Genomic DNA, 56,665 nt, shown 5'->3' on the forward strand with positions numbered 1-56,665 from the left:
TTGCAGAAAATAAAAGAGTCTGTATGGGAATTTTCCCACGCAGGCTCTTTTTGTATACAGAAAAACGCCTTGTGTTACAAGCAGCTTACAAATTTCTTACGAATTTCTTAAAATCCTGTCCATTCTCTTGAGGAAACAAATTCCTTCTGCTAGAGTGAAAGCAGAAGCAAAAGCACAGTTGTATTTTCGGGGAGGGACAAAACATGAAAAAACTCGTTTGTATGGCACTCAGCGCAGCACTTCTGGCAGGGAGCGTGCCTGCCTACGCGGCAGATTATATCACAAAGGTGCCGCATACCTTTACGGCAAAGGTCGGCACAACGGAATTTACAAAGGATGGCGAAGCACAGCCCTTGGATGTGCCGATTTATATTAAGGATGGCTATACCATGCTGCCCCTGCGCACCTTTATGAAGGCGGCGTTGGGCGAGAAAAGCCAAATGGTTTGGAATAATGAAGACAAGGCGGCGACAGTAGTATGGGGAGGAAATCTCATCCGTTTTTCGATAAAAGAGAATACCATCGCACAAAACGGGAAGGACTTACCCGTCTGGGGCAAAATGGAAGTGAAGGATGGGCGCGTTTTCGTTCCTCTGCGGAACTGGTCGGGTATTTTGCAGTCCATCGGCTATCTCATGGAGGAGGGCGATATTACATGGGACAGCACCACAAGGTTGGCAACCATCCGCGCTGTGGAACAGAAGCTTGACCCCTCCAATGGTCTGGAAAAACCCACACTGAGCGGCAAGGGCGCGCAGGCATCCTATACCATGGCACTCACCACGCAGTATGATGAAATCGAGCCCCTTGGGGACGGCTATTTCCTTGCACAGAAATATACGGGAGAAACGAATGTCGGCTTGGGTGTCAGCATAGGCAGACGCGAAAATGTACGGTATCTTCTGGATAGTAAGGGAAAGGTGTTGCAGACCTATGACACCGGAACGGATAACTATATGGAGGACGGCGGTGAGCGAACCTTCTTAGTTGGCAGAAATACGGAAAACGGCTTTGGCAATGGTGCCATTGATTGGGAAGGCAAAACCGTTATCCCCTTCATTTATAACAGAGTAGAGCCTTTTTCCGAAGGCTTGGCGGCAGTTTCGGATAAAAACGGCACAGGCTTTGTGAATCGAAACGGCGAGGTTGTGATTCCTTTGCAGTTTGAGGAGGCAAAACCCTTCTCCGATGGTCTGGCAGTTGTGAAGAAAAAAGACGGCACCTATGCTTATATTGATAAAACAGGCAAAATCGTCATTGATGCCGCGAACTACAGGCATGTGGAGTCCTTCTCGGAAGGTCTGGCAATGGTACGAAGCAGTGATGCGCGTCGGGCAGGCTTTATTGATCAAACAGGCAAGGAGGTTATCCCCTGTCAGTATCGTTGGGCAGGCTATTTCCGAAACGGTGCAACCTATGCGTCAGATGCGGAAGGAAAAAACTGGCTGATTGATCAAACAGGCAAAAGGCTGAAACGGATTGCGGATGCAGAATATCTGGTATACGCAGATGATGATAGGACAAAACCAAATCAGCAGAAGAACGGCATGGCAATGACGGAGGAGATTGTGAATCTGCCTGATGGCGACCATGAGCATGTAAGACGCTATTTTGATGAAACAGACGAAATTTCCTATGAAACCTATCTCCTGAAAAAGGGACTTTCCGAGGGACTTGCACCGTATTGGGATGCGACGGCAAAGAAATACGGCTATGTAAACGAAAGCGGCACTTGGGTGATTGCGCCTGCATTTGATGCGGCGGAGAGATTCCAAGACGGCTATGCGGTGGTTGCCAATAAAATCAAATTGGCAGACGGTACAAAGGATGTCGAATGGGGCATTATCAGAAATCCGAACAGATAAAAAAAGGGGAAAAGGCGTATGAAAAAAATATTCTGTATGGCACTCAGCGCGGCACTTCTGGCAGGGAGCGTGCCTGCCTACGCGGCGGAGGAATCACTGTTCACGAAAACACCGCATACCTTTACGGCAAAGGTCGGCACAACGGAATTTACCAAGGACGGCGCAGCACAGCCCTTGGATGTAGCGATTTATACCAAAAACGGCTATACCATGCTCCCCCTGCGTACCTTCATGCAGGCGTTGGATGCAGATGCTACGCTTGCGTGGTCAAACGGAACGAAGCTTGCCGAGGTCACTCTGCATGATTTTACGCTGACCTTTGATATAAACGGCAATCGTATCTGGGCAAAGAGCAGTCAGCTGCCTGTGTTCGGGCAGATGGAAGTCAAGGACGGCAGAGTTTTTGTCCCCCTGCGCGATTGGGAGGGCGTGCTGAAATGCTTTAACCGCTATATCGTCGATGCAGATGCTCTCAGCTGGGATGCAGAAACAAAAACCGCAGCCGTACAGCTGACAGAGCTGACCGCGGCAACGGCAAACGATACCTCCTCCGTCAAGGGAACGGGCGAAGCGGCAGTGTTCGGCATTCCCCTGACAGAACGCTATGATGATATCAAATCTATCGGCGGCGATTATTTCATCGCGAAAAAATACGTCAATACCGCGGGGGATATTCTGGGTGGGCCGCAGGAATATGAAAATCAGCAGGCAGATTGGTTTCTTCTGAATCAGCAGGGTAAGGTACTGCTCCAATATAGCAATAAGGATGTTCTCAGACTGCGCGGCTTTGGCGATGGCTTCCTGCGTCTGGATAGACGGTACAGAACAGATATGATTCTCGATATGGAAGGCAATACGCAGTTTACATACGGTTATGATGATTATCATGATGTAGGCAGCTTTTCGGAGGGTCTGGCAAGGGCAATGAATTATGAGGAAGGAAAGTGCGGCTATGTCAACACAAAGGGCGAGGAAGTCATTCCGTTCTCCTTTTACAGTGCCGATGCCTTCTCTGAGGGCTTGGCGGCAGTAGGCGTAGATCTTCCGAAGGAAGAAGGAAGGCAGAGCGCAGAAACCCGTTATGGCTATATTGATAAAAAAGGAGGCTGGGTCATCGAGCCGAAATACAGGAGGGCATTTGCGTTCCAGGATGGTCTCGCAAAGGTAGAGGATACGGACAGAAATATCGGCTATATCGATAAAACCGGCAAAGAGGTAATTCCCCTGCGCTATACCAAAATAACAAATTTTTGGAACGGCAAAGCCTTTGCACAGGAAAAAAGCGGCGAGGTTTTCCTGATTGACAGGACAGGCAAAAAGCTGAAATCCATCATAACCGGAGAATATATAAGTGAATGTGGCAACGGCATTATTTTCATAGAGGCCAAGGAGCAGGTTGCACCCGGCAGGGGGGAATATGTGAGGCTGTATTTCGATGAAAACGGGCGTGTTTCCGAGAAGGATGCAGAATGGAGAATGCGGCTTTCCGAAGGGCTTGCCCCCTATCAGGATGAAAAAACAGGCAAATATGGCTATGTCGGTGAGGATGGCACATGGGTCATTGCCCCTACCTTCGACTTCGCAAGAGATTTCAAGGACGGCTATGCCGTTGTTTCCAAAAAAGTAACGCTTGCAAATGGCAAAGCGGATGTGCAATGGGGCACTGTCTGCCACCCCATCTAAAAATGGCATAAGAAAACCCCTTCGTACCTTTGGTACGAAGGGGCAATTTTATTTGTCCAAAAATATAGATTGCAACAGCCGCCTGCCGCAGTCCGTTTTCGCCACGTTTTCCAGAAAATGCGTCGCGGCTTCTTTTCCCAAGCCCTTTTCCGCCGCATTCACCAGAAAATCCGCCTCAATCAGAATCTGATAATCCATCCCGTCAATTCCTGTCACCGTGTGGTGGTGTGCAATCAGATAGGAAATGCGGTCAATCAGCGCTGCGTCAAATCCGCTGTCCGCAAGGAAGCCTTGCACCAGCCGAGGGCTTTCCGCCTCTTGATGCTTGCCGTCCGTATTGCCGTATTTTTCCCGACAAAGCGGACAGGAAATATCGTGAAGGATTGCTGTCGCCTCCAGCAGAAACTGCGTCTTTTCGTCTAAGCCCTCTGCCTCGCCAATCGTTTTCGCATACGCCCAGACGCAGAGAAAATGGTGGATATCCGCCGTATTCCCTTCGGAAAAGGCAATCATTTTTTCTGTTAATTGCGGTATCGTAAGCATCTTTGTTCCTTCCTTCTCTTTTGTAAAAATTGTTGAAACCTGCTTATTTGCTGAACATGGAGATATACCCCATCACGAATACAAACAGAATAATCAGCGGCAGGATATACTTCACATACAGCCGAATCCCGTTCGGGAATTTCAGCCCTTCGCCGGCGTTGGCCTCGTCCATGAAATTCTCCCAGCCCCAGCCGTTTTTGCATGCACAGAACAGCACATAAACGATACTGCCCAGCGGCAGAATATTATTGGAAACCAGGAAATCCTCCAGATCCAGAATCGCAGTGCCCTCGCCCAAGGGCTGTAAGCCGCTCAGCACGTTGTAGCCCAGCGCGCAGGGCAGGCAAAGCACAATCAGTGCCACAATATGATACGCAACAATTTTCTTGCGCGGCGCATCCGTCATATCTGTCCAGAAGGTAATCAGGTTCTGGAATACACCGATGACCGTAGAGAATGCCGCAAAGCACATGAACAGGAAGAACAGCGTCCCCCAGAGCCGACCGCCCGGCATTGCATTGAATACGTTGGGGAGCGTCACGAAAATCAGTCCGGGGCCCTGACCGGGGTCAACCCCATAAGCAAAGCACGCAGGGAAGATAATCAGACCTGCCATCAGCGCAACCGCCGTATCCAGAATCGTAATGCAGATTGCCTCGCCCATCAGGGAGCGGCTGCGGTCGATAAAGCTGCCGAAAATCGCAATCGCGCCCATGCCGATGCTCAGCGTGAAGAAAGCCTGACTCATCGCGGCAAAAAGCACCTCCGTAATGCCGTATTCCATCAGCTTGGAAAAATCGGGATAGAGATAGAACCGTAGTCCTTCCTCGCCCCCTGCCAGAAAGAAGGAGCGCACCGCAAGAACAATCATCAGAACCAGAAGCGCAATCATCATCACCTTCGTGATTTTTTCCACGCCGTTTTGCAGCCCCTTGCCCACAATCAGCATACAGCTGATAACAACGGCAATCATAAACGCAACATTCAGCGTCGGGTTGGCAAGGGTGCTGTTGAAGGTTGCGCCGATTTCATCCGCGTTCATCCCTACAAAGCCGCCTGCCGCCATCTTGAAGAAATAATAAACCATCCAACCGGCAACCGTGGTGTAAAACATCATCAGGATGTAGTTACCTGCCATTGCAGGAAATTTGAACCAATGCCACTTCGTTCCCTTCGGCTCCAGCACATCCATGGAAAGGGCAACACTGCGCTGACTGGCGCGCCCAACGGCAAGCTCCAGTGTCAGAATGGGAATGCCCAGAATGAGCAGAAATACGAAATAAATCAGCACAAAGGCAGCACCGCCGTATTTCCCTGTGATGTAAGGGAATTTCCACACATTCCCCAGACCGATGGCACAGCCTGCGGAAATGAGCAGGAAGCCCAGACGGGAGCTGAATTTCTCTCTGTTTTCCATAAAAACCTCCTATAAATCCTCTGTTTTTTTGCATGCTGTTCGCGCTGTGCGAAAGAGCATGTATTTTTTCTCATACGTTGTCAGAGAAGCTGATTTTATTATAGAAAAATTTCCATGAAAACACAACAGAAAATCGAAAAATTCGATGGAATGTATCGGAAGAATTGTTTTCTCGATAGTAAGAGCATTTCAGGTAGCTTTTTTTCATTGGAACAGGTATACTGAAAGAAGAAATTGTAGGACAAATGAGAGGGAGAGGGTATAAAAATGAAATTCGATTTTACCGGTCTGTTAAAAAATGAAATGAAGCCTGCCTTAGGCGTAACAGAGGTCGGCGCGATTGCCCTTGCGGCGGCGAGAGCCTATGCGGCTGTGGGCGGTAAGCTGCAAGAGATTCGCATGGTGATGAATGGCGGCATGTATAAAAACGCCTTTTCCTGCGCCATTCCCGGCACGCAGGAGCTTGGCTGCAATATGGCGGCGGCATTGGGTGCCTTGGGCGGCGATTGGACGCTTGGTCTGGAGGTGCTGAAAAATATTACAGCCGCACATGTTGCCGAGGCAAAGACATTGCAGATTCCCATGGATATCAAAGCCGATGAAACAAAGGAGGGCATTTATATCCTTGCGGAAATCCGGACAAGCGAAGGGGTCGGCGTTTGCCGCATTGAGGACTTCCATGCGAATATCGTTTTTGTTGCAAAAAATGATACCGTTCTCTTTCAGGCGGAGCAGACAAAGGCGGCAGAACAGCAGCATGCCTTTGATTTTGAAGCAGTTACCGTTGCGGATATGGTGGATTATGCAAAAACCGTTCCCATCGCAGAATTGTCCTGCGTGAAAGAAATGATTGCCATGAACTGTGCGCTTTCCGCCGAGGGCGAGAAGGGCGTAGGTCTGCAAATCTGGAAAACTCTGGCAGCCTTCCGTAATAGAGGTGCTGTCGGTGACGATATGATTTACGCCGCACAGAGGCTGACCTGCTCCGCCATGGATGCGCGTCTGGCAGGTCTGCCCTTTCCTGCCATGAGCATTGTCGGCAGTGGCTCCCATGGGATTCTCTGCTCCATGCCCGTTGTTTCCTATGGCAGATTTGCAGGCAAAACAGAGGAAGAAATCATCCGCGGCGTGGCACTCAGCTGCTTAATCACCATTTTCAGCAAACATTATACCGGCAGACTTTCTGCCCTCTGCGGCTGTGTTCTGGGCGGTGGCAGCGGTGCGGCGGCAGGTATTGTGCTGCTCATGGGCGGCAGCGCGAAGGAGGCCTCCGCGGCAATGGATCACATGGCGGCAAATCTTACCGGCATGATCTGCGATGGCGGCAGTATCGGCTGTGCGCTCAAGGCATCCGCAGGGGTCTATGCGGCATATCTTTCCGCGATGCTCGCCATGGAAGGAATTGCCATTCCGCATAATTTCGGCGTAATCGGTTCCTCCGCAGAGCAGACGGAAAAGAATCTGGGACGTATCTCCGATGAGGGGATGGCTCCCATGGACAGTACGATTATTGATGTCATGCAGAAGGGAAAATAAAATAAACCCCCATCGGTGAACCGATGGGGGTTGTTTCTGTCCAAAATCTGTTTTCAGCTTAAATTAAAGCAGATTTTTTCTCTGTTCTTCCGCAGACAGGGGAGAAAGATAGGTGGGTGCAACATCAAATACAGTCTTTGCCCCTGTGATGCCCTCCTGTGCCATCTTGTAAGCCGCTCTTGCATAAGCAACAATTACGCTGGAAGTAAATTCGGGGTTGGAGCCCAGCTTCAGAGAATATTCAATCATCTGCTTGGTATCTGCGCCGGTTGTGCCTGTGCGGATAACAAAGCCGCCGTGAGGGATACCGCTGTGGTCGCGATCCAGCTCCTCCTGAGAAATGAAGTGAACCGTTGTGTCATAATCAGCGAAGTAGTTGGGCATGGTCTTGATTTCGTTTTCAATGCGTGCCAGATCTGCGCCTTCCTCAGCCACAACATAGCATTCTCTTGTGTGTTTTTCTCTTGTGGTCAGCTCAGGGTTTTCGCCTGCTCTTACCTTTTCCAGTGCCGCAGGAACGGGAACGGTATACTGCTTGCCGTCCTTTACGCCCTTAATGCGTCTGATGGCATCGGAATGTCCCTGACTTACGCCTCTGCCCCAGAAGGTGTAATCCTTGCCGTTGGGCAGAATGCAGTTGCCGATCAGTCTCTGCAGGCTGAACATACCGGGATCCCAGCCAACGGAAATGAAAGCAACATGACCGCCTTCCTTTGCGGAAGCGTCTACATTTGCGAAATGCTCAGGAATTTTTGCGTGGGTATCAAAGCTGTCCACGATGTTGAAATATTTTGCATATTCAGGGCTCTGTACAGGCAGATCTGTCGCACTGCCGCCACAGAGAATCATAACATCAATGTCGTCTTTTTTGCTGATTGCGTCCTTTACGTTATATACAGGTACATCGGGGCTCTGTGTTTTCAGTGCTTCGGGGGCTCTTCTGGTGAAGAAAGCCGCAAGCTCCATGTCGGGGTTCTGTCTGATTGCCAGCTCCACGCCCTTCCCTAAGTTGCCATAGCCCAAAATACCAATTCTGATTTTTTCTGCCATTTTCATCATCCCTTTTCTTTAGAATAAAAATTTTAAAAACAAAAAAACTTTTTTAAATATTTTTTTGAGTATAGCACAAGAATCCGCAGAAGAAAATATTTTCCCAGTAAAAAAATAGAAAATCCATTTTTTCTTGATGGAAGGGGTATCACAAAAACTTATTGCTTACTGCTTTGTGATAGCATATTTTCAATAAACCGATGCTTATTTCCCTCTCACCACGCGGAACAGCTGAATCAGCTGGGTCGGCAGGAAGGCAAACCCGGCGATTTTCAGGATATCATTCCCGGTCAGTGCATTGCTGATGTCAAATAACCCATGCAGGGCAGGGATACAAAGCACTGCAAACAGCAGCAATGCGCCGATTGCAAATGCTCCGAAGCAGAAGGGGTTCATCGGCAGGCGGAAAACGGAGCGTGTGCCGCGGCAGTTAAAGCCGTGGAACAGTCGTGCAAGGCAAAGCGTTGCAAACGCCATCGTACAAGCCATTGCGCCGCTGACTGCCAGACCGTTGTAAAACGCAAGCATGGTTACAATCGCAATCAGAACGCCCTGTAAGGAAAGCCGCTTCAGAAAAGCGCCTGTCAAAATCCCTTCGTTTGCTTTTCTGGGTGCCTGATTGAGCAGGTCGCCCGTCGGCTGCTCCATGTTGACCGCAAGTGCAGGCAGGCTGTCCGTCAGCAGGTTGATGAATAAAAGCTGTACTGCCGTGAAGGGCAGTGGCAGCCCCATCAAAGAGGTAAACATGACAACCAGAATCCCTGCCAGATTGCCGCTCAACAAAAAGCCGATGGAATTTTTGATATTTGTATATACATTTCTGCCGTTGGCAACGGCTTTGACAATGGTCGCAAAATTATCATCCGTCAGAATCATTGCCGCAGCATCCTTGGAAACCTCCGTCCCCGTAATGCCCATGGCAATGCCGATATCTGCCTGCTTGAGGGCAGGGGCATCGTTCACGCCATCCCCTGTCATCGCAGTGATGCAGCCGTTTTCCTGCCATGCGCGCACAATGCGAATTTTATGCTCAGGAGAAACGCGCGCGTAAACCGAAATCTGCCGTACCTTTTCCTTCAGCTCCTCGTCCGTCATGCGCTCCAGCTCTGCCCCTTCAACGGCAAGGTCGCCCTCCTGCAAAATCCCGATTTTTTTCGCAATCGCAGAAGCCGTTACCTTATGGTCACCCGTAATCATCACAGGGCGGATACCTGCGCGGCGGCAGTCGGCAACCGCTGCGGCGGATTCCTCACGAGGAGGGTCCATCATGGCAATCAGACCCACAAAGGTAAGGTCATTTTCATCCTCTAATGTCAACGGACGGTTTTCGGGCAGTGTCTTTTCCGCAAAGGCAAGCACACGAAGCCCCTCCGCAGAAAAAGCCGCAATCTGTGCATGGATTTCTTTGGCAATCGCATCCTCCATGGGAACAACGCCCGTTTCTGCCTTCGCAGAGGAACACCGTCCCAGAAGCACATCCGGCGCACCCTTGGTCAGAAGCGTGGTTTTTCCGGCAATTTCGTGCAGGGTGGACATCAGCTTTCTGTCAGAATCAAAGGGCAGCTCCTGCAAACGGGGGAAACCCTGCCGAATTTCGTTTTCATCTCCGCCTGCCTTGCGGCAAAATGCCAGAAGGGCGGTTTCGGTCGGGTCACCGATTTGTGCATCCTCGTGGATGGCCCCGTCATTGCAAAGCACACTCTCCCCGATAAGCTCCTTTAAAGGGGATTGCGGCTGTTCTTCCGCATCCCAAACCCTGCCGAGTGTAAATGCCTTCTGTACGGTCATTTTATTCTGTGTCAGTGTCCCTGTCTTATCGGAACAGATAACGGAAACAGAGCCAAGTGCCTCCACCGCACGCAGCTTTTTGATGATGGCATTCTGTTTTGCCATCTTCTGTGTCCCGATTGCAAGTCCGATTGTCACGATAGAGCTTAATGCTTCGGGAATCGCCGCAACTGCCAGTGCAACTGCGAACATCAATGCCTGCCCAAGCCCCATCTGCCGCCATACGCCAAGCGCAAACACAATCGCACAGATAATCAGAATCAGAATCGAAAGCTTTTTGGAAAAATCGTCCAGACTTTTCTGCAAAGGCGTTTCCTTCTCCTGCGCGGATGCCATCAGATGCGCGATTTTCCCCATTTCCGTATCCATGCCTGTCGCCGTCACAAGCACCACCGCACGCCCGTAGGCAACAGGCGAACCGCTGTAGACCATATTCAGGCGGTCGCCCAGGGGCAGTTCTTCTGCATCAAGCGGTCGGTCGGTTTTGTTGATGTTTTCCGATTCACCCGTCAAAGCGGATTCGTTTACCTGCAAAGAATAATTCTCCAAAATGCGACCATCGGCGGCGGCAATATCCCCTGCCTCCAGCAGCAGGATATCCCCCGGCACGAGGGAAAGCGCGGAAATTTCAAGCTTTTCTCCGTCACGCAGCACGCGCGCATGGGGTGCGGACATCGCTTTCAGGCTTTCCAGAGATTTCTGTGCCTTAAAATGCTGCACCGTTCCAAGAATCGCATTCAGAATCAGCACCGTAATAATAACAATCGTGCCTTCCCAGCCGCCCGTCAGCGCGGAAATGATTGCCGCAATCAGCAGAATTACCACCAGTAAATCCGCAAACTGCTCCGCAAATACGCGCAGCACGCTTTTCTGCTTGCCCTCAATCAGCTTGTTCTCGCCGTACTGCGCAAGTCGCTTCTGCGCCTCTCCGCCGCTCAGGCCGTGCGCATCTGTCTGATACGAGGTAAATAGAGCTTCCTTTGTTTCTGTCCAAGGCTGTTTCATATCCATTCTCCTTTCTGTTTTCCGGTGCAGGCGGCTTTTTTCAGGAAAATAAAAAAGACCCCTATTGCACCAATCAAAAAAAGTGCAATAAAAGTCTTGCTTCTCAGATGACAAAATCACTCTGTCGGACGACACCCGGGATTTCATTTTTGAAATGACCGTGATGACGAGTGTCGGCAACGGTTTCCCGTAAGCTACTCCCCTTTATTTGAAAAGATTTTAGCATATCCATTCCGGAAAAGCAAGTAAAGATTTCTTTATACCGCATATTTTTTTTATTCGGGCGCACCTTTATTTTCTCCGCTTTTTCTGGTATGATAAAGCTGACTTTGGAATTTCATTTCCGAAAAGGAGGAAAAAATATGCGGCACGATAAATATAGATATAATAATACGGAAGAGGTTGTGTATTATTTAAAGAAATACCAGCGTGTGAAGGAGGAGTGGCAGGCAGATTTCTATGATGCCTACGGCAGACACATGCTGACCTTTGAAAGCAGTGATGAGGAAACCATGGATGCCCTGAATGATGAGGATAAATTATATTCCCTCGTTGCGGAATGGTTGGATTTCGCCCTCATGATTAGCCCTGAAGACTAAAAGCGCTTCGCTTAAGTCGAAATCAGGAGCATATAAAAAAGCCCTATGCGAAAGCATAGGGCTTTTTGTAATTTCGACTTAACGCTCTGCGTTATATAAAGGCTGAATCTCATTACGGTATACCTTCCGCCAGAACAGAAGGGTAACACAGAGGGAAACACATTCTGCCAGAGGGAAGGCAATCCACACAGCACCCAAGCCCCAGATTTTAGAAAAGAGGAAGGCGGCAGGCAGCAGCACCACAAGCTGACGCATCATGGAGATAATCAAGCTGATCACGCCATGCCCCAAGGCCTGCATAACAGAGATAATGATAATATCAAAGCCTGCCAGAAGGAAGGAAAGGCTGATGATACGCAGGGCGGGAATGCCGATGGCAAGCATCTGCTCGGATGCGTTGAAGATGCCCAGAAGCTGCTTTGTGAAGGCCCAGAAAAGAATCATGCCGATAATCATAATGGAAACGGCATAGGTCACCGCAAGGCGCATGGTTTTCATCAGGCGATCGGGCTTTCTTGCGCCGTAGTTGAAGCCGATGATCGGCACCATGCCGTTATTCAGACCGAATACAGGCATGAAGATGAAGCTTTGCAGCTTGAAGTATACGCCGAATACGGCTGCTGCGGTTGAGGTAAAGCCAATCAAAATTTTATTCATGCCGAAGGTCATAATAGAGCCGATGGATGCCATGCAGATGGAAGGAATCCCGATGGCATAAATGCTCTTGACTGCGTGTGCCTGCAAATGATATTTCTTTGGATTGATGACAATATCATCGTTTTTCTTTTTATTGAAAAAGCACGCCAGAGATGCCGCACAAATCTGCCCGAACACAGTTGCGATAGCCGCACCACGCACCCCAAGCTTTGGTGCGCCGAACAGGCCGAAAATCAAAATGGGGTCCATAATGATATTCACAATGGCACCCAAGCCCTGTGTCAGCATGGTATAGAAGGTTCTGCCGGTTGCCTGCAGGATACGCTCAAAGCCAAACTGCAAAAAGATTGCTGTGGAAAGCAGACAGCAGATACGCAAATATTCCGTACCCAGACGCACAATTTCGGGATCATCTGTTTGCGCACGGAAGAAAAGATTGCTGCCCAGCAGACCGAAAATCGCAAAGAGAATCCCGCTGATGACATATAACGCCAAGCCGTTGTTGGCAATCAAATTGGCACGCTCCTGGTTTCTTTCCCCTAAGGAGCGGGAAACCAGTGCATTGATACCGACACCGGTGCCTGTGCCAATGGCAATCATCAGGTTTTGCGCAGGAAATGCAAGAGAAACCGCTGTTAAGGCATTTTCGCTGATTTGTGCAACAAACATACTGTCAACGATGTTATATAACGCCTGCACCAGCATAGAAATCATCATGGGCAATGCCATGGAAATCAATAGCTTATTGACGGGCATAACGCCCATTTTGTTTTCTTCCATTTTCCGAATTCCTCCTTTGTTTCGCTTTCAAACTGCTTTTTCATCAAAAAAAGAGTTTGCTGAATAAAAATTTATTCGCAAACTAACTATTTCTATTGTATGAAAAAGTGCAGGCACTGTCAAGCCAATTCGCCAAACTTTCGCAAGATATAGCAAAATAGAAAAAATAAGCCCCGAATTCGTCTGAATTCGGGGCAATATATGCAATGCTTCTGCCTGTTTTCTTATTTAATCTGTGCGCTGTCCTTCAGAAGAACGTCATGCGCGCCGCCTTCCACCAGAGAGGTTGTGGAAATAACGGTAATTTTCGCTTTTTCCTGCAATTCGGGAATGGAAAGCACACCACAGTTGCACATCGTGGATTTTACCTTTTTCAGGGAAAGCCCTACGTTGTCATGCAGGCTGCCGGCATAGGGAACATAGGAGTCAACGCCTTCCTCAAAGGAAAGCTTTGCATCGCCGCCCATGTCGTATCTCTGCCAGTTTCTTGCTCTTGCGGAGCCCTCGCCCCAGTATTCCTTCATGTAGGAGCCGTTGATGTTCACCTTGTTTGTAGGGGATTCATCGAAGCGTGCGAAGTATCTGCCCAGCATGATGAAGTCTGCGCCCATTGCCAGTGCCAGTGTCATGTGGTAATCATAAACGATACCGCCGTCGGAACAGATGGGAATATAAATACCGGTTTCCTTGTAGTAATCATCTCTTGCCTTTGCAACCTCGATGACAGCAGAGGCCTGTCCACGGCCGATACCCTTCTGCTCACGGGTAATGCAGATAGAACCGCCGCCGATACCGATTTTTACAAAGTCTGCGCCGCAGTCTGCCAGGAAACGGAAGCCCTCTGCATCCACTACGTTGCCTGCGCCAACCTTTACGGTGTCGCCGTAGGTTTCACGAATCCATTCCAGTGTATCCTTCTGCCATTCGCTGTAGCCCTCGGAGGAGTCGATGCACAGGATGTCTACGCCTGCCTCTACCAGAGCGGGTACTCTTTCCTTAAAGTCTCTTGTGTTGATGCCTGCGCCGACAACATAACGCTTGCTGGAATCCAGAAGCTCGTCCTTGTTTACCTTGTGGCTGTCATAGTCCTTACGGAATACCATGTATTCCAGTCTGCCTTCCGCATCTACGATGGGCAGCTGGTTGATTTTGTTGTCCCAGATGATGTTGTTTGCTTCCTTCAGTGTTGTGCCGGAGGGTGCCCAGATGAGCTGATCCATGGGTGTCATGAAATCCTTTACCTGCTCTGTGCCTTCCATGCGGCTCACGCGGTAGTCTCTGCTGGTTACCAGACCAACCAGCTTGCCCTGCGCTGTGCCGTCTGTGGTAACTGCAACGGTGGAGTGACCGGTTCTTGCCTTCAGCGCAAGAATATCGTTCAGTGTGCTTTCGGGGCTGATGTTGGAATCACTGATTACAAAGCCTGCCTTATAGGATTTTGCTCTTGCCACCATAGCCGCCTGACTTGCGATGGGCTGAGAGCCGAAGATGAAGGAAATGCCGCCTTCTTTCGCCAGAGCCACTGCCATCTTGTCATCGGATACTGCCTGCATCACTGCAGATACCAGAGGGATGTTCATTGTGAGCGCAGGTTCTTCCCCTTTTTTGAATTTAACAACGGGTGTTTTCAGGCTTACGTTATCCACCATGCACTGCTTGGAAGAATAGCCGGGTACCAGCAGAAATTCGCTGAAGGTTCTGGATGGTTCTGTGAAATAAATTGCCATTTTTCTTTCTCCTCCTGTGATTCTTTTCCGATTTTGATATAGAATACGCCATTCTGATTGTATTTAATATGTTGAAAATGATTTTAACACTAAAAAGCCGCTCATTCAAGGGGACTTTCGGGATTTTTGACTTTTTGTGGATTTCGTCGGTTTTTTCGGACAATTTCCGGCATTTTCGCACGTTTGTATACAGAGTACCCGAACGCCTTCTTTCGGGATATTCTGTTGACAAACTGCTTTCCTTGGAATAGTCTAATGAATGGACACAAAAACAAAAGAAAAAAGAGAAAGAGGGGGAAAGTTTTATGGAGAATACAAAGGGAAGCCGCCTTTTTGTGCGGATTCCGGCTTATGTCATCGGGCTTTTGATTATGACGCTTGGTGTGGCGATTTCGGTTAAGTCAAATCTGGGAGTTTCGCCCGTCAGCTCTATCCCCTATACCATCACCTGCGTGGTGGGCTTGGAAATGGGGAAAGCCACAATTCTGTTTCATGCTGTTCTGGTTCTGCTCCAGATTCTGCTACTGCGCAGAGCCTTTCAGGCAAAAAATTTATTGCAGATTTTTGCAGGGATTCTGTTCGGATATTTCACGACCTTCTGCAATTCGCTGATGGTGTTTTTCCCCGACCCGACAAATCTCATCGTGCGCCTTGCCATGATGCTGTTCAGTACGGGGCTGATTGCCTTCGGGCTGTTCTGGTATGTCCCTGCGGATATCATTCCGCTGGCAGGGGAGGGAGCAATGCTTGCCATCTCCAAGACCATTAAGAAGCCCTTCCCGACGGTTAAGATTGCCTTTGATGTGACCATGGTAGTCATTTCTCTTGTGACCTGTCTTATCTGCTTACATTCTCTCGGCAGTGTCGGCATCGGTACGATTGCCGCCGCCATTCTGGTCGGTATGGAGCTGCGCTGGATTACAAAAAAATGCGGCGCACAAAGAGACGCGATTCTCGGTGTTACGAAAAAAGAAACAGCGCAGTCGCCGTTGCTTGCCATCATGAAGCAGGAGGTTTATACCGTTTCCGAAGAAACCTCTATCCGCGATGCTCTGCACCTCATCACAGAAAAGAAAATCAGCGGCGTGCCTGTCACAGATGGCAGCCAGAACCTGATCGGCTTCCTTTCCGATGGGGATATCCTGCGCTTCCTTGCGGATGTGGAGCCGCTGTTTATCAATGCCTCCGCCTTGCAGGAGCTGCCGAATTTCGAGGAACGCACAAAGGAGCTCATGGCAATGCAGGTAAGGGATATCGCGAAAAAACAGGTCATTTCCGTCGGCGCGGAAATGGAATTGGGCGAGGTCTGCCAGATTCTCACCGAAAACCATATCAAGAAAGCCCCCGTTCTGGAAAATGGCAAAATGATTGGCATTATCAATATGAGCAACATCACAAAATATGTCCTTCGGAAAATGATGTAAACAAAAAACGGGTGCTTCTTTTGAAGCATCCGTTTTTATTTTGAAAGGGTTCGGGAAATGTCCCGTCTGTTTATTCCTCTGTCTAACCAAGTCAAAAACGTGGTTTCTGACTTAAATGCTTTAACGCCGTCTGTGCCACAATCCCAATCAGCACCCCCGTTACCACGCCCGAAACGAGCAGGAAGGGCAAATAATATGCCATCCGCACATTCTGCACCACAAGCGACGCAACCACAATCTGACCGACATTATGAAAAATACCGCCTGCAACGGAAACGCCGATCATGCTGAATTTCCCCGTTTTCTGCAAAAGCACCATCACCGCAAAGCTGCATAATGCCCCTGCCAAGCTGTAGAGCATGCCGGCAAAGCCTGCAAACAGCAGTCCCGAAAGCAGCACACGAATCAGCGAAACAAAAAATGCGCTTTTCGCATCCATAAAATAAAGCATGATAATCACAATCACGTTTGCCAGCCCCAGCTTCACTCCGGGAATCGGCACAGGCACGGGAATCATGAACTCCACATAGCCCATCAGTATCGCCAGTGCGGCAAACAGCCCGTAATAAGGAATTTTTCTGTAGTTCATGTTTTTACATCACCACCGCATCAAAATCACCGGGTTTGTCCCCCGTAACGGTTACAACAAGCTTATGAGGCAGGCAGACGATGGTTTCGCCTGTTTTCCTGATTTTTTTATGCTCCACGCAAATCTGGTCGCGGCAGTCCGCCTCACTTACGGTCACTTCCCCATCCTTCACGGTAATCACGTTGTAGCCGTCATCCGTATCAATGCGAATGCTGTCATCTTCGCCCAGAGGGAGAAATGCCTTGCTTTCTCCGCCCACGGTAATTTCCACGCCCTTGCCTTTTTCCGCCCCTGCGGAATAGAAAAACCAGATGCCGCCGGCGATGATAAGTGCCCCTGCAACCAGAAGAAGGTCTGTTTTTTTCATTTTCCTGCCGCCTTTCTGCGTCGGTCTCAAAAAAATATCGAAAAGCTCCTGAAAAACTCTGCATATAAGAAAAAGGAAGCGAATTGCTTCCTTTTTCGAGTAGTAGGATTTTCATGAATATTGCAAAAATGCCCAGAACCGGAATCGAACCAGTGACACGTGGATTTTCAGTCCACTGCTCTACCAACTGAGCTATCTGGGCATAAAAGTGCATCTGTCTGACGCGAGATTTATCATATCATACAAAGCAGGGCTTGTCAACCACTTTTTTTACAGCTTTTCCTGCTTTTCTGCTAAAAAAAGGGCGAAGCCTGCGCTTCGCCCGAAACAGTATCGAATTAGTCCTGTGTATAGGGCATCAGGGATACGTGTCTTGCTCTCTTGATTGCTGTTGTCAGCGCTCTCTGGTGCTTTGCACAGTTGCCTGTGATTCTTCTGGGAAGAATTTTGCCTCTTTCGGAAACATATCTTCTCAGCTTGCTGATATCCTTGTAATCAACTGTTGTTACTTTATCTGCACAGCACTGGCAAACGCGTTTTTTTCTGCGACCACGTTTTCTAATCATGATTCTAAGTCCTCCTTTTTCAAATTTTTAGAAGGGGAGATCATCATCTTCGATGCTTTCATCAATGGGATAGAAGCCATCGGAAGGGGCAGTCTGCTTGGGCGCGGGTGCGGTTGCAGCCGGTGCTGCATCTTTGTGGTTTTCAAAGGAAGCCTTGCTTTCCGCAAAGTATTGTTCCTCAACCACAACATCCGTACTCCAGCGTTTTTTGCCCTCGTTATCATCCCAGCTGCGCACCTGCAGCCGACCGATAATGCTGACCATCTGACCTTTTTTGAAGTATTTTTCCGCAAACTCACCGGCTTTGCCGAATGCAACGCATCCGATGAAGTCGGCATCCTGCTCGCCTTGACGTTTGAAACGGCGGTTGACCGCCAAAGTGTATCTGGCAACGGCTAAGGGCTCGGCTCCTTGGGAATATCTCACCTCAGGATCTCTTACCAGTCGTCCCATCAAAATCACTTTGTTCATAATCTTACCTCCTTCAATCCGCTTGATTAAGCGTCCTTACGGATGATCAGGTAACGCAGAACGTTTTCCATAATACGCATACGAGCTTCGATTTCTGCGGGTGCAGCAGCGGGTGCTTCGAATGTTGTGAAGCTGTAGAAACCTTCGTTTACCTTTGCGATTTCGTAAGCGAGCTTTCTTTTGCCCCAGTCATCAACCTTTTCGATTTTTGCACCGAATCTTTCCAGTGTAGCCTGTACCTTTGCTACCTCTGCTGCTCTGCCTTCTTCGTCCAGTGCGGGACTTAAAACCAGCGCCAATTCGTATTTGTTCATGTGGGTTACACCTCCTTTTGGACTAATGGCCCTTCTTCCTTGAGAAGAGCAAGGATTATTCATATCTGTCGGCAAACTGACCGACACTAAAACAGATTACCATAGAGAGCGGGAAAACGCAAGGATTTTTTTCGTTTTTTCCCGATTTTATTTGGTTTCGTCCTCCGCGTCATAGCGTTTTTCCAGGTTTTCCGCCCGTTTTTTCTCCGCATGGGAAAAAAGATACTGTATCGCAAGGAACAGAAGCACAAAGACCACAGGAGGCAGCAGTGCGGAAAAATCCCCGTTTGTCCATTCGCTTTTCCGCAGGAAAAAAGGAATTAGAAGGAGCAGCAGCAGGGTATCCAGAATGGTGCGCTTGCGGCTGTCCTGCCCTGTCCCCAGAACCACCTCCGTCTGGCGGATGCGCACCGCCTGATACACAGGCGCAAGAATCATAAGGATATATTCTGTCATGCACTGCGTAAGTCCCATGTGGAAATACAATGTCTTTATGCAGAAGGAGAGAACGACCACACACAGCATAATCCGCATCAGTTCGGCATAAATGCGGTTTCTGACCTGCAAGGTTCTCTCGTCTTGGTATTGTTTCATAAAAAAGCCTCCGTTTCGTTTTTATTCCTCCCAGAATAACTCATCCAGCGTTCTGTCCAATGCTTTGCAGATGGCAATGCAGAGATTGAGCGTCGGGTTGTAGTTCCCTGCTTCAATCATGCCGATGGTCTGGCGCGTTACGCCGACCAACTGAGCAAGCTGTTCCTGAGAGAGGTCCTTCGCGGCTCTTGCCGCCTTTAATTTCAGATTTTTCAAAGCATCACTCCTAAATGGTGTTTTTCGGATATCCTTGGGAGTGCTTTCCGGAGAGCACTCCTTATGCTTCAGTTATACAGTATATCCTTCTTAATGTCAAATATATATTGCATTTAATATAAAATAATTTGCAGAAAAAACGAAACAGAGGTATTTTTTATACAGAAAAACGGCTTATTTTTTTCGCTCCATGGCATAATTGTTCCAATGGGAATCTGCTTCCTCGAAATATTCTGTTACCAGAAAGCCGAGACGCTCATAGCAGCGGATGGCAGGCAGATTGAAGCAGTATACACGCAGGGAGAGCCGCTCCAGCTCCGTTTTGGCAAATACCTTTTCGCAAAGGGCGGAAAGCGCTCTGTGTGCAAGCCCCTTTCCTCTCGCCTCCTCTGCGAACAGTACGCGGCAGATGCGCCCCGTTTTTTGGACAGGGTCGATATCGCAAAGCTCCATCGTACCGATGGGAACTTCGTTTTCGTATGCCATGAAAACCGTAACGCCGTCCTTGGCAGACTGACGCATGAGCTGCTCCTTCGTCAAGGGATAGCGGTAGGCAGTTGTGCCTGCCCATTGGAACAGAAAAGCCTCGTCCTTGCCTGCGTTCCAGCGCAGAATGGCATCATAATCGGGGGTGGGTTTTATAGTCAGCATGGAAATCCTCCTTTGGGTTGATTTGCGTTGGGTTGGTTCGTGTTGCGGTGCGCCTTCTGTTGTGGCGTGGTGTGCCTTTTTATGTTACAATCAGTATATCACGAAAGAAAAAAGGAGAAAACAAAATGCTGACAAAAGTTTATAACGAACCCCGTATTTTTCAGATAGATGTCCCTCTGCCTGATAACCCTCTGCGGAATCTCAACTGCTATGTGGTGCAGGATGGCGGCGAAACCCTTATTATTGATACAGGCTTTAACCGCCCCGAATGTCGGGAAGCGCTTCTGGAAGGGCTTGCAGAGCTGGATGCGAATTGGGAGAAAACGAACCTTTTCCTTACCCATCTGCACTCTGACCATACAGGTCTGGCCCCTACCCTGATGGAGGATAAGCCGGGCAAAATCTATATCAGTGCAACCGATCATCGGATTCTGTGGGAGCACATGAAGGGCGCACGTTGGCAGGAAACGGATGCACTTTTTCATCGGGAGGGCTTCACGAGAGAGCAGCTTGCAGAGCTGCGGCTTTCAAACCCTGCGCGTGGTCTGGAGCCAACCCGTTATTTTGAAGCGGAGCATGTTGCGGATGGGGATGAAATCACTGTCGGCAGATGGAAATTCACCTGTGTGTCCGTTCCTGGGCACACACCGGGACAGATGTGTCTGTACTGCGCGGAGAAAAAACTGATGTTCACCGCAGATCATATTTTGTTTGATATTACGCCGAATATTACTCAGTGGAAGGACATGCGCGATGCACTGGGGAATTATCTGGACAGCCTTGTCAAAATCCGCGGCTATGCAATGGAAACGGCATTGCCTGCCCATCGGAAAAACGAAATGGATGTATACGTCCGCATTAACCAGATTGTGGAGCATCATCTGACGCGGCTTTGCGAAACGGTCAACGCACTGGAGGCACAGCCGAACAGCCATGCAACAGCGATTGCGGCGCACTTGAAATGGTCGATGCGCGGCAAAACATGGGAGGAGTTCCCCTTGTCGCAGCGGTGGTTCGCCGTGGGGGAAACCATTGCGCATCTGGAATATCTGATGGAGCGCGGTCTGGCAAAGCGAGAGGAGGGCGGCGCGCAAAGAGCCTATCGGCTGACAGTCTCCGCGGCGGAATGTAAGGAAGAATTGAACAAAATCTGGGAGAATTACCGTTAAACCCTTGCAGGGCTTTGCCCCTGCACCCTACAAGCCTTTGAAAAGGCTTGACCGAAACTTTTTATTTGCCTGCGGCGCAGTTGCAGAAGCGTATGCTTCTGCGAATGGGGGTACAGGGGAATCATTCCCCTGTCAGGGTGTGGGACAGAGTCCCACAGAGAAGGAGAAATCGTATGGATATTATAAGGAAATTACGGGAAGAATTTGGAATAACGCAGAGTCAGGCGGAAAATACCGTAAGGCTGCTGGATGAGGGCAACACCGTCCCCTTTATCGCCCGCTACCGCAAGGAAATGACAGGCTCTTTGGATGACCAGATTATTCGGCAGCTTTCCGAGCGGCTGACAGCTCTCCGCAATCTGGAGGACAGGCGGACACAGGTGCGGACAGCTATTGCCGAGCAGGGCAGGCTGACAGATGCACTTGCGGCAAAGCTGGATGCCGCCCAAACACAGACGGAAATCGAGGATATCTACCGCCCGTTTCGCCCGAAACGCCGCACCAGAGCGTCGATTGCGAAGGAGAAGGGCCTACAGCCTTTAGCGGATATTATTTGGGGGCAGAAGCTGATTGGTACGCCGGAGGAAGCGGCAAAAGCCTTTGTGGACAGTGGACAGGGAGTGGACACCGTTTTGGACGCAATAAATGGCGCAATGGACATCCTTGCGGAACAGATTTCGGATGATGCCGATTTACGAAAATTGCTGCGCGAGGAAACGATAAAATGCGGCGCGATTGTTTCCAAAAAAACGAAGGACGAACCCTCCGTCTACGAAATGTATTATGACTATCGGGAGCCGCTCAAAAAAGCGGCGGGGCATCGCGTTCTGGCGATGAACCGCGGCGAGAAGGAGGGCTTCCTTTCCGTGAAAATCGAAGGGGAGGAGGAAAAGCTGCTGCAAAGGATGGAGAAAAGGCTCATCCGCAGAAGCAGTGATACCGCCGATATTCTGCGAGAGGTTATCGCGGATAGCTATAAGCGGCTGATTGCGCCCTCGCTGGAGCGCGAAATCCGCAATGACCTGACGGAGCAGGCTGAGGAAGCCGCCATTGGCGTATTTCGGGAAAACCTCAGACAGCTTTTATTGCAGCCGCCCATCAGCGGAAAGGTTGTGCTTGCGCTTGACCCTGCATACCGCACAGGCTGTAAGATTGCGGTGATTGATGCAACGGGCAAGCCTCTGGAAACTACGGTGGTTTATCCCACACCGCCGCAGAACAAAACCGCCGAGGCTGAGAAAAAGCTGCTCGGCCTGATTGGAAAATACGGCGTGGATTTAATCTCCATCGGCAACGGCACAGCCTCAAGGGAATCGGAGCTTTTTGTGGCGGAAATGCTGAAAAAAACAAAGCGGAGGGTGCAGTATATCATTGCGAATGAGGCAGGGGCATCGGTATATTCCGCATCCAAGCTGGGCGCGGAGGAATTTCCCGATTATGATGTTTCGCTGCGGAGCGCGGTTTCCATCGGCAGAAGAATCCAAGACCCCTTGGCGGAGCTGGTGAAAATCGACCCGAAATCCATCGGTGTGGGACAATATCAGCATGATATGAACCAAAAGCGTCTCGGCGAGGCACTCGGCGGCGTGGTGGAGGATTGTGTAAACAGCGTCGGGGTGGATTTGAATACGGCAAGCCCTGCGCTGCTTTCCTATGTGGCAGGCATTCACGCAACAGTGGCGAAAAATATCCTTAAATATCGGGAGGAGCATGGGAAATTTACTGCCAGAAGGGAGCTTTTAAAGGTAGCAAAGCTTGGCCCGAAGGCATACGAGCAGTGCGCAGGCTTTTTGCGGCTGCCCGAAAGCGAAATGCCGCTGGACAGAACGGGGGTACATCCCGAAAGCTATGCGGCGGCGGAGGGCCTGCTTGCGCTGTGCGGCTATGGCTTGGCGGATGTTGCGGCAAGGAAGGTCAGCGGCTTGGCAAAGAAAATCAAATCTCCCGAAAAGACGGCGGCAGAGCTTGGAATCGGCGTGCCGACCCTGGAGGATATCATGCGTGAGCTGGAAAAGCCGGGACGAGATCCCCGTGAGGATGCCCCTGCGCCCGTGCTCCGCAGTGATGTGCTTTCCATGGAGGATTTGCAGGAGGGCATGGTGCTGACGGGAACGGTGCGCAATGTCATTGATTTCGGCGTGTTTGTGGATATTGGGGTGCATCAGGATGGCTTGGTGCATATTTCCCAGATTTGCGATAGATTCATCAAGCATCCCCTAGAGGCGGTCAAGCTGGGGGATGTGGTGCAGGTGAAGGTGCTGTCGGTGGATTTGCAGAAAAAGCGGATAGCGTTGACGATGAAGGGGATTTGAGAAAAGGCGCGACAAGGTTGATGGCGCATGCATGGGCGAGGAAGAGCAACGGTGCTTTGCACCGAATGGGCGTAGTCACGCCAAGAATAGCAGTGCTTCGCACTGGATGGGCTCATGCGAGCCAAAAATTTGCTTGGACAACATGAGTGTTGCGCCCGTTTGGAACTCTTTCGGCGAAACAAAGGATTCCTTCCTTACTTTTTATGCTAAAAAGTAACAAAAACTTGGAACCCGTTTCGGAATGGGTTCCAAACCTCCGCAACCGAGGAAAGGGCAACAAAGTTTCCCTTTCCAAACCCTTCCCCACCATGCCGGAAACGGCAGAGAGAAAAGCGGCGCGGTGCGCCAAGAATAGCAGTGCTTCGCACTGGTTGAGCGCGTTTGCGCTACAAATTTTCTTGGTGAAGATAAGTTGTTCGCCCGTTTGGAACTTTTTCGGCGAAACAGAGGATTTCTTTCTTACTTTTTATGCTAAAAAGTAACAAAAACCCGGGACCCCTCCTCAATGGGTCCCGGACCCCCACAGGAGGTCCAAGAGGAACGATGTTCCCCTTGGATATCCCCTCCCCACAAGCCCCTTCGGGCAGTATAAAGTGCCTTTTCGGCATAGCTTGCTCTCCGTCCTTCGGGCAGGCTATTTTGAATTTTTCAACCCTTTGTAGGCTGCAAATAAATCTTCCAGTAATTCTTGAAATTCCGTTTGAAATATAATCATCTGGTCACTGATGTATGCGGAACCTTCTGTGTATTGCTTATTCAGTACTTCCTCGTTCTGCCACAAAGCATCTTTTAACAGGCATACCAAGGCACAGATGGAATCATATCTATAACACATTTGTTCTAATTTTCTCAGGTTATAATGCAATTCTTCCAAATCAGGCACCTCCGTTTTCTTTAAAAGCATAACAGAAAATGACTTGATTTTTCTGAAAAGCCACAATTTTGTTGCATAAAATATTTGCAGGCGCAATTGCGCCGCCTTTCTCTATACCCTTTCGGGTCTGTGGGGAAGGGTTTGGAAAGGGAAACCCTGTGTCCCTTTCCTCGTCTGCGGAGGTTTGGAACCCATAGCGAAACGGGTTCCAAGTTTTTGTTACTTTTTAGCATAAAAAGTAAGGATGAACGCCCTTGTTTCGCCGAGAAAGTTCTAAACGGGCGCAACACTCCTGTTGTCCAAGCAAATTTTTGGCTCGCATGAGCCCATCCGGCGCTTGCGCCGCTAATCTTTTCGCAGATGCGCCTACAAGGGTGGCGTTTTCCTTGCAAAAAAGCCTTTTTTATGCCATAATAGAACAAAAATTATGAGGAGGGAGACGAATGTTCGATATTGGAACAACGGCGGTTTTATTGGATGCGGCACAGGATTTGAACGAGGCTTTGCAGGGCGGAGCGGCGTTATCCCTAATCCCCATTGGCATCGGCACGATTGTCGGCATTGGCATTGTTGGCTTTTTTGCGCATCATTTTATGAAAAAGGGCGACGAAGCCAGACGAAATGACCCAAACCGTTTTAAACGGCTGAAATAAAAAGTACGGAGGAAAAAGAAAAAATGGAACAAAAAAACAGAAGAATTTCAACCAGACAGCTGGTTTCTATGGCGATGCTTGGGGCAATCTCCATTGTGCTGGTGGCAGTGATACATTTTCCGCTGATTCCTGCGGCGGCGTTTCTGGAATATGACCCGGCGGATATCCCGATTCTCATTTGCGCCTTTGCGTATGGCCCGCTGGCAGGGCTGCTGCTGACGGTTGTGGTCTGCTTCATACAGGGCTTTACGGTCAGCGCGCAGAGCGGCATTATCGGCATTGTGATGCATATTTTTGCAACAGGCTGCTGCGTACTGGTGACGGGGAACATTTATAAAAGAAACAAGACGAGAAAAACGGCGGTCATTGCGCTGATTCTGGGGGCATTGGTGCAGACGGCGGCAATGGTGCTGATGAATATGATTTTTACGCCGCTTTTCATGGGTGCGCCCCTGGAAACGGTGCTTGCGCTGATGATTCCTGCAATCATTCCCTTTAATGTGCTGAAGGCAGGCATCAACGGTGTGATTACCTTCTTTTTATACAAATCCATTTCCCATCTGATGAAGGGGAATTAAATTAAGGCGAAATCAGGATAAACTTCAAAGGGGTTTATCTTTTTTCGTGTTTTCTTGCAAATTTTGTGTAAGATATTGAATTTTATGCTATTCCTGCAAGTTTTTATTGTCAGGAAAGGGGGAAGTGCATATAATAGAGAAAGTATTGGTCGGAAGCAGGGAGGACGAGAGTATGGTCAGCAAGAAAACGGTTGCAGTGATTTTTGGAGGACAGTCCTCCGAGCATGAGGTTTCCAGAACTTCGGCGGTGATGATGCTGCAGGCACTGGATAAGGAGAAATATCAGGTATTGTCGGTCGGAATTACGAAAAAAGGGCAGTGGCTGATTTACAACGGGCCTGTAGAGCATGTGAAAACAGGCGAATGGGAAAAATTCGGCACGCCCGTGAGCCTTTCTCCTGATGCGACGAAGAAATGCTTTCTGAAAATCGTCGGGGGAAATGTGAAGGAAATCCCTGTGGATGTGGTGATTCCCGTGCTGCACGGCGCATGGGGCGAGGACGGTACGATTCAGGGGCTTTTGGAGATGGCGCAGATTCCCTATGTGGGGTGCGGCGTGCTGGCATCTGCCGTTTCTATGGATAAGGTATACACGAAGATGATTGCGAAGGCGGCAAGGATTCCGCAGGCAAAGTATCTTTGGTTGCATAAGAACGACCTTGAGGAAAAGAGAGAGAGAATTCTCGACCATGCGGAGAAAAAGCTGGGCTATCCCTGCTTTGTGAAGCCCTCCAACGCGGGCTCCTCTGTGGGCATTTCCAAGGCGAAAAACAGAGAGCAGCTTTCCGCGGCACTGGACTTTGCGGCAGGCTATGACAGAAAGGTCATCATAGAGGAAGCGATTGATGCGAGAGAATTTGAGTGTGCGGTGCTGGGCAATGAAGAGCCGATGGTCAGCGGCGTGGGCGAGGTACTTTCTGCGGCGGAATTTTATGATTATGATGCAAAATACAACAACAGCGACTCCCGTACGGTGATCCCTGCGGAGGTGGAGGAAGAAAAGACAGAGGAAATGCGCCGTATTGCCAGAAAGATTTTCCGTGCCGTGGACGGCAGCGGACTGGCGAGAGTGGATTTTTTCATTGACAAAAAAACAGGAAGAGTGCTCTTTAATGAGCTGAATACCATGCCGGGCTTTACACCCATCAGCATGTACCCGATGCTCTGGGTGCAGGCAGGCATGACGGAAACAGAACTGATGGACCGCTTCATCGAGCTTGCGCTCAAGCGCGATTCGGGCATCAGAGGATGAGGAGAAGGAAGAAATGGATACAAGACCAATCGGTGTATTTGATTCGGGGGTTGGCGGTCTGACTGTGGTAAAGCAGATTATGAAGGTGATGCCCCATGAAAATATTGTATATTTCGGGGATACGGCGCGCGTGCCCTACGGGACGAAATCCAAGGAGGCCGTAACGAAATATTCCAAGCAGAATGTACGGTTTCTGCTGAGCAAGGAAGTGAAGGCGATTATTGTTGCCTGCAATACGGCAAGCTCCAACAGCCTGGATGCGTTGCGGGAGACGTTTGATGTGCCCATCTTCGGTGTGGTTGTGCCGGGCGTGGAGGAGGCACTGCGCTCCACGAAGAATAAGAAAATTGGCGTAATCGGGACACCGGGGACGGTGCGTTCCGGCGCGTATGAGCGGATGATCTGCGAGCAGGACAGCGAAATGCAGGTATTCACAAAGGCGTGTCCGCTCTTTGTTCCCTTAGCGGAGGAGGGCTGGACGGATAACGAGGTTTCCAGACAGGCGGCGAAGCGGTATCTGGAGGAGCTGGTGGCAACGGGGATTGATTCCCTTGTGCTGGGCTGTACGCATTATCCCCTTTTGAAGCGCTGCATCGGGCAGACGGTCGGGGAGGCAATCAAGCTGGTTGACCCTGCGAAGGCAACGGCAAGACGGGTGATGGCGTTCTTAAAGGAGCATGACCTGCTGAATGAGAGCGAGGGTGTCGGCGAGAAGCAGTTTTATCTTTCCGACAGCACGGATACGTTCCGCTTTGTGTGCCAGAAGGCACTGAAGCACCCCTATGAGCCGGAAATTATTGATATCGAAATGTACTGAAACAAAAGGACTGCAATAAAAAGGACGACAGAATGTAAAAATTCTGCCGTCCTTTTCTTAAGGGGAAGAAGTAGAAAGAATGTTATTTCTGAAGGCATTTCTGCCCTCAGAGGGGGAGTAACATCCTCGGTAACAGTATTGCCCTGAGACAGAGGAATATACACGAAAAGAAAAAATATTATTGAGAATTATTATTATTTGATATATACTATTGAAATAAATTCCTTTTTCTGCTATACTGGAACAAACATAAGAATACAGCCTTCGGTTAAACTGATACCGAAGAAGGCATATAAAGGAGGAATGACAGATGAAGCAACTCAAATCTCAGGAATTTCAGGCAGAGGTACTGGAAAGCAAGGTGCCCGTACTGGTGGACTTTTCCGCGACATGGTGCGGCCCCTGCCAGATGATGGGCCCCGTTTTGGAGCAGCTTTCCGCAGAATACGAGGGAAAGGCGAAAATTGTAAAGGTGGATATTGATGAATCCATGGATTTGGCGCAGAAATACCGCATTATGAGCGTACCAAACATGATTATCTTTAAGGATGGCGCGCCTGTGGATGCAGTGATTGGCGCAGTGCCTGCAAATCATCTGAAGGAAAAGCTGGATGCTGTTTTGTAAGACAACAAAACGTCCCCCGATTTTACGGAATCGGGGGATTTTTTATTGCGGTGTTTGGCACTTGGATTGTCTATTTTGTCAGTAGGAATTTTCTGCTATATGATTTTTTTGTCATTTTTGCCGAGAATGGGGTAAAAATGTATAAAAACAGATACAATGAGCGAAAAATCCTCGCTGTTTTTTCCGTTGACGGGAAAAAAAGAAAGTGATATCTTTTTTTTATCAGAGAAAAACAGATTTTGAAAAGAGGTTATGCGTTATGAAACATTCAGTATTCATGACAACTGCATACGGTTTTGCTGTCCTGCTAATTAGCGTTATTATTCTGGGCATTATTGCCCCTAAGAAAAAGAAGAATAACGCCGATTGTCATGCGCAAAAATAAAACCTTTTTTGCGAAACCTATCTGAGAGATATATGTGTATGTGAAGGCTCATGGCATTTGGCTATGAGCTTTTTTTGTTATCATTTTCCTTTCGGTGAGACACAAAAGGCATGACATAGAAAAATTTACAAAAGAAGGACTTACAAATTACAAAAGAAAAAGCAAAAAGAGATTACAGAAGAAAAAATTTACAAAAGAAGAAATTTTACAGAAGAAGAAAAAACACAAAAGAGAAAAATTTTTAAACCTACAAAAGACAAAGCGAAGCAGATTTTTTACAAAAGAGGAACTGAAAAAAGAAATGCAAAACGGAAGGATAGAAGGACAAGGAGGGAATCTCCATGAAAACAAGAAAAGTCGGTATTATCGGTCTGGGGCATGTCGGCGCGCACGTTGCATACAGCTTAGCGGTGCAGGGCATTGCGGATGAGCTGGTGCTGGTGGACAGCAACGAAAAAAAGGTAGAAAGCGAATGTCAGGATTTGCGCGACAGCGTGGCATATCTGCCCCACAGGGTAACGGTGAACATCGGGACCTATGAGGATCTGGGTGATTGTGACGTTATCGTGAACAGCATCGGGAAGATTGAAATTCTCCGTGCAAATCAGGACAGAACGGATGAAATGAAATTTACCGTGCCTGCGGTCAACAGCTATGTGGGCAGAGTAAAGGCCTCCGGCTTTGACGGAGTTGTGGTCAACATTACAAACCCCTGCGACGTTGTGACGCAGCAGCTGGCAAAGGGCTTAGGCTTACCCCGTGGGCGTGTGTTCGGCACAGGTACCGGACTGGATACCTCCCGTCTGCTCTCTGCACTGGCAAGACAGACCGGCATTGACCATAAATCCATTACAGCGTATATGTTGGGCGAGCATGGGAATCAGCAGTTTGCGGCATGGAGCAATGTTTCCTTCCGAGGAAAATCCTTGGAAGAATGGGCAAAGACGGATGAACGCTTCCGCTTTGACAGGGATGCCCTGCAGAAGGAATCCATCCGCGGCGGCTGGGTCACATTTTCCGGAAAATACTGCACGGAATACGGCATTGCAACTACGGCGGCGCGCATGGTAAGCATTGTGCTGCATGATGAAAAGCAGATTATGCCTGCAAGTGCAGAGCTTTGCGGAGAATATGGCGAGAAGGACGTATTTGTCGGCGTGCCCTGCGTGATTGGCAAAAACGGCGTGGAGGAGGTCGTAGAGCTTTCTCTGAATGAGAGAGAAAAGGAAGAGCTGAAAAAATCCTGCGATGTCATCCGCGGCAATATTAAGATGGTGGAAGAAAAGAAATAAACCTTACAAAAGATAAAATGATAAAATGAGAAAAACAAAGGAGAGAAGACGTATGATGGAAGTAAAGGTAACAAAAACAACAAACCCCAAGGTGAAACCCGATCCTGCTACCGTGCCCTTTGGCGTAGCATTTACAGACCACATGTTTATGATGGAGTATGACAGCGAAAACGGCTGGCAGAACCCTCGTATCGTTCCCTTTGGGGATATTTCTCTGAATCCCGGCGCACTGGTATTCCATTACGGCGCAGAGGTTTTTGAAGGGCTGAAGGCGTACCGCACACCCAGCGGCGAGGTGCAGATGTTCCGCCCTGCGGAAAACTTCAAGCGTATGAACAATTCCGCAGAAAGACTGTGCCTGCCGCAGTTTGATGTGGAGGATGCAGTGGAATATCTGAGAAAATTCGTAGAGGTGGAAAAGGATTGGGTGCCCGACCAGTATGGTACATCTCTGTATCTGCGTCCCTTCCTGTTCGGTACAGATGCAGATCTGGCACTGCATGGCATCTCTCATGCGACATTTATGGTGATTGCCTGCGTGGTAGGCAGCTACTACAAGAGCGGTCTGGCTCCTGTGGATATGCTGATTGAAATGGATGATGTGCGTGCGGTTCGCGGCGGCACAGGCTATGCAAAATGCGGCGGCAACTACGCAGCGGCAACCAGAGCAGGCGAAAAGGCGGCAAAGAAGGGCTATTCTCAGGTTGTATGGGTTGACGGCGTTGAAAGAAAATATGTAGAAGAAGGCGGCGGCATGAACCTGATGTTCGTCTGGGACGGCAAGCTGGTGACACCTGAGCTGAACGGCTCCATCCTGCCCGGCGTAACCAGAAAATCCATTCTGGAGCTGGCAAGAAGCTGGGGCATGGAAACCGTTGAGCGCAAAATTACAGTTGACGAACTGATGGAGGGCTGCAAGAACGGCACAGTGCAGGAGGCATTCATGTGCGGTACTGCCGCAGTTGTAACACCCATCGGCGGCTTTGTACGCGGAGAGGAAAAGGTTGTTGTAAACCATAACAAAATCGGTGAAATGACACAGAAGGTTTATGACGAGCTGACAGGCGTACAATGGGGTCTGAAGGAAGATAAATTCGGCTGGACCGTAAAGGTAGACTGATTTTGCTAATCAAGTAGACTTAAGACACCTTTCAAAGTCTAAAAAATATACCTCTAAAGAATATACCGTATCCGTTGTTGTGGGTACGGTGTATTTTTTTTGCAAAAAACAAAATTTTTTCTTACATCAACAGAAAAAATGTGGTATAACATAAGTGCAATGCGTTGCTGATATGCGTAAATCCGATTGTGACAGGCATAGAGGCAGCGCATTTTTTTATTTTAACGGAAAAAGGTAAAAGGAGGTATTTTTTTGCAGGAGGAAAAGCTTTTTCGGAAGGATTTTGTATTTATTATTATCATCAATTTTCTGGTATTTCTGAACCATCTGGCGATACTGGCGACGTTTCCGTTTTATATTGAGGCACTTGGCGGCTCGGAGGCGGTGGCAGGGATGGCGGTTGCGCTGTTCTGCGTGGTTTCGGTGGTTTGCCGTCCGTTTATTGGGTGGATGCTAGATAACGGGAAGCGGAAAATGATTCTGGCGGTGGGACTTTTGGGGATGCTTCTGATGCCGCTGGGGTATCTGTTTCTGCATACACTGGTGCTGGCATTTGTGTGCCGTATGGTGCATGGGGCGGCGTTGGCGTTTTCCAATACCTCGACCGCGACCATTGCGACAGACAGCGTGCCGCGCTCCCGTTTTGCGGAGGGCATGGGGATTTTCGGCTTGGCAACGGCATTGGCAACGGCGGTTGCGCCTGCGATTGGCTTGGCATTGATGGAAAAATGCGGATTTTCCGTGCTGTTTCTGTTCGGGAGCCTTTCGATTGCGCTTGCACTGGTGCTGTTTTTCCTGCTGAAAGCGCCGAATATTGCGGTGGAGAAAAAGCCGCTGTCCTTAAAGGGGTTGTTTGATAAAAATGCGGTTCCTGCTTCGCTGACAGCGGTGGTTTTCATGTTTACCTATGGCGCACTGGAAAATTTTGCGGCAAAATTTGCGGCGGAAAAGGGCTTGCCGAGCGGCGGCTTATTCTTTGTGATTATGGCAGTGACGGTGCTGATTATGCGTATGACGGCAGGGAAGGTGACAGACCGCCATGGCGAGGGGATTTTTGCCTATAGCTGTAATATTGCGATGTTTGCGGCGTTTTTGCTTTTGGGGCTGTTTCCGAATACGGTGACCTATCTGTTGGCGGCAGTGCTTTCCGGCTTTGGCTTCGGCGGACTGGAGCCTGCATTGCAGTCCATGGCGGTGGCGATTGCACCACCCGAAAAGCGCGGCAGTGCAAACTCCACCTTCCTCTGCGCGTATGATATCGGCATCGGCATTGGCGGCGCGATTGCAGGGGGACTGATTTCCTCGTTTGGGTATGAGACGATGTTTACGGGGATGTCTGTGTTTAATCTGCTGTCGATTGTGATTTATGTGCTGATTGGGCGGAATCACCCGTCCTCTTTCTCTTACCGAAAGAGAATGGCAAGATAAGGCGAAAGCAGGCTTTCCAAACAAAAAAGAACCCTTTTGGGTTCTTTTTTAGTGCTGATTCAATTTTTTATTCTGCCGCAGTGCGCGCTTGGATGCTTTCAGAATTTCCGTTAGGATGCGAATTTCATATTCATCGCAGTCCGCTACGGCGCTTTGGATTTCCTGTGCGAAAATTTCCTTGGAATGGATAACAGAATCGCAAAGCAGAGTATCCGCAGATACGGAAAGCGCATTTGCAATGGAAATCAGCATCGGCAGGCTTAGCTTTGTATTGGCATTTTCGATATTGCTCATGTGAGTAGGGGAAAGGTCTGCCTTTTCGGCTAATGCTTCCTGAGAAAGCTCGGCTTGGATGCGTGCGATTTTGATTCTTTTTCCGATTGCTTTGTAATCAAGCTCCATCAAGCAACCCTCCTCTGCATATTTTTTTACATTGTATCTTTTGTTAAGGTTCGTTATAATAAACTGTATAGATATACTATTTATATAGTTTATAACTTGCGAAAATTTTATGCAGAGGAAAAAAGGTGGGGGATATCATGATTCGATGTACATTCGCAGGACATAGAGATGTTTGTGGGGTGCAGGCGGAGGATATTACAGAGGTATTGGAAGAAATCATACAATATACGGAATCGCCGATAGAATGTTTTGTAGGCGGAATGGGGAAATTTGACAATTTGTGCGCGGCGGCAGTGCGATTGCTGAAAAGACAATACAGGGAAAAGGAAATATCTTTGATTCTTGTATTGCCGTATCTGCAAAAAAGAATCAATGTGAATTCGGCGTATTATGAAAGCATGTTTGATTTGGTGCTGATACCATCCATATTAGAGGGAGTGCATTATAAGCATGCGATTGTACTGCGAAATCGTTGGATGGTAGAGCAGGCGGATTATGTGATTGCGATGGTAGAGCGGAAGGAAGGCGGAGCTTACGCAACATTGCAGTATGCCAAAAAGAAAAAGAAGAAGATTATCAATTTAGCGGAACGCAAAAAATAACCCCTGTTGGATATCAAACAGGGGTAAAAATCAGTTTATCGGTTCACCATGAGTTTCTTTAATGCGTTGTTTAGGTCGTCCAAGGTCAGGCGATACATATCAAATTCATTTGCCAAAATATCGTAGGTTTTTGCCCACCAGCCGCCCCAATAGGGACGCTCGGAGGGGTTCAGCCAGACGATATGGGAGTATTTTTCCTTGAAGCGCTTGAGCCACTCAATACCGGGGGTACGGTCGCGCGAGCCATAGCTATACCAGCTGCCCTCCATCAGCTCATAGGGGTCCATCTGGGCATCCCCAACGATGATGACCTTATATTCACTGCTGATATTTTGCAGAATCCATTCGGTCGGGATGGCAGAATTCGGGCGCATGCGAGGGTCCTTGAAGATTTTGGAATAGATGCAGTTATGGAAATAGAACACCTGCAAATCCTTGAAATGATTGGAATTACGCACCGCCTGAAACAGCGCAGAGCACATGCGGCTGTAATAATCCATAGAGCCGCCGCTGTCCATGAGAAGGAGTACCTTGACGGTATTTCTTCTGGGCTTATCATAGACCACCTTCAGATTGCCGGCGTTATCGCAGGTTTCGCGAATGGTGCCGTCCACATCAAATTCGGTTCTTGCCTCATCCGCACGGGCGGAAAATTGCCGCAGACGGCGGAAGGCCATCTGGAACTGACGGGTATCCAAGATATTATCCTCACGGAAATCACGGAATTTTCGCTCGCCTGCCACCTGAAAGGCACTGCGCTTCTGGCTTTTGCCGCCGACACGAATGCCCTTATCAATCTGTCCGTTATTGCCGAAGGGGGACGCGCCTCTGGTGCCAATCCATTTTGAGCCGCCGTTATGCTGCTCGTGCTGCTCCTGCAAACGCTCCAGAAACATCTGCTGAATCTGCTGCTCGGAAAGACCGAGGTTGCGGAGAAGGTCCTCCTCGCTGAAGCTGCCGTCCAGCTCTTCTCTTGGTTTATTCAGCCAATCCAGAAGCTCCTTGGGCAGTTCATCGGTGGCGCGCTCCATATCCTTGAAATATTCCAGAAAGGCACCGTCGAATTTATCAAAATCTGCCTCGCTTTTGACCAGAATGGCACGGCAGAGATAATAAAAGCCTGTAAAGGAGGAATGATGCAGACCCTTATCGAGTGCCTCAATGAGGGACATCCACTCGTTGAGGGAAACCTTCAGCCCTCTGGCACGAAGGAGATAGAAAAATGAAGTAAACATCAGTCACTCACCTACTTACTTCAAAAATTTACGCATGGTATCGATATCCTCGTTCTTTTTCAAGAGAACGCCGGCGAAGGGGACGGCTTCCTTGATTTTGGATGCAGGCACGCCGCCAAGCTCCAGTGCGCGAATCCAGTCGATGACCTCAGAGGTACTGGGCTTTTTCTGGATATTATACAGCCCACGAATCCAATAGAAGGTGGCAAGCACCTGTTTCAGTACGTTTTCCTCCACATGGTCGAAATGCACCTTGATGATTTCCTCCATCTGCTCTGCATCGGGGAATTCAATATAATGGAAGATGCAGCGGCGCAGGAAGGCATCGGGCAGCTCCTTCTCCGCATTGGAGGTGATAATCACGATGGGGCGCTGCTTTGCCTTAACGGTTTCCTTTGTTTCGGGGATATAAAATTCCATTTTATCCAATTCCCACAGAAGGTCGTTGGGAAATTCCAAATCGGCTTTATCGATTTCGTCAATCAGCAAAATGACCTGCTCGTCGCTGTGGAACGCTTCGCCAAGCTTGCCAAGCTTGACATATTTGCCGATATCATCCACGCCCTCATTGCCGAACTGGGAATCATACAGACGCTGCACAACGTCATACACATAGAGACCATCCTGCGCCTTTGTGGTGGATTTGATATTCCAGATGATAAGCTTTTTGCCAAGAGCCTGCGAAATTGCTTCGGCAAGCATGGTTTTGCCGGTACCGGGCTCGCCCTTGATGAGCAGGGGCTTTTGCAGGGCGATGGCAATATTTACAGAACGCATCAGCTCTTCGCTGGCTACATAATTTTTACTTCCTTCAAATGTGAGATTCATTTTTGGTTCACGCCTTTCCTCAATTTAGTTTGCATACGAAATATCTGAGATATGACTATTGTAGGGGGTGGAGGGGGGCTTGTCAATAAAAAAGGGGAGGAAGAGAGAAAAAAGCAATAAAAAAAGCCCGAATTCCTGTCATCATAAGGAACGGGCTTTGTGTGCGAGTGCTTATTTCACATCCAGACCGGCAATTCTTGCCATTTCCAAAATAGAAGCCTTGGAAACCTTTTTGCCCTTATAATCAATTAAATCATCCATACTGCCTGTGAAGATATCGGCAGGTTCGTATTTTTGCAGGATAATGGTGTTTTCATCAACAAAGATTTCCAGAGAATCCTTGATTTCGATTCCCATGTTGCGGCGAAGCTCGATGGGCAGAACAACTCTTCCCAATTCATCCACTTTTCTTACGATACCTGTTGATTTCATATTGTTCGCTTCCCCCTAAAATTTATTACTGTTTGTTTTTTGCCGGAATATTTATTAAATCTTAACATAAAAAAGAACAATTTTCAACAAAAATCACATTTTTTGAAGAAGATTCGGAGTTTTTTACTGCAATTTTTCTGAGGGGAAAAAAGGTTCATGAGAGAAAGGAAGCAAACATAAACTAACGAGAGGGGGGAGGCGGAAATGTTAAACGGCATTTGGGGCTTTTTTTTGATTGGCGGAATTCTGACGGGCGCGTTTCTGGGCAGAATGGATATGGTGACGGGGGCTATTTTAAGCGGCGGACGCTCTGCGGTGGAGCTGGCGCTTGCCATGGCAGGGGTAATTTCGGTTTGGTCGGGGGTGCTGAAGATTGCGGAGCGGGGCGGCATGATTGACCGGCTTGCCGCAAGGCTGACACCGCTGATGGATTTTCTCTTTCCCTCCGTGCCGCGGCTGCATCCTGCAAGAAAATATATCGCAACGAATTTTGTGGCGAATTTTCTGGGGCTTGGATGGGCGGCAACACCTGCCGGACTGATGGCGATGAAGGAGCTGCAAAGGCTGAACCGAGAGGAAAAGGGACGGGCATCGGCGGCAATGTGTATGTTTCTGACGGTGAACATGACCTCCCTGCAGCTGGTCACGATGAATATTCTGGCGTACCGCATGGAATACGGCTCGCAAAGCCCGGCGGAGATTATCGGGGTGGGGATTGCGGCAACGATGCTTACGACATTGGTTGGTACGCTTGCGGCGAAGGCATTGGAGGGGAGGGGATAGCGTGGGGATACTGCTGACGATATCCGATTTGCTGATTCCTGTTACGGTGCTGTGCATTGTGGTATTCGGGTGCTTGCAGCGAATGGATATTTATGAGGTGTTTCTGGAGGGGGCGAAGGAGGGCCTGCAGACGGTTCTGGATATTTTGCCGACTCTAATCGGTCTGATGATGGCGGTGGAGGTGATGCGCGCAGGGGGGCTCTTGGACATTCTGGTGCGGCTGATTCGCCCGGCGGCAGAGGCAGTCGGCTTTCCGGCAGAGCTGGCACCGTTAAGTCTGGTGCGGCTGGTTTCCTCCTCCGCGGCAACCGGACTTCTGACCGACCTTTTTGCGAAGTACGGCCCGGATTCCTTTCTGGGCAGAACGGCCTCTGTCATGATGAGCTGTACGGAAACGGTGTTTTATACGATGAGCCTGTATTTTCTTTCTGTCGGGATTCGGAAAACGAGATATACGCTGCCCTGCGCCCTTCTGGCAAACCTTGTCGGCATCTTTGCGGCTGTGGCACTGGTGCGGCTTGTTTTTTGAGGTTGGATAGGGTATAATCGTAGCATATACTTACAAAGGAAGCACTTGTTTTTATCATTCTGGAAAACGAAGGAAACCGAAAAGAGCGGCTGAAAGCGGCGTTTCGGACGGTTCTTTTTTGAGAGAGGGAATACTATGAAGAAATGGATGACGATTCTGGCAAGTCTGCTTCTGCTTAGCGGCTGCGGCGCAAAGGAGGATACCTTTAGCCTCAGTGCTGCCGAGCAGGAGGCGTATGAGGAATCCATCGACAAGGTGACAGAGGATTTTTATTGGGAATATGACCACAGCAGCCTGAGCTTTGGGGCGGCAGTTGTGCCGGAGGCGACGGAGGAAAATGAACGGCTGTTTGATGCCTCCTCCGCCTGCGAATATAACCTGAAGGGAAAGGCAGGACAGGATGCCGTACTGGCGCAGGCGGCGCTGCTGCACTATAACGGCGATGCGGCAGGGACACTGCAATGCTGGTTTGTAGGCGGCTCTCTGGCAGGGGTGGCCTACAGCGGTGGCTATGATAACGGCTATTACAGCCTAAAGGAGCGCAACCCGTTTCTGGCGGACGGCGGCTTTCGGGCGTATGAAAGCTGGACAGGGATGCCGACCTCCTTCCGCACGGGCAGAGGGGAATTTTCCGCAGAGGGGATTTACTCTGTCGGGCAGGATGCGAAGGGACGGCGGCTGGCGGTTTCCATTCGTGGCGGCAAGGCAGAGGTCTACCGCTATGCCAACGGGCTGAGCCGTTACCGCAGCTTTTCCTATGGGCGCGGCTTAGAGGCGACCTCGGCGGCGTTTTTAAAGGAGGATGACGCAAGACTGGCGGTTCTGGTTTCCAGTATTGAGGAAAGCGGCGAGGGCGAAAGCGAAAAGACCTATACGCGCGCGGAACGGGTGATGCTTTACGATTCCAGACTGAACGTGGCAGGGGAAATCCCTCTGGAGGGAGAGCTTTGCACTGCACTGGGCGCGGAGAACGGCAGGCTGTATCTTTTTATTGATAAAAATATGGAGATTTATGAGGAAAAGGATGGCAGCTGGCAGAATACCGGCACAAGAAAGCTGCGCCATCAGGTGACGCAGTGCCACATCACGGATTTGGATGGGGACGGTGTAAAGGAATATATTCTGACGGACGGGATGGATTTGTATGTTTATCATGCGGTGAATGACAGCTTCCGTAAGCTTTGGAGTACGCATGTGGGCGTGGAAAACTTCTATGGCCCGCTTATGAGCGGCGATATGAACGGGGACGGCGTGCAGGAAATTTATGCCTGCGACACCACGGCTACCACGATTCGATATATCCTGACGGAAAAAGGACTGAAAACCGCGAATGAGGATATTCAGTACGGACAGTGCATCTATCCCTGCGATTTTGACGGAAACGGCAGGGAGGACTACTGGTTCGTTGCGGATAATGAGGACAGAAGGGGACAGCTCTATCTGGCTGCGGAGGAATAAAAATGACGGAATCCGAGAAATATATGACAGAAGCACTGGCGGAGGCGGAGAAGGCGCTTGCGGCAGGCGAGGTGCCGATTGGCGCGGTGATGGTGCGAAACGGCAAGATTATCGCAAGAGGGCATAACCTGCGCAATACCGACAAAAATCCTCTGCGCCACGCGGAGATTGATGTGATTGATGCGGCGGCGAAAATCGTGGGGGATTGGCGGCTGGAGGACTGTGTGCTTTATGTTACCGTAGAGCCTTGCCCGATGTGCGCGGGGGCAATCGTGCAGGCACGCATCCCAAGGGTGGTTTTCGGGACAAGAAACAGCAAGGCAGGCTGCGCCGGCTCTGTGCTGGATGTGCTGAATGAACCAAGGCTCAACCATCAGGTGGCAGTGGAGGAGGGCGTTTTGCAACCCCAATGCAGCGAGATTATGAAGCGGTTTTTTAAGCGTTTTCGTAAAAATGCCAATGCAGCGCCATTGACAGAAAACCAATGAGCGTGTATAATAACATAGTTATATTTGTGAAATCCTCCCGAAGCTTAGGGAGTGATGATATTTCCGCACTAGCCGGGGTGGTAGCGGTGCCCTGTACTCACAATCCGCTATAGTGAGGGTGATGCTCGCTTTCGACGCAGGGCTTGATGGTCTGCCCTTTGAAAGCGGTGTTGAAGTTTGGGTCTTACGCAACATGAGCCTGTGAATCGTGTCAGGGTCGGAAGGCAGCAGCACTAAGCAGTCTACTTGTGTGTGTAGTAAGGGTGCCTGAATGGAGCCGTGGAAGAAGGTAACGCGTGGGGCGCTGTGGCAACAGCGGGTGTGCGGACCTTATTTATTTTTGAAATAATCAAAACAGCAAAAAAAGCAGGGCTGTGGCTTTCGCCGACAACACCTGCTTTTTCTTTTGCGCTTTTTTCTTATTTTGCTAAAATTTCATCAATTTGCTTCTGCACACTTGCCATGGTCTTTTCGTTATCCAGACCGCCTACGATGACATCACCCACAATATTGCCTTCGCTGTCAATGAGAACAGAGGTGGGGAAGGTCATTACAGAAAGTGCCAGCTTACCTGCCTCGCTATCGGAATCAAAATAGATGTTCTGATAGGATGCACCCTGCTTTTTCATAATTTCCTTTGCGGCAGCAATGGTATCCTCGTTTTCATCCAGAGTTTCCACGTTGATGCCGACAACGGCACCGCCCTTTTCCTTCAGGGAATCATGCAGCTTTTGCAGAGCAGGCAGCTCCCCAACGCAAGGACTGCAGCCGTTGAACCAGAAATTTACCAGAGTTACGCTATTGTTGGTAAACAGGCTTTCATCTACGGCATTGCCGTCAAAGTCCTTGCCGGTAAAGGCGGGAAAGCTCTTTGCGCTGTCCAGAGAGGTGCCGGTGGGATTGCTGTCCTCCTGCGGCAAAGCGGCAAGCTGCTCTTCCAGAGCCTTGATTTTTTTCACATCCTCGCTCAGAGCCTTGAAATCCTCTTTGCTCAGCTGGTCCTTTATATTTTCCAGTGCCATTTTCAGAAAATCGGCATAGTCGCCTGTTTGAGAGCCGACAGTGTCCTTATCTACCGCATTAAAAGCGAGATCCCATAAATCCTGATGCTCTGCAATGATTTCATTTTCCTGCTGAATCAGCTCCTCTGCGCTTTGCTTTGCCTTGCCGCAGGCAGTAAAGCCGAGGACTAAAATAAGAGAGACTGCGAAAAGTAAAATTCTTTTTTTCATTTTGTTTCCTCCGTTTTCTGTTTTTTACATCCGTATTGATAGTGAATGGCTTGTGTGGGACAGGCTGTGATGCAGGCACCGCAACGGATACATTCGTTATGATTCGGTGTCTGAGGAACAGCAACGTCCATTTTGCACGCCCTGCCGCATTTGCCGCAGGAGATACATTTGTTTTGATCCACCTGAAGCTGCAAAAGGGAAATGCGGTTAAACCATGCGTAAAACGCACCCAAGGGGCAAATCCATTTGCAGAAGGGGCGATAGAACAGTATGCTCAGGATGATTACAGCCACAAGCACACAGCTTTTCCATGCAAACAGCGAGCCGAGGGCGGAGCGGATGCTCGTGCTGGCGAGGGAGAGTGGAATGGCACCCTCCAACACCCCCTGCGGACAAAGATATTTGCAGAAGAAGGGGTTTCCCATGCCGACCACGTTTACCACAAACGCAGGCAGAAGAAAAACCATAACAACCAAAATGAGATATTTCAGATAGCGAAGACCACTGAGTTTTTTGGTTGAAAATTTCTTTGTCGGGATTTTATGCAGCAGATCCTGAAACCAGCCGAACGGGCAGAGAAAGCCGCAGACAAATCTTCCCAGCAGAACGCCGATGAAAATCAACATTCCTGTGATATAATAGGAAAACTTGAACTTTGAGGAGCCGACCACTGCCTGCATGGCCCCGATGGGACACGCGCCCGCTGCCCCCGGACAGGAATAGCAATTCAGACCGGGTACGCAGACCTGCTTGGTGTTGCCCTGAAAGATGGTTCCTTTTAGGAAATTTGGCAGGTGGAGGTTGCTCAAAAGCGTTGCCAGAAGCTGAATACCTCCTCGTATTCTTGCCAGAAGATAGGATTTTATTTGTTTTTTAGCCAATGCCGACACACTCCAGACATAATTTGATTGCTTTGGAGAGCACAACAGCTGCCTCTCCGCGATATGCGCCGTAGACCATCATGCCGATGCCGAGCGCAAGAGCGGCAAGCTGAAAAAACGGCGTTGCGAGTTCCTTTTTCATGGTTTCGTTCCTTTCGTTCCAAGGGGGACGGTTTCGTTTTTATTTTTCTTGATGGAACCAGTATACAACATCCGAAATAAAATCTCTGTTAAGAAAAAACTTAATTTTTATTTTATTTCTTTATGGTATAATACCCACGGACATATCCGTGGGTTAGCCGCTTACAGCGTCTATCTGCTGTTTTCACAGCAAATTCTACGATTCGCAGGCATAGCCTGCTCATACCATGCCTTGTGGAAGAAAATATCTGCTTCGCAGCTGCTTTCTTCCCCTGCAAACATGGTATACTGTAAAAAGGAAAAAAGTGAAGGAAATCGGAAAGGAGGCAGAGCCATGAAGCTTTTGGTGATTGAGGATGAGAGGATGCTTTGCGACACCATCGCCAAAAGCCTGCACCATGCAGGCTATGAGGTGGATTGCTGCTATGACGGGGCAGAGGCGTTGGAGCGGCTTTTGATAGAGCAGTATGACTTGATTGTGTTGGATTTGCATTTGCCGGGGATGGACGGCATGGAGGTTTTGGAGCGGCTGCGCCAAACGGATGCGGAAACAAAGGTGCTGATTTTATCCGCACGCAGTCAGGTTGCGGATAAGGTTGCGGGCTTGGATGCAGGGGCGAACGATTATCTGGAAAAGCCCTTTCATTTGCAGGAGCTGGCGGCAAGGGTGCGCAGTTTGACACGCAGACAGTTCATTCAGCAAAGCACAGCCTTGGTTTGCGGCGGCATTTCCTTTGATACCCGCACCAGAGAAACCCTTGTGAACGGGAAGGAAATCCGTCTGACCAGAAAGGAAAAGGGCATTTTGGAATATCTGCTTTTGCACCAGGGCAGACCAATCAGTCAGGAGGAGCTGATGGAGCATGTCTGGGACGGCAGTGTGGATGCGTTCAGCAATTCCATTCGGGTGCATATTTCTGCGCTGCGAAAGAAGCTGAAGGCAGAGCTGAACTATGACCCGATCACAAACAAGGTCGGGGAAGGATATCGGATAGGGGGAGAGTGGAAATGAAGCGACTTTCTTTACAATGGAGACTGACGCTGATGACGGCGGTGCTGATTGCCGCTACCTGTATTTTTCTGAATCTGGCACTTTCCAGAGCAGGCATGTTTTATATGGATAAGCTGGGGCAGGCGATTTTTCATCAGACACCGACGGCGGATTTTATGATTTCCATTCCCGACGCAGATGTGGAGCAGCTTCCTCCCGATTTTGAAATTCAAATTGATGATACCAAAAAGATTTTTACGCTCAGCAGCTGGCTGATCACCCTTCTGATTACACTGGCGAGCGGCTGTATTACTTATTTTGTGAGCGGCTATGCCCTTAGACCGCTCAGAAGCTTTTCCGGCAGAATTGCACAAATCCAAGCGGAGAATTTAACGCAGTATCAGGCGGAGGAGCAGCAGATTCCCGAATTTCAGGCACTCAGCCATTCCTTTGAGGCCATGGTACGGCGGCTTTCGGATGCGTTTTCTTCCTTACAGGAGTTTAACGGCAATGCGGCGCATGAATTTCGCACGCCCTTGGCGATGATGCAGGCACAGCTGGAATTATACGAGGAAATGCCGCACCCCGACATGGACGCAGAAACGGTGGAGCTGCTTGCCATGCTGAAGGAACAGACGGAGCGGCTTTCAAAATTGGTGAAAACGCTTCTGGAAATGAGCGAAATGAACACGATTGAACGGGCGGATGCGGTAGAGCTGACGGCGTTGATAGAGGAGGTGCTGGCAGACCTTTCCCCTATGGCAGAGAAGCGGCAGATTTCGCTTTTACAGGAAGCGACGGGAGAGGTGCTTTTGCAGGGAAGTGATATTTTACTGTATCGTCTGCTGTTTAATCTGGTGGAAAATGCCATTCGCTACAACAAAGAGGGCGGAGCAGTGCGCGTTTCGGCAGAGGAGAGGGCGGATACGGTGGAGATTCTGGTACAGGATACGGGAAGCGGGATTCCCGAAGCAGACAGGGAAACCATTTTTCAGCCGTTCTTCCGTGTGGATAAATCGCGCAGTCGGGCATACGGCGGCGTAGGGCTGGGACTGACGCTGGTGCGCAAGATTGTGGAGCTGCACGGCGGCACAATCCGCATTGCCGAAAGCGGCGAAGGTGGCACAACCTTTGCCGTTTGTCTGCCCTGTGGGGCGGCATAGGGCGTGGTGCGGACAGTATCATTTTTTTGAAATTTGTGGTATCATAGCAAAAGAATGTCCGATTCGATTCGGAAAAAAAGAGGAGTGTGCTTATGGCTTATACGGCTTTATATCGAAAATTCCGCCCACAGACGTTTGAGAGCGTCATCGGGCAGGAGCATATCGTCAGAACGCTGAAAAATCAGATGAAAACGGGGCGCGTGTCCCATGCGTATCTGTTTTGCGGCACAAGGGGCACGGGGAAAACCTCTACGGCGAAGATTTTTGCCAGAGCCATCAACTGCACGAACCCCACGGCGGACGGCGAGCCCTGCAACGAGTGTGCCGTTTGTAAGGATATTCTGGCAGGGAGAAGCGTGAACGTAATTGAGATTGACGCAGCCTCCAACAACGGCGTGGACAACATCCGCGAGATTCGCGAGGAGGTGAAATATCCGCCGACACAGGGGAAATATAAGGTCTATATCATTGACGAGGTACACATGCTTTCGGCGGCGGCGTTCAATGCGCTTCTGAAAACACTGGAGGAGCCGCCTGCACATGTGATTTTCATTCTGGCGACAACAGACCCACAGAAGGTGCCGGCAACGATTCTTTCGCGCGTACAGCGGTTTGATTTCCGCAGGATTACCACGGAGACGATTGCCCAAACGCTGATGGGCTATCTGAAGGAGGAGGGACAGCAGGCGACCCCTGAGGCGGTGCGCTATGTGGCACATCTGGGGGACGGCTCGATGCGTGATTCGCTGAGTATTTTAGACCAGTGCCTTGCCTTTTTCAGCGGCGAGGAGGTTACGCTGGAAAAGGTACTGGATATTATGGGCGCGGTTGACCAGACGATTTTCTTTGAAATGACAGACGCGCTTGCGAAACGGGATGCGAAAGAGGCGATGCTTCTGGTGGAGCAGATGATGCAGGACGGGAGAGACGTGAAGCAGTTTGTGACGGAGCTTTTGCAGCACCTGCGGAACCTGCTGATGGCGGCAACACTGCCCGATGTGACGCGGATTCTGGATTTATCCGCGGAGGACGGAGAACGGCTGAAAAAGGCGGCAGGAGTGCTTTCACCGGAGGAGCTGATTTATTTCATCGGGAAATTTTCCGATTTGCAGAGCGAGATGAAATGGGCAACGAATGAGCGGATTCTGCTGGAGGTGGAGCTGATGAAGCTTTGCGCGCCATGGACGGAGAAGGATTTGACTGCCCTGGCGGCAAGACTGGGCGAGCTGGAGCGGAAGATGGAAGAAGGCGTGCCGGTTGCCATCACGCAGGCGACACCGACAGAAAAGCCCAAGGAAAAGCCCAAGCCAAAGCGCAGACCTCCTGCACTGCCCGAGGACAGGAAGGAAGTACAGGAGAAATGGGCGTTGCTGCGCAATGACGTGGAGGATGCGGTGCTGAAGGGGATGCTTTCCAAGGTGGAAATCGGCTTCAAGGAGGATGAATTTCTCTATCTCATCTGCGCATATCCTGCGCTCACGGATATGATTCAGCGCGGCATGGACAAGATTGCGGCAGTTCTGGAGAAGGAAACGGGCAAAAGCTTCGAGCTGCGAACCACCACGAAGGATGAATATGAAAAATGGAGAGAAGCGGCATACGGCAAGGAGGAGGAGACACCCTCTGCGGATGCGGATGCGGAATTTGCAAGCCTTCTGGGGCAGTATTTCCCGGAGGCGGATGTGGAATGACACTTGCCAGACGGCGTAATTTCAGATAAAATAAAAAGGATTAGGTTTATGAAATATAAGGAGGAATCAGACATGGCAAAAGGCGGTTTTCCCGGCGGCATGGGTGGTATGAATATGAATAACCTCATGAAGCAGGCGCAGAAAATGCAGAAACAGATGATGGAAAAGCAGGAGGAGCTGCAGGCAAAGACACTGGAAATGACCAGCGGCGGCGGTGCTGTGAAGGTTGTCATCACAGGGAAAAAGGAAATTCAGGAGTTGAAAATCAACCCCGATGTGGTAGATCCCGATGATGTGGAAATGCTGGAGGATTTAATCATTTCCGCTGTGAACGAGGCAATTCGTCAGGTAGAGGAAATGTATAACGCAGAAATGGGCAGAATGACCGGCGGCTTAGGCGGTATGTTCTGATAAAGAAGGGACAGCATGAATTATTACGGCAACCCGATGACAAGGCTCATTGAGGAACTGGCGGCACTGCCGGGGATTGGCGGAAAATCCGCACAGAGACTGGCATTTCACATCATCAATTTGCCAAGAGAGAAGGTGGCGGCGCTTTCCGAAGCCATTCTTGCGGCGAAGGACGAGGTGAAATACTGTTCTGTCTGCTGCAACCTGACAGAGGAGGAAATCTGCCCCGTCTGCGCGAACCCGAAGCGCGACCATTCGGTGATTATGGTGGTGGAGGACCCCAGAGATATGGCGGCGTATGAACGGACGAAGGAATTCCATGGCGTGTATCATGTGCTGCATGGAGCAATTTCTCCTATGACGGGAATTGGTCCGCAGGATATTCATATTCGGGAGCTGCTCAGCCGCATAGATGGGACGGTTGCGGAGGTCATCCTTGCGACCAACCCGAATGTGGAGGGAGAGGCAACGGCGATGTATCTTGCGAAGCTGCTGAAGCCTTTGGATGTGAAGGTGACAAGAATCGCAAACGGCGTTCCGGTTGGCGGCGATTTGGAATATGTGGATGAGATTACGCTTTCCAGAGCCTTGGAGGGCAGGAGAGAACTATAAAGAAGCATAAAAAGAAGCGAAGGAAATCAGAAGTTGATAGCCTTCGCTTTTTTTATGCGCATTACATGAAATAGGACAGGGTCAGACCGACACCGCCTGCCAAAGAGCAGGCAACGACAAGAGCCTCGACTGCCTTGGTGTAGCCGCTGATAAGGTTGCCTTCGAGCAGGTCACGCATGGATTTTGCGAAGGTCATACCCGGCAGAAGCGGCATAATGCTGCCGATGATGATGGTGCCGATATGCGCCGAGGGGAAGCGCGGCTGAATGAGGCAGGTAAGGCATGCTGCCGCAACACCACCCAGAAACGGCCCGAAGAAATAGGGGATTTTCTTTTTGCCAAGCCAGATATCCAGACAGCCTAAAAACAGCCCGATGACAAAGGCAATGCAGCCATCCAGAAAGAAGGGCGTATCCAGAAAGGAGCAGCAGCCCGAAATCAGACCGTAGCCGAAAACACGAATCGGGAGGGGATAGAAGGAAAACTGATGGATTTCCTTCAGACGCTCAATGGCCTCATCCAGAGAGATTTTGCCCGAAACAAAGGCGCGGGACATATCATTGACCTCGCAGACCTTTTCAAAATTGATGGTACGGGTGCGGACACCGCGCATCATGGAAAGGGGGCCCTTTTCCTCGCGCGGGAGGGTGACGATGAGGGCGGTGGAGATGGCGGTTGCTTCGATTTTTTCTCTGCCTGTGGTGGAGAGAATCCGTTTCATGGTATCCTGCACACGGAAGGTTTCTGCGCCGTTTTTCAGCATGATTTCGCCTGCATCCAGAGCGAGATTGATAAGCTTCGTATCGTTATCCATAAGGCGTTTCTCCTTTCGTTTGATAAAATTCGGCTCAGCTGTTTTTTCTCTTCAATCTGGGGAAGAAAGAGAACCATGCCTGCGGCAGAACCAGAATGATAACAGAGCCGATGCCGATGGCACCTGCCAGCTTTAGCGCAGTCAGAATATTTGCGGTTGTTTCCAGCACGCGGCTTTCCATGGCAGAGGTGATGCAGCGATAGACCGCCGCACCGGGTACCAGAGGCAGGATGCCGGGGATATGATAGACAATCGTCGGGAGCATGCGGTGGTAGGAAAGAAAGCGCGCAAAGCCTGTTGCGGCAAAGGTTGCCAGAAGCGTTGCCAGAAAGGACGAGCCATCATGCCGAAGGACAAGCTGATACACCAGCCAGCAGAGGAAGGCGGTCAGCCCGCAATAGGGGATTTCCTTCCGGGGGGCATTGCAGACGATGGCATAGCCTACGCTTGCAAAGAGTGCAACCAAGGGATGCACAAGATAGAAAAACAAGGTTGTATTCATAGGATTTCCTCCGTTCATTCAGTCATTTGAAACAGCGCCAGCGCAACAGCAACCCCTGCGGCGATGGAGCAGGCAATGAGCAGAACCTCAACTACCTTGGAATTGCCGCTGATGAGGTTGCCCTCAAGCAAATCTCGCATTGCCTTGGAAAGCGCAAGCCCCGGCAGAAGCACCTTCATGGTACCGATAATCAGCTTATCCAGCTGGGTGGCAGGAAGGAGCGCATGCGCCATGCAGGCGGCAAGCCCCGTAACCAGACCGCCCATCAGGGGGGCGACAAAGAAGGGAATCTTCTTGCTCTCCAGATAGACCAGTGTACAGCCCATGAGAAGGGCAATGACGAAGGATACCAGAAAATCCTGCACAGAGCCGCCGACCATAAAGGCGAAGCCTGCGCCGCTGATGGCATAGCCAAGCACACGGGTGCTGAATTTGAAGTTGGGTGCGTGATGAATTTCTTGGCAGTGGTCTAAGGCTTCGGTGACGCTGATTTTGCCGGAGACGAAGGCGCGGGACATATCATTGACGGCGCAGATTTTTTCAAAATTCAAATCGCGGTTTTTGACGGCGCGCGCCATAGAGAGAGGACCCTTTTCCTCTCGTGGCAAGGTGACCATCAGAAGGGTACACATTGCCAGGGCTTCTATTTTTTCCTTGCCGGAAACGGAGAGAATCCGCTGCATGGTGTCCTGCACACGGAAGGTTTCCGCGCCTGAGGCAAGCATGATTTCGCCTGCATCAAGGGCAAGGTTAATCAGTTGGGTATCATAATCCATAACCGGGGTTTCCTTTCTAAAAAATTAAGTCAAAAACAGGTTTTTGACTTGTTGGACAGAAGAATAAACTGACAAGTTCCGTCAGCATAAATGCTTAGAAACTTGCAGTTTTCCTCGAGTGGGCAAAGCCCGCTCTGCGGATTCCATTCGGGACACCGAAACGGTTTCCCGAACCCTTCCGCTTTTATGTTGGCAATTTATTGGCAATTTAAGTATGATTGCACCTTCTTTAGTGTAGTCGTTTTCCGAAAAAAGTAAAGTAAAATTATTTTAAGTTTTTTTGAAATTTTTGTGAAAAGCGACAGGTGCTTTCCCCGTAATTTCCCTAATTGAGAAAAGAAGTATTTGCCATTTAAAAAAAATATGCTATAATCAAGGAAATAAAGCAAAAAGCTGGGGGTGCTGATGCAGCTGAGAGGATGAAATGCCAACCCTTTGAACTTGATGTGGTTAATACCAACGGAGGGAAGCGAAGCAACGAGGACAAACGAAGACCTTTTCCGATTGGGAGAGGTCTTTTCTATTGCAGAGCAAAGGAAAGGAAAAGAAAGGAAGAAGAACATGAGCTTGACAGACAGATTATATGCAGTGGCAAAGCCTATCTGGGAAGGGTATCTGGAGCAGCCCTTTGTAAAGGAGCTGGGCGAAGGGACACTGCGCGAGGACAGATTCCGTTTTTATATGGTGCAGGATTATCGTTATCTTTTGCAGTATGCGAAGGTATTTGCGATGGGCGTGGTGAAAACAGAGGACGAGGCACTGATGACACGCTTCTCCTATATGGTGCATGACACACTGGACGGGGAGATGAATATTCATAAGGCGTATATGTCCCGTCTGGGGATTACGGAGCAGGAGGTAGCAACCACAAAATCCACACTGACGAACCAGTCCTACACCTCCTATATGCTGGATGAGGCATATAAGGGCGGCCCTCTGGAGATTCTGGTGGCGGTGCTTTCCTGCGCATGGAGCTATCAGATGATTGGGGAGCACCATCAGCATGTACCGGGGGCATTGGAGCATCCTTTGTACGGCGAATGGGTGCGCGGCTATTGCAGCAAGGAATACTGCGAAACCACACAGGAAATCATTGATCTGGTAAACGAGCTGGGGAAGGATATTTCTGCGGAAAGAGAAGCGCATCTGAAGGAGATTTTTGAAAACTGCAGCCGCTATGAGGCAATGTTCTGGGATATGGCTTATGAGGAAATCCCTGAATAAAAGGGCTCTGCAAGAGAAGCTTTGCAGACAGAAGGAATGGTGTACAGATGATGTTGGAATTTAAAAATGTTTCCTTCCGCTATGCGGTGGACGAGTTCCCCATGATGGAGAACCTTTCCTTTTCCGTAGAGGCGGGGGATTTCGTTTCGATCATCGGGGCGAGCGGCTGTGGCAAAAGCACGATTTTCCGTTTAATCAACGGATTGGAGCAGCTGCAGGAGGGCGAGATTTTGGTGAACGGGAGACCCATCCGTGAGCAGAAGCAATACAGTGCCTTTATGCCGCAGAAGGATTTGCTTTTTCCATGGCGGACGATTGAGAAAAATATCTGTTTGCCGATGGAGCTGGCAGGTGTGCCTGCGGCGGAACAGGCGAAGCGCTGCAAGGAGGTTTTGGCACAGGTCGGACTTTCGGAATATATGAAAAAATACCCGAAGGATTTATCCGGCGGCATGAAGCAGAGGGTTTCCTTTGCGCGCACGCTGCTTTCGGGGGCGGATATGCTCCTGCTGGATGAGCCGTTTTCCGCACTGGACTACCTGACGAGGGTGGAAATGCAGGAATGGCTGTTGGAGCAATGGGAGCATTACCATAAGACGATTCTTTTTATCACGCATGACGTAGAGGAGGCGGTATTCCTGTCGAAGAAAATTTTTGTGATACAGGACAGACCGTTTTCTTCGATGGAGATGGTAGAGGTGCCCTTGCCTGCCCATCGGGACAGAAATGATTTGAAAAAGCCCGAAATCGTCGATTTGAAGGAACGACTGATTGGGAAGCTGAGAAGGAGTGTGCGCTTATGAAACGAAACATTTCTTCTTTGATACTGGTATTTATCCTCCTGCTTTTCTGGCAGGGGGCGGCAATGGGCATCAATGCGGCGTATATCCTGCCCTCGCCCACGCAGATTCTGGTGCGGCTGTGGGAGCTGAGAACGCCCCTGTTTTTGGTGCATTTGCCGGCAACGATGGGCGTTACCGCACTGGGACTTTGCATTTCCGTGGTGCTGGGGCTTTTGCTTGCGATTTCGATGGACTGGAATCCGAGACTGGAAAAAACGCTTTACCCCGTTATCATTGCCTCCCAGACGATTCCCACAACGGCCCTTGCGCCGCTGTTTATCCTCTGGTTTGGCTATGGCATTTGGAGCAAGGTACTTGTGACAATTCTGATGACGTTTTTCCCGATTGCGATTACCGTTTTTGACGGTCTGAAAGGGACGAAGCGGGAAATGGAGGAGTTGCTTTTTACCTACGGTGCAACAAAAAAGGATATTTTTTTAAAGCTGAAGCTGCCGACGGCTCTGCCGCATTTCTTTTCCGCAATTAAGATGTCCGTGCCGATGAGCGTGATCGGGGCGGCAATCGCGGAATGGCTTGGGGCGCAGAAGGGGCTTGGCTATTTCAGCAAACGAATGATGACACAGCTGGACGGTGCAGGGGTTTTTGCGCCTGTGGTATTGCTGTCCGTTGTGGCAATGGTGGCAGTTGGCATCATTACCCTGATAGAAAAGAAAATCATCACATGGAGAAAAGAGCTGTAACGGCTCGCGGAACGAAGGGAGAAGGTAAGCTATGAAAAAGAAACTGATGGCACTTGGCATGGCGGCGGTGCTGGCATTCGGTGCGGCAGGCTGCGGCGGCGGAACCGATGCAAAAACGGATGATACGGCTCTGGAGGATTTCAACATTGTTCTGGACTGGTATCCCAATGCGATTCATTCTTTCCTGTATGTAGCGCAGGAGAAGGGCTATTTTGCGGACGAAGGACTGAACCTGGTTATCAACTTCCCTGCCAACACAAATGACGGCATTTCCATGCCGGCGGCAGGCAAGGCGGATATCGGGATTTACTATTTGCAGGACGCAATCCAGACGGCAGTAGAGGAGAATGTTCCGATTGTTTCTGTCGGTGCAGTGACACAAAGCTCTCTGAATGTTGTGATTTCCCTTGCAAAAAGCGGCATCAAGGGTGCGGAGGATCTGGCAGGCAAGAAAATCGGCTATAGCGGTACGGCTCTTTCTGAGGCACAGATTGCATCTATGCTGAAAAACGTAGGGCTGTCTGCGGATGACTGCCAGTTTGTAGATGTTGGCTTCGACCTTTTGACAGCAACCACAACCGGACAGGTGGATGCAACCACAGGCAACATGGTAAACCACGAGGTACCGCAGTTGGAGGAGGAAGGCTTTGATATCAACTATTTCTACCCCACCGATTACGGCGTTCCCCAGAGCTATGAGCTGGTATTTTTGGCAGGGAAGAATGCAGTGGATAAAAATCCTGAAAAAATCGAGAAATTCCTGCGTGCCTGCCGCAAGGGCTTTGACTTCATGAAGGAAAACCCTGAGGAAGCATTGCAGATTCTGCTTGACCACCAGAATGAGGAAAACTTCCCGCTTTCCAAAACAGTGGAAACAAAGAGCATGGAAATTCTGCTGCCTGTAATGGAAACAGAGGATGCGAAGTTCCTGTCTCAGGATGTTTCCGTATGGCAGAATAATGCGGATTGGATGTATGAAAATGGGATTCTGAAGGAAAAGACGGATGTTTCCTTCCTGGTAAAAAATTTATTGGATGAATAAATAAAGGCAATCAAAAAGCCCCCTATCCTAGGATAGGGGGTTTTGTTGTATGTCTGATTTCGACTTAGGGCATCCATGCTCTTTATACATTGAAGCGGAACAGCACTACGTCGCCGTCCTTCATCACATATTCCTTGCCCTCGGAGCGGACTAAGCCCTGTTCCTTTGCGGCATTATAGGAGCCCAGACGCATGAGGTCATCATAATGCACAACCTCTGCACGGATGAAGCCGCGCTCAAAATCGGAGTGGATTTTGCCTGCCGCCTGCGGTGCCTTTGTGCCCTTGGTGATGGTCCACGCGCGGGATTCCTGCGGCCCTGCGGTCAGATAGCTGATTAAGCCCAGAAGCTTATAGCTTGCGGCAATCAGGCGATCCAGACCACTGGTTTCCACGCCCAGCTCGGCAAGGAATTCCTTTTTGTCCGCTTCGTCCAAATCGGAGATTTCCTCCTCGATTTTTGCGCACAGCACGAATACCTCGTTATGCTCTGCGGCGGCATATTCTCTGACTCTGCCGACAAATTCGTTGGATGCACCGTCATCCGCCAGATCCTCCTCTGTGACATTTGCGGCATAAAGCACGGGCTTTGCGGTCAGAAGCGTCAGGGTCTGCACGAATTCATAATCTTCGGGGGCATCAAATTCCACGCTTCTTGCGGACTTGCCTGCCTCCAGCGCTTCCTTCAGCTTTAAGAGAATATCCAGTTCTCTTTGCAGGGATTTATCCTGCTTTGCCAGCTTGACGGTTTTGGAAATGCGGCGCTCCAGAATTTCGATATCGGAGAAAATCAACTCCAGATTGATGGTCTCAATATCACGGATGGGGTCGATAGAGCCGTCCACATGGACAACGTTTGTGTCCTCAAAGCAGCGGACAACATGACAGATGGCATCCACCTCGCGGATATGGCTGAGGAACTTATTGCCAAGGCCCTCGCCCTTGGATGCACCGCGTACCAGACCTGCGATATCGACAAATTCGATTACCGCGGGTGTTGTTTTTGCGGAATCGTACATTTCTGTCAGCCTTGCCAGACGCTCATCGGGGACGGGAACCACACCCACGTTGGGGTCGATGGTGCAGAAGGGGTAATTGGCTGCCTCTGCCTTGCCCAGTGTCATAGAATTAAATAAGGTGCTTTTGCCCACGTTGGGCAGACCTACGATACCTAATTTCATAGTTTTTTTCTTCCTTTCGGTTTTTCTGCATTTGAAAAGGAGGATAACCCTCCTATACTATCCTAATAGTATAGCGAAAAGGAAACGGCTTGGCAAGGCGAAACCTCAGCATTTCCCGTCTTTTTTGTCTTTTCTGCTCTTTTTGCATTTTCTGCCCAGAACGGCGAAGGCGGACAGAAGGAGAAAGAAAAGACCTGCAAAGGCACCATAATTTCTCAGATCGTTCTTTGTGATGAAAACGCCGTTTGCCGGAGTTTCATGGATTGCTTTTGCCGGAACGCGCGTGTGGGTTCTTTTTTCCTGCATAAGAAAGACCTCCTTTATAAAAAATAAAGTTTTCTGTTTTTCTTTAGTATACACCTTTTTTGGAAAGATGGGATGAAAAATCCTGTTTTGATAAAAAAAGAATATAAAATGGGGGCGAAGGGAGAAGGAAGGCGTTAGGGAGGAAAAAGAGGGGCGCAGCGGCGGTTTTGCCTGAGAGATTAAAGAAACCTTAAGACCTTGGGACTAGGCAGAGGGGCGCAGTTATGATATAATTTATAGTAACATTTCGGCAGATATGCCTGATGGAACAGTAGAAAGAGGAATTTATAAGAACAATAAATAGAAAACGAAAATCAAAGGGGGTAAAAGTTATGAAGCGCAAGTTCGCGTTAATCCTGTCTGCGGTGATGGCAGCTTCCAGCCTGCCCTTGACAGCCTATGCGGCAAATTTCAAGGACATCAACAATGTGCCTTGGGCAGGGGCGGAAACAGTCATCAACAGTGTGGCGGACAAGGGTCTTTTAAGCGGCTATGAGGACGGTACCTTCCGTGCGAAAAACAACGTGACCTACTGTGAGGCAATGCAGATGGTTTACAATGTGCTGGTGAAAACAGGGGTTGCAAAATCCATGGATGCGGTGGAGGCGTATGCCTACATGGGTACGCTGGATACATATCAGGTGCCGAAGTGGGCGCAGATGGCAGTTGCCTATGGGCTGAAGAACGGCATCATCGACATGCAGCTGGTGGCAACAAAATTTGCAGGCGGCAACACAGCGGCAACGAGAGAGGATGTTGCGCTGCTGTTCGGCAATGCGCTTGGGATGTATTACGACAAGGAAAAGGATGCGGCAGAGGCAAAGAAGTTTGCGGATTACTGGAGCATTTCCGGCGAGAGACTGGTGCAGATTGACCTTCTGAAAAGACTGGGCGTTGTGAGTGGGGACAACTACAACAACTTCAACCCCAAGAAGAACATCAACCGTGCGGAAATGGCTGTTATGCTGAACAAGACAAACAGCATCCTGACAGAGGGCGTTGAGGAAAGCGGCACGATTACGAAAATCAATGTAAATGAAGGGAAATATTATTACATTCAGGTGAGCCTGGATAAGGGCGGCACAGAAGGCATCCAGGCTACTCTGGGCGAATTCCCCGTTTATGTAGGCAATACGACAGAAACTATCTCTCTGAGCAAGCTGAGCGAAGGGGATAAGGTTTCGATGGTACTCAGCGGCGGCAAGATTACTGCGCTGAGACAGACAAAGGGTACAACCAATCAGGAAAAATATGACCTAACAGGCTATGTGACGGCATATAAGGATGAAAAGATTTCCTTTGATAATGAAAATACAGGAGAATCTCTGAGTTTGAAGCTGGAAGGCGATGCAAAAATCTATGTGGGCGGGGAAAAGGTTTCTCGGACACAGATGAAACAGCTCTTGGAGGATCACCCTAATCAGTATGCTTTTGCAGGCATTAACACAACAATCGAGAGGGAAAAGGTAAACGGCAGTTATCAGGATGTGACACATGTACAGGAAATGTATATCACATTTATGGATGAATACACAACCTCCGGCGAGGTGGATACCTTTAATACAAACAGCGTGGTTGTAAAGCTGAACGGCAGCGGCAAGGAAAATTATTATTTTGCAGATAACTGTGTATTTTATATCGGCGACACAAAGAGCACGGCAGCGGCGCTGAAAAAGATGGCAGACGAGGGCACAACCTATGTGAAGCTGACAAAGAATGCAAATGGCAAGGTATCCAAGATTATTATGTCCGAGGACACCTTTGCGGAAAACAAGAAGGACACAAGCAAGGTTTATACGGTAAAAAGCTTTACCACAAAGAAGATGATTCTGACACTGAACGGGGAGGAAACTACATATAATTTTGGCTCTGCAAATCCGGTAGAAAATATTCAGTTCTACAAATTTGCGTATGATTCTGATCAGAGTCCGAAGGATGGCGACTGGGAAGAACTGAAAAACGTAACTGCGGCGGAAAGTTTTGTGGACAATGCGGATGCAGATGATGATACTGTATACTGCAAGTTTGTGCTGAACCGTAGTGGCAAGCTGACAGGTGTTTATCTTTCCGGGTATGCAAGAGCGTGGTCTGTTGCCAGCGATGAAAAGACAGAGCGCAAGGGTACGGTTGCATCCATTCAGAATGACGTGTTGAAATTTAAGACTTCTTCCAACACATATACATTACAGACCAGATATGCAGACGGGGATATTAAGATTGGCAGTACGGAAACCGCATCCAAAAAGCTGCTGACAAGATTCGCAAATGACCCTGCAATAGAACTGTATGCAGAAATCGTTGCGGACGGCAGCAACAAGATTCTGGAGGTTGACGCAAGACTGACAGCGGCAAGAGGTAAGCTTGTGGAACTCGACAGAGAGGATAAAATTATCAAGATTGAAACACCCGACGGCGGAGAATATAAGCTGAAAACAACCATCAAGCCGAAGCTGAAGGATGAGGATGACGATACCTTTACACTGGATGATGTTGCAACGGCAAAATATGCAGGCGAGCCAATTAAGCTTGGCTTTAACAGCAGCGGTGTGGTAAATGAGATTGCACTGGAGAATGGCCCTAACAGTACAAACGGCTCTGTCAGAGTGAAAGGCATTGCGACAGCGGCAGATGATGGTTTGAAACTGGAAGGCAGCAGTAAAACCTATACATGGCTCAGCAACAAGAAAACAAACCTGCGCGTTTACGGTTCTCCCACAGAATCTCTGGATACAGTGAAGAAGATGATTGAAGATGATAAGGTAAAGGTTTATGTGGAAGCATCTCTGGATGATGATAACAGAGTGGAAAAGCTGACGGTTTATGTGAGAGAGGCGGCAGGTGAGCTGACCTCCTGTGATGAAAGCTATGTGCGCATCAAAACTGCAAGCGGCAATAAATTCTCCTTTGCACTGCCTGCGAAGCTGAAAAGCTGTAATGTGAAGGGATTGAATCAGAAGAACTTGAAAGACGGCGATGCGGACAACAGAGGCTATCATGTTAAGCTGACATTTGGCACAGACGGCGTAGTAAGCAATATTGCAAACAGCTAATC

General features: G+C 49.4%; 58 protein-coding genes, 1 tRNA gene, 1 other RNA gene and 1 riboswitch. Of the genes, 32 read left to right on the forward strand and 28 right to left on the reverse strand.

Annotated features, from left to right (window positions below):
• Positions 1-203 precede the first annotated feature (203 nt).
• Both EJE48_RS05350 and EJE48_RS05355 read left to right on the forward strand, forming a co-directional pair.
• Positions 204-1,865 (forward strand): WG repeat-containing protein, encoded by a 1,662-nt coding sequence (locus EJE48_RS05350; RefSeq protein ID WP_118582471.1) that lies wholly within the window; start codon positions 204-206, stop codon positions 1,863-1,865.
• A gap of 18 nt (positions 1,866-1,883) precedes the next feature.
• Positions 1,884-3,548 (forward strand): WG repeat-containing protein, encoded by a 1,665-nt coding sequence (locus EJE48_RS05355; RefSeq protein WP_118582474.1) that lies wholly within the window; start codon positions 1,884-1,886, stop codon positions 3,546-3,548.
• Positions 3,549-3,596: 48 nt separating this feature from the next.
• On the opposite strand, the gene EJE48_RS05360 is transcribed toward EJE48_RS05355, so the two are convergent.
• Positions 3,597-4,091 (reverse strand): HD domain-containing protein, encoded by a 495-nt coding sequence (locus EJE48_RS05360; RefSeq protein WP_118582477.1) that lies wholly within the window; start codon positions 4,089-4,091, stop codon positions 3,597-3,599.
• 43 nt (positions 4,092-4,134) lie between these two features.
• The gene (locus EJE48_RS05365; RefSeq protein WP_118582480.1) at positions 4,135-5,508 is read right to left on the reverse strand and encodes a sodium-dependent transporter; all 1,374 of its coding nucleotides are present in this window, start codon (positions 5,506-5,508) and stop codon (positions 4,135-4,137) included.
• Between the two features lie 267 nt (positions 5,509-5,775).
• On the opposite strand from EJE48_RS05365, the gene EJE48_RS05370 reads away from it, so the two are divergent.
• Positions 5,776-7,044, forward strand: a complete 1,269-nt coding sequence (locus EJE48_RS05370) for an L-cysteine desulfidase family protein (RefSeq protein WP_118582483.1) — start codon at positions 5,776-5,778, stop codon at positions 7,042-7,044.
• Between the two features lie 63 nt (positions 7,045-7,107).
• Here the strand turns inward: EJE48_RS05370 and EJE48_RS05375 are convergent, their stop codons facing one another.
• Together EJE48_RS05375 and EJE48_RS05380 are read right to left on the reverse strand one after the other, a co-directional pair.
• Complete coding sequence (locus EJE48_RS05375) at positions 7,108-8,094, reverse strand: diaminopimelate dehydrogenase (RefSeq protein ID WP_016406859.1); 987 nt, start codon at positions 8,092-8,094, stop codon at positions 7,108-7,110.
• Between the two features lie 204 nt (positions 8,095-8,298).
• Positions 8,299-10,887 (reverse strand): cation-translocating P-type ATPase, encoded by a 2,589-nt coding sequence (locus tag EJE48_RS05380; protein ID WP_124984356.1) that lies wholly within the window; start codon positions 10,885-10,887, stop codon positions 8,299-8,301.
• Between the two features lie 362 nt (positions 10,888-11,249).
• Here EJE48_RS05380 and EJE48_RS05385 point away from each other — a divergent pair, with 362 nt between their 5' ends.
• Positions 11,250-11,486 (forward strand): hypothetical protein, encoded by a 237-nt coding sequence (locus EJE48_RS05385; protein WP_016406861.1) that lies wholly within the window; start codon positions 11,250-11,252, stop codon positions 11,484-11,486.
• A gap of 78 nt (positions 11,487-11,564) precedes the next feature.
• On the opposite strand, the gene EJE48_RS05390 is transcribed toward EJE48_RS05385, so the two are convergent.
• Positions 11,565-12,923: an MATE family efflux transporter gene (locus EJE48_RS05390; RefSeq protein ID WP_016406862.1), complete on the reverse strand. Its 1,359-nt coding sequence runs from the start codon at positions 12,921-12,923 to the stop codon at positions 11,565-11,567.
• 224 nt (positions 12,924-13,147) lie between these two features.
• Complete coding sequence (locus EJE48_RS05395) at positions 13,148-14,650, reverse strand: IMP dehydrogenase (protein WP_016406863.1); 1,503 nt, start codon at positions 14,648-14,650, stop codon at positions 13,148-13,150.
• Between the two features lie 305 nt (positions 14,651-14,955).
• Here EJE48_RS05395 and EJE48_RS05400 point away from each other — a divergent pair, with 305 nt between their 5' ends.
• Positions 14,956-16,074: a DUF6198 family protein gene (locus EJE48_RS05400; protein WP_118582495.1), complete on the forward strand. Its 1,119-nt coding sequence runs from the start codon at positions 14,956-14,958 to the stop codon at positions 16,072-16,074.
• A 91-nt stretch (positions 16,075-16,165) separates the two neighbouring features.
• Here EJE48_RS05400 and EJE48_RS05405 read toward each other — a convergent pair whose 3' ends face one another.
• The 9 genes from EJE48_RS05405 to EJE48_RS05440 form a co-directional block, all read right to left on the reverse strand.
• Complete coding sequence (locus EJE48_RS05405; RefSeq protein ID WP_118582498.1) at positions 16,166-16,663, reverse strand: Gx transporter family protein; 498 nt, start codon at positions 16,661-16,663, stop codon at positions 16,166-16,168.
• A gap of 4 nt (positions 16,664-16,667) precedes the next feature.
• Positions 16,668-17,030, reverse strand: a complete 363-nt coding sequence (locus tag EJE48_RS05410) for a NusG domain II-containing protein (protein ID WP_118582501.1) — start codon at positions 17,028-17,030, stop codon at positions 16,668-16,670.
• A 129-nt stretch (positions 17,031-17,159) separates the two neighbouring features.
• Positions 17,160-17,232: transfer RNA gene (locus EJE48_RS05415), tRNA-Phe, on the reverse strand.
• A 136-nt stretch (positions 17,233-17,368) separates the two neighbouring features.
• Positions 17,369-17,596, reverse strand: coding sequence for a 30S ribosomal protein S18 (gene rpsR / locus EJE48_RS12395; protein WP_016406867.1), 228 nt, complete (start codon positions 17,594-17,596; stop codon positions 17,369-17,371).
• 27 nt (positions 17,597-17,623) lie between these two features.
• Positions 17,624-18,067: a single-stranded DNA-binding protein gene (locus tag EJE48_RS12400; protein WP_174707768.1), complete on the reverse strand. Its 444-nt coding sequence runs from the start codon at positions 18,065-18,067 to the stop codon at positions 17,624-17,626.
• 26 nt (positions 18,068-18,093) lie between these two features.
• Complete coding sequence (gene rpsF, locus EJE48_RS05425; RefSeq protein WP_016406869.1) at positions 18,094-18,381, reverse strand: 30S ribosomal protein S6; 288 nt, start codon at positions 18,379-18,381, stop codon at positions 18,094-18,096.
• Between the two features lie 147 nt (positions 18,382-18,528).
• Entirely contained in the window at positions 18,529-18,975 is a 447-nt protein-coding gene (locus tag EJE48_RS05430) for a DUF6773 family protein (protein ID WP_118582504.1), read from the reverse strand.
• A gap of 21 nt (positions 18,976-18,996) precedes the next feature.
• Positions 18,997-19,191: a helix-turn-helix transcriptional regulator gene (locus tag EJE48_RS05435; RefSeq protein WP_016406871.1), complete on the reverse strand. Its 195-nt coding sequence runs from the start codon at positions 19,189-19,191 to the stop codon at positions 18,997-18,999.
• Positions 19,192-19,365: 174 nt separating this feature from the next.
• Positions 19,366-19,842, reverse strand: coding sequence for a GNAT family N-acetyltransferase (locus EJE48_RS05440; protein WP_118582507.1), 477 nt, complete (start codon positions 19,840-19,842; stop codon positions 19,366-19,368).
• Positions 19,843-19,967: 125 nt separating this feature from the next.
• On the opposite strand from EJE48_RS05440, the gene EJE48_RS05445 reads away from it, so the two are divergent.
• Positions 19,968-21,011 (forward strand): MBL fold metallo-hydrolase, encoded by a 1,044-nt coding sequence (locus EJE48_RS05445; RefSeq protein WP_118582510.1) that lies wholly within the window; start codon positions 19,968-19,970, stop codon positions 21,009-21,011.
• A gap of 173 nt (positions 21,012-21,184) precedes the next feature.
• Complete coding sequence (locus EJE48_RS05450) at positions 21,185-23,323, forward strand: Tex family protein (RefSeq protein ID WP_124984357.1); 2,139 nt, start codon at positions 21,185-21,187, stop codon at positions 23,321-23,323.
• Between the two features lie 634 nt (positions 23,324-23,957).
• Here EJE48_RS05450 and EJE48_RS05455 read toward each other — a convergent pair.
• Positions 23,958-24,197, reverse strand: a complete 240-nt coding sequence (locus tag EJE48_RS05455) for a hypothetical protein (protein ID WP_148095973.1) — start codon at positions 24,195-24,197, stop codon at positions 23,958-23,960.
• A 443-nt stretch (positions 24,198-24,640) separates the two neighbouring features.
• Here EJE48_RS05455 and EJE48_RS05460 point away from each other — a divergent pair, with 443 nt between their 5' ends.
• From EJE48_RS05460 to EJE48_RS05495, 9 genes are all read left to right on the forward strand, one after another.
• Complete coding sequence (locus EJE48_RS05460) at positions 24,641-24,850, forward strand: hypothetical protein (protein ID WP_118582516.1); 210 nt, start codon at positions 24,641-24,643, stop codon at positions 24,848-24,850.
• Positions 24,851-24,873: 23 nt separating this feature from the next.
• Positions 24,874-25,428, forward strand: coding sequence for an ECF transporter S component (locus EJE48_RS05465; protein ID WP_174707769.1), 555 nt, complete (start codon positions 24,874-24,876; stop codon positions 25,426-25,428).
• Positions 25,429-25,600: 172 nt separating this feature from the next.
• Positions 25,601-26,680, forward strand: a complete 1,080-nt coding sequence (locus EJE48_RS05470; RefSeq protein ID WP_118582519.1) for a D-alanine--D-alanine ligase family protein — start codon at positions 25,601-25,603, stop codon at positions 26,678-26,680.
• Between the two features lie 13 nt (positions 26,681-26,693).
• On the forward strand, positions 26,694-27,497 hold the full coding sequence (gene murI, locus EJE48_RS05475) for a glutamate racemase (protein WP_118582522.1): 804 nt from the start codon (positions 26,694-26,696) through the stop codon (positions 27,495-27,497).
• Positions 27,498-27,807: 310 nt separating this feature from the next.
• Positions 27,808-28,122 (forward strand): thioredoxin, encoded by a 315-nt coding sequence (gene trxA / locus EJE48_RS05480; protein WP_118582525.1) that lies wholly within the window; start codon positions 27,808-27,810, stop codon positions 28,120-28,122.
• Between the two features lie 259 nt (positions 28,123-28,381).
• The gene (locus tag EJE48_RS12665; protein ID WP_016406882.1) at positions 28,382-28,507 is read left to right on the forward strand and encodes a hypothetical protein; all 126 of its coding nucleotides are present in this window, start codon (positions 28,382-28,384) and stop codon (positions 28,505-28,507) included.
• A 341-nt stretch (positions 28,508-28,848) separates the two neighbouring features.
• Positions 28,849-29,799, forward strand: coding sequence for an L-lactate dehydrogenase (locus tag EJE48_RS05485; RefSeq protein ID WP_016406883.1), 951 nt, complete (start codon positions 28,849-28,851; stop codon positions 29,797-29,799).
• 52 nt (positions 29,800-29,851) lie between these two features.
• Positions 29,852-30,919 carry a branched-chain amino acid aminotransferase gene (locus tag EJE48_RS05490; protein ID WP_118582531.1) on the forward strand — a complete coding sequence of 356 codons (1,068 nt, stop codon included), beginning with the start codon at positions 29,852-29,854 and terminating at the stop codon, positions 30,917-30,919.
• A gap of 252 nt (positions 30,920-31,171) precedes the next feature.
• Positions 31,172-32,347, forward strand: a complete 1,176-nt coding sequence (locus EJE48_RS05495) for an MFS transporter (protein ID WP_016406885.1) — start codon at positions 31,172-31,174, stop codon at positions 32,345-32,347.
• 48 nt (positions 32,348-32,395) lie between these two features.
• Here the strand turns inward: EJE48_RS05495 and EJE48_RS05500 are convergent, their stop codons facing one another.
• Entirely contained in the window at positions 32,396-32,749 is a 354-nt protein-coding gene (locus tag EJE48_RS05500) for a helix-turn-helix domain-containing protein (protein WP_016406886.1), read from the reverse strand.
• Between the two features lie 137 nt (positions 32,750-32,886).
• Between EJE48_RS05500 and EJE48_RS05505 the strand changes: the two genes are divergently transcribed.
• Positions 32,887-33,351 carry a DUF1273 domain-containing protein gene (locus EJE48_RS05505; protein WP_118582537.1) on the forward strand — a complete coding sequence of 155 codons (465 nt, stop codon included), beginning with the start codon at positions 32,887-32,889 and terminating at the stop codon, positions 33,349-33,351.
• A 35-nt stretch (positions 33,352-33,386) separates the two neighbouring features.
• On the opposite strand, the gene EJE48_RS05510 is transcribed toward EJE48_RS05505, so the two are convergent.
• From EJE48_RS05510 to EJE48_RS05520, 3 genes are all read right to left on the reverse strand, one after another.
• Positions 33,387-34,586 carry a vWA domain-containing protein gene (locus EJE48_RS05510; RefSeq protein ID WP_118582540.1) on the reverse strand — a complete coding sequence of 400 codons (1,200 nt, stop codon included), beginning with the start codon at positions 34,584-34,586 and terminating at the stop codon, positions 33,387-33,389.
• A gap of 15 nt (positions 34,587-34,601) precedes the next feature.
• Positions 34,602-35,414, reverse strand: a complete 813-nt coding sequence (locus EJE48_RS05515) for an AAA family ATPase (protein ID WP_118582543.1) — start codon at positions 35,412-35,414, stop codon at positions 34,602-34,604.
• 171 nt (positions 35,415-35,585) lie between these two features.
• A complete protein-coding gene (locus tag EJE48_RS05520; protein ID WP_016406890.1) occupies positions 35,586-35,846 on the reverse strand; it encodes an AbrB/MazE/SpoVT family DNA-binding domain-containing protein in 261 nt (86 codons plus the stop codon).
• Between the two features lie 204 nt (positions 35,847-36,050).
• Here EJE48_RS05520 and EJE48_RS05525 point away from each other — a divergent pair, with 204 nt between their 5' ends.
• The 5 genes from EJE48_RS05525 to ffs all read left to right on the forward strand — a co-directional run bounded on the left by EJE48_RS05525 (position 36,051) and on the right by ffs (position 39,431).
• Positions 36,051-36,629 carry a nucleoside recognition protein gene (locus EJE48_RS05525; protein ID WP_118582546.1) on the forward strand — a complete coding sequence of 193 codons (579 nt, stop codon included), beginning with the start codon at positions 36,051-36,053 and terminating at the stop codon, positions 36,627-36,629.
• A gap of 1 nt (position 36,630) precedes the next feature.
• Positions 36,631-37,158 (forward strand): spore maturation protein, encoded by a 528-nt coding sequence (locus EJE48_RS05530; RefSeq protein ID WP_016406892.1) that lies wholly within the window; start codon positions 36,631-36,633, stop codon positions 37,156-37,158.
• A 135-nt stretch (positions 37,159-37,293) separates the two neighbouring features.
• Complete coding sequence (locus tag EJE48_RS05535; protein ID WP_118582549.1) at positions 37,294-38,616, forward strand: FG-GAP repeat domain-containing protein; 1,323 nt, start codon at positions 37,294-37,296, stop codon at positions 38,614-38,616.
• Between the two features lie 2 nt (positions 38,617-38,618).
• A complete protein-coding gene (tadA, locus tag EJE48_RS05540) occupies positions 38,619-39,104 on the forward strand; it encodes a tRNA adenosine(34) deaminase TadA (protein WP_118582552.1) in 486 nt (161 codons plus the stop codon).
• A gap of 63 nt (positions 39,105-39,167) precedes the next feature.
• Positions 39,168-39,431, forward strand: an RNA gene (gene ffs, locus EJE48_RS05545) — signal recognition particle sRNA large type.
• A gap of 92 nt (positions 39,432-39,523) precedes the next feature.
• Here the strand turns inward: ffs and EJE48_RS05550 are convergent.
• The 3 genes from EJE48_RS05550 to EJE48_RS05560 are packed head-to-tail and all read right to left on the reverse strand — an operon-like array spanning position 39,524 to position 41,359.
• Positions 39,524-40,336 (reverse strand): TlpA family protein disulfide reductase, encoded by an 813-nt coding sequence (locus EJE48_RS05550; RefSeq protein WP_118582555.1) that lies wholly within the window; start codon positions 40,334-40,336, stop codon positions 39,524-39,526.
• Positions 40,333-41,226 carry a 4Fe-4S binding protein gene (locus tag EJE48_RS05555; protein ID WP_334295392.1) on the reverse strand — a complete coding sequence of 298 codons (894 nt, stop codon included), beginning with the start codon at positions 41,224-41,226 and terminating at the stop codon, positions 40,333-40,335. Before EJE48_RS05555 ends, EJE48_RS05550 begins: the two co-directional genes overlap by 4 nt.
• Positions 41,210-41,359, reverse strand: a complete 150-nt coding sequence (locus tag EJE48_RS05560; protein ID WP_118582558.1) for a CD1871A family CXXC motif-containing protein — start codon at positions 41,357-41,359, stop codon at positions 41,210-41,212. Before EJE48_RS05560 ends, EJE48_RS05555 begins: the two co-directional genes overlap by 17 nt.
• 333 nt (positions 41,360-41,692) lie before the next feature.
• Here EJE48_RS05560 and EJE48_RS05565 point away from each other — a divergent pair, with 333 nt between their 5' ends.
• The 5 genes from EJE48_RS05565 to recR all read left to right on the forward strand — a co-directional run bounded on the left by EJE48_RS05565 (position 41,693) and on the right by recR (position 46,226).
• Positions 41,693-42,370, forward strand: coding sequence for a response regulator transcription factor (locus EJE48_RS05565; protein ID WP_118582561.1), 678 nt, complete (start codon positions 41,693-41,695; stop codon positions 42,368-42,370).
• Positions 42,367-43,512: a sensor histidine kinase gene (locus tag EJE48_RS05570; protein ID WP_118582564.1), complete on the forward strand. Its 1,146-nt coding sequence runs from the start codon at positions 42,367-42,369 to the stop codon at positions 43,510-43,512. The genes EJE48_RS05565 and EJE48_RS05570 overlap by 4 nt, the downstream gene beginning before the upstream one ends.
• Before the next feature lie 92 nt (positions 43,513-43,604).
• Complete coding sequence (gene dnaX / locus EJE48_RS05575) at positions 43,605-45,203, forward strand: DNA polymerase III subunit gamma/tau (protein ID WP_016406900.1); 1,599 nt, start codon at positions 43,605-43,607, stop codon at positions 45,201-45,203.
• A 72-nt stretch (positions 45,204-45,275) separates the two neighbouring features.
• Positions 45,276-45,614, forward strand: a complete 339-nt coding sequence (locus EJE48_RS05580) for a YbaB/EbfC family nucleoid-associated protein (RefSeq protein WP_016406901.1) — start codon at positions 45,276-45,278, stop codon at positions 45,612-45,614.
• Positions 45,615-45,629: 15 nt separating this feature from the next.
• The gene (gene recR / locus EJE48_RS05585; RefSeq protein WP_124984360.1) at positions 45,630-46,226 is read left to right on the forward strand and encodes a recombination mediator RecR; all 597 of its coding nucleotides are present in this window, start codon (positions 45,630-45,632) and stop codon (positions 46,224-46,226) included.
• Positions 46,227-46,287: 61 nt separating this feature from the next.
• On the opposite strand, the gene EJE48_RS05590 is transcribed toward recR, so the two are convergent.
• From EJE48_RS05590 to EJE48_RS05600, 3 genes are read right to left on the reverse strand one after another with little or no spacing between them, the layout of a single operon-like run.
• On the reverse strand, positions 46,288-47,040 hold the full coding sequence (locus EJE48_RS05590) for a threonine/serine exporter family protein (RefSeq protein ID WP_124984361.1): 753 nt from the start codon (positions 47,038-47,040) through the stop codon (positions 46,288-46,290).
• A gap of 34 nt (positions 47,041-47,074) precedes the next feature.
• Positions 47,075-47,542, reverse strand: coding sequence for a threonine/serine exporter family protein (locus EJE48_RS05595; protein WP_016406904.1), 468 nt, complete (start codon positions 47,540-47,542; stop codon positions 47,075-47,077).
• Positions 47,543-47,556: 14 nt separating this feature from the next.
• Entirely contained in the window at positions 47,557-48,318 is a 762-nt protein-coding gene (locus EJE48_RS05600) for a threonine/serine exporter family protein (RefSeq protein ID WP_124984363.1), read from the reverse strand.
• Positions 48,319-48,703: 385 nt separating this feature from the next.
• Positions 48,704-48,803, forward strand: a riboswitch (TPP riboswitch).
• 76 nt (positions 48,804-48,879) lie between these two features.
• On the opposite strand from EJE48_RS05600, the gene tenA reads away from it, so the two are divergent.
• Genes tenA through EJE48_RS05620 form a run of 4 tightly spaced genes read left to right on the forward strand, consistent with a single transcriptional unit; the run spans position 48,880 to position 52,127 of the window.
• On the forward strand, positions 48,880-49,542 hold the full coding sequence (tenA, locus tag EJE48_RS05605) for a thiaminase II (protein ID WP_118582609.1): 663 nt from the start codon (positions 48,880-48,882) through the stop codon (positions 49,540-49,542).
• 47 nt (positions 49,543-49,589) lie between these two features.
• Complete coding sequence (locus tag EJE48_RS05610; RefSeq protein WP_330548473.1) at positions 49,590-50,345, forward strand: ABC transporter ATP-binding protein; 756 nt, start codon at positions 49,590-49,592, stop codon at positions 50,343-50,345.
• Positions 50,342-51,085, forward strand: coding sequence for an ABC transporter permease (locus tag EJE48_RS05615; RefSeq protein ID WP_118582573.1), 744 nt, complete (start codon positions 50,342-50,344; stop codon positions 51,083-51,085). The genes EJE48_RS05610 and EJE48_RS05615 overlap by 4 nt, the downstream gene beginning before the upstream one ends.
• A 31-nt stretch (positions 51,086-51,116) precedes the next feature.
• Complete coding sequence (locus tag EJE48_RS05620) at positions 51,117-52,127, forward strand: ABC transporter substrate-binding protein (RefSeq protein ID WP_124984364.1); 1,011 nt, start codon at positions 51,117-51,119, stop codon at positions 52,125-52,127.
• Between the two features lie 82 nt (positions 52,128-52,209).
• Here the strand turns inward: EJE48_RS05620 and ychF are convergent, their stop codons facing one another.
• Together ychF and EJE48_RS05630 are read right to left on the reverse strand one after the other, a co-directional pair.
• Positions 52,210-53,307, reverse strand: coding sequence for a redox-regulated ATPase YchF (ychF, locus tag EJE48_RS05625; RefSeq protein WP_124984365.1), 1,098 nt, complete (start codon positions 53,305-53,307; stop codon positions 52,210-52,212).
• Between the two features lie 105 nt (positions 53,308-53,412).
• A complete protein-coding gene (locus EJE48_RS05630) occupies positions 53,413-53,613 on the reverse strand; it encodes a hypothetical protein (protein WP_124984366.1) in 201 nt (66 codons plus the stop codon).
• Between the two features lie 332 nt (positions 53,614-53,945).
• On the opposite strand from EJE48_RS05630, the gene EJE48_RS05635 reads away from it, so the two are divergent.
• Positions 53,946-56,663, forward strand: a complete 2,718-nt coding sequence (locus tag EJE48_RS05635) for an S-layer homology domain-containing protein (protein WP_124984367.1) — start codon at positions 53,946-53,948, stop codon at positions 56,661-56,663.
• Positions 56,664-56,665 lie beyond the last annotated feature (2 nt).

The sequence above is a fragment of the Anaerotignum faecicola genome (assembly GCF_003865035.1).
GTDB classification, from domain to species: Bacteria; Bacillota; Clostridia; order Lachnospirales; family Anaerotignaceae; genus Anaerotignum_A; species Anaerotignum_A faecicola.

Coding starts and splice junctions, on each gene's coding strand:
- EJE48_RS05350 (WP_118582471.1), top strand. CDS start 204: ATGAAAAAACTCGTTTGTATGGCACTCAGCGCAGCACTTCTGGCAGGG.
- EJE48_RS05355 (WP_118582474.1), top strand. CDS start 1,884: ATGAAAAAAATATTCTGTATGGCACTCAGCGCGGCACTTCTGGCAGGG.
- EJE48_RS05360 (WP_118582477.1), bottom strand. CDS start 4,091: ATGCTTACGATACCGCAATTAACAGAAAAAATGATTGCCTTTTCCGAA.
- EJE48_RS05365 (WP_118582480.1), bottom strand. CDS start 5,508: ATGGAAAACAGAGAGAAATTCAGCTCCCGTCTGGGCTTCCTGCTCATT.
- EJE48_RS05370 (WP_118582483.1), top strand. CDS start 5,776: ATGAAATTCGATTTTACCGGTCTGTTAAAAAATGAAATGAAGCCTGCC.
- EJE48_RS05375 (WP_016406859.1), bottom strand. CDS start 8,094: ATGGCAGAAAAAATCAGAATTGGTATTTTGGGCTATGGCAACTTAGGG.
- EJE48_RS05380 (WP_124984356.1), bottom strand. CDS start 10,887: ATGAAACAGCCTTGGACAGAAACAAAGGAAGCTCTATTTACCTCGTAT.
- EJE48_RS05385 (WP_016406861.1), top strand. CDS start 11,250: ATGCGGCACGATAAATATAGATATAATAATACGGAAGAGGTTGTGTAT.
- EJE48_RS05390 (WP_016406862.1), bottom strand. CDS start 12,923: ATGGAAGAAAACAAAATGGGCGTTATGCCCGTCAATAAGCTATTGATT.
- EJE48_RS05395 (WP_016406863.1), bottom strand. CDS start 14,650: ATGGCAATTTATTTCACAGAACCATCCAGAACCTTCAGCGAATTTCTG.
- EJE48_RS05400 (WP_118582495.1), top strand. CDS start 14,956: ATGGAGAATACAAAGGGAAGCCGCCTTTTTGTGCGGATTCCGGCTTAT.
- EJE48_RS05405 (WP_118582498.1), bottom strand. CDS start 16,663: ATGAACTACAGAAAAATTCCTTATTACGGGCTGTTTGCCGCACTGGCG.
- EJE48_RS05410 (WP_118582501.1), bottom strand. CDS start 17,030: ATGAAAAAAACAGACCTTCTTCTGGTTGCAGGGGCACTTATCATCGCC.
- rpsR (WP_016406867.1), bottom strand. CDS start 17,596: ATGATTAGAAAACGTGGTCGCAGAAAAAAACGCGTTTGCCAGTGCTGT.
- EJE48_RS12400 (WP_174707768.1), bottom strand. CDS start 18,067: ATGAACAAAGTGATTTTGATGGGACGACTGGTAAGAGATCCTGAGGTG.
- rpsF (WP_016406869.1), bottom strand. CDS start 18,381: ATGAACAAATACGAATTGGCGCTGGTTTTAAGTCCCGCACTGGACGAA.
- EJE48_RS05430 (WP_118582504.1), bottom strand. CDS start 18,975: ATGAAACAATACCAAGACGAGAGAACCTTGCAGGTCAGAAACCGCATT.
- EJE48_RS05440 (WP_118582507.1), bottom strand. CDS start 19,842: ATGCTGACTATAAAACCCACCCCCGATTATGATGCCATTCTGCGCTGG.
- EJE48_RS05445 (WP_118582510.1), top strand. CDS start 19,968: ATGCTGACAAAAGTTTATAACGAACCCCGTATTTTTCAGATAGATGTC.
- EJE48_RS05450 (WP_124984357.1), top strand. CDS start 21,185: ATGGATATTATAAGGAAATTACGGGAAGAATTTGGAATAACGCAGAGT.
- EJE48_RS05460 (WP_118582516.1), top strand. CDS start 24,641: ATGTTCGATATTGGAACAACGGCGGTTTTATTGGATGCGGCACAGGAT.
- EJE48_RS05465 (WP_174707769.1), top strand. CDS start 24,874: ATGGAACAAAAAAACAGAAGAATTTCAACCAGACAGCTGGTTTCTATG.
- EJE48_RS05470 (WP_118582519.1), top strand. CDS start 25,601: ATGGTCAGCAAGAAAACGGTTGCAGTGATTTTTGGAGGACAGTCCTCC.
- murI (WP_118582522.1), top strand. CDS start 26,694: ATGGATACAAGACCAATCGGTGTATTTGATTCGGGGGTTGGCGGTCTG.
- trxA (WP_118582525.1), top strand. CDS start 27,808: ATGAAGCAACTCAAATCTCAGGAATTTCAGGCAGAGGTACTGGAAAGC.
- EJE48_RS12665 (WP_016406882.1), top strand. CDS start 28,382: ATGAAACATTCAGTATTCATGACAACTGCATACGGTTTTGCTGTCCTG.
- EJE48_RS05485 (WP_016406883.1), top strand. CDS start 28,849: ATGAAAACAAGAAAAGTCGGTATTATCGGTCTGGGGCATGTCGGCGCG.
- EJE48_RS05490 (WP_118582531.1), top strand. CDS start 29,852: ATGATGGAAGTAAAGGTAACAAAAACAACAAACCCCAAGGTGAAACCC.
- EJE48_RS05500 (WP_016406886.1), bottom strand. CDS start 32,749: ATGGAGCTTGATTACAAAGCAATCGGAAAAAGAATCAAAATCGCACGC.
- EJE48_RS05505 (WP_118582537.1), top strand. CDS start 32,887: ATGATTCGATGTACATTCGCAGGACATAGAGATGTTTGTGGGGTGCAG.
- EJE48_RS05510 (WP_118582540.1), bottom strand. CDS start 34,586: ATGTTTACTTCATTTTTCTATCTCCTTCGTGCCAGAGGGCTGAAGGTT.
- EJE48_RS05515 (WP_118582543.1), bottom strand. CDS start 35,414: ATGAATCTCACATTTGAAGGAAGTAAAAATTATGTAGCCAGCGAAGAG.
- EJE48_RS05520 (WP_016406890.1), bottom strand. CDS start 35,846: ATGAAATCAACAGGTATCGTAAGAAAAGTGGATGAATTGGGAAGAGTT.
- EJE48_RS05525 (WP_118582546.1), top strand. CDS start 36,051: ATGTTAAACGGCATTTGGGGCTTTTTTTTGATTGGCGGAATTCTGACG.
- EJE48_RS05535 (WP_118582549.1), top strand. CDS start 37,294: ATGAAGAAATGGATGACGATTCTGGCAAGTCTGCTTCTGCTTAGCGGC.
- tadA (WP_118582552.1), top strand. CDS start 38,619: ATGACGGAATCCGAGAAATATATGACAGAAGCACTGGCGGAGGCGGAG.
- EJE48_RS05550 (WP_118582555.1), bottom strand. CDS start 40,336: ATGAAAAAAAGAATTTTACTTTTCGCAGTCTCTCTTATTTTAGTCCTC.
- EJE48_RS05560 (WP_118582558.1), bottom strand. CDS start 41,359: ATGAAAAAGGAACTCGCAACGCCGTTTTTTCAGCTTGCCGCTCTTGCG.
- EJE48_RS05565 (WP_118582561.1), top strand. CDS start 41,693: ATGAAGCTTTTGGTGATTGAGGATGAGAGGATGCTTTGCGACACCATC.
- EJE48_RS05570 (WP_118582564.1), top strand. CDS start 42,367: ATGAAGCGACTTTCTTTACAATGGAGACTGACGCTGATGACGGCGGTG.
- dnaX (WP_016406900.1), top strand. CDS start 43,605: ATGGCTTATACGGCTTTATATCGAAAATTCCGCCCACAGACGTTTGAG.
- EJE48_RS05580 (WP_016406901.1), top strand. CDS start 45,276: ATGGCAAAAGGCGGTTTTCCCGGCGGCATGGGTGGTATGAATATGAAT.
- recR (WP_124984360.1), top strand. CDS start 45,630: ATGAATTATTACGGCAACCCGATGACAAGGCTCATTGAGGAACTGGCG.
- EJE48_RS05590 (WP_124984361.1), bottom strand. CDS start 47,040: ATGGATAACGATACGAAGCTTATCAATCTCGCTCTGGATGCAGGCGAA.
- EJE48_RS05595 (WP_016406904.1), bottom strand. CDS start 47,542: ATGAATACAACCTTGTTTTTCTATCTTGTGCATCCCTTGGTTGCACTC.
- EJE48_RS05600 (WP_124984363.1), bottom strand. CDS start 48,318: ATGGATTATGATACCCAACTGATTAACCTTGCCCTTGATGCAGGCGAA.
- tenA (WP_118582609.1), top strand. CDS start 48,880: ATGAGCTTGACAGACAGATTATATGCAGTGGCAAAGCCTATCTGGGAA.
- EJE48_RS05610 (WP_330548473.1), top strand. CDS start 49,590: ATGATGTTGGAATTTAAAAATGTTTCCTTCCGCTATGCGGTGGACGAG.
- EJE48_RS05615 (WP_118582573.1), top strand. CDS start 50,342: ATGAAACGAAACATTTCTTCTTTGATACTGGTATTTATCCTCCTGCTT.
- EJE48_RS05620 (WP_124984364.1), top strand. CDS start 51,117: ATGAAAAAGAAACTGATGGCACTTGGCATGGCGGCGGTGCTGGCATTC.
- ychF (WP_124984365.1), bottom strand. CDS start 53,307: ATGAAATTAGGTATCGTAGGTCTGCCCAACGTGGGCAAAAGCACCTTA.
- EJE48_RS05630 (WP_124984366.1), bottom strand. CDS start 53,613: ATGCAGGAAAAAAGAACCCACACGCGCGTTCCGGCAAAAGCAATCCAT.
- EJE48_RS05635 (WP_124984367.1), top strand. CDS start 53,946: ATGAAGCGCAAGTTCGCGTTAATCCTGTCTGCGGTGATGGCAGCTTCC.